The 56,154-nt window shown below is 73.8% G+C and carries 50 protein-coding genes (2 of these 50 only partly in view); 15 read left to right on the top strand and 35 right to left on the bottom strand.

What is annotated here, in order from left to right:
* The 4 genes from ABZ945_RS02575 to ABZ945_RS02560 all read right to left on the bottom strand — a co-directional run.
* On the bottom strand, positions 1-1,591 hold the 5' portion of the coding sequence (locus ABZ945_RS02575) for a serine/threonine-protein kinase (RefSeq protein WP_361262939.1). 17 nt of this gene lie to the left of the window's left edge; 1,591 of the gene's 1,608 nt are visible here — the first part of the coding sequence; it begins with the start codon at positions 1,589-1,591; its stop codon lies beyond the left edge, outside the window.
* A gap of 516 nt (positions 1,592-2,107) precedes the next feature.
* Positions 2,108-5,143 carry a protein kinase gene (locus ABZ945_RS02570; RefSeq protein WP_361262586.1) on the bottom strand — a complete coding sequence of 1,012 codons (3,036 nt, stop codon included), beginning with the start codon at positions 5,141-5,143 and terminating at the stop codon, positions 2,108-2,110.
* A gap of 309 nt (positions 5,144-5,452) precedes the next feature.
* A complete protein-coding gene (locus ABZ945_RS02565) occupies positions 5,453-8,131 on the bottom strand; it encodes a protein kinase (RefSeq protein WP_361262583.1) in 2,679 nt (892 codons plus the stop codon).
* 451 nt (positions 8,132-8,582) lie between these two features.
* The gene (locus ABZ945_RS02560) at positions 8,583-10,289 is read right to left on the bottom strand and encodes a glycerol-3-phosphate dehydrogenase/oxidase (RefSeq protein ID WP_361262580.1); all 1,707 of its coding nucleotides are present in this window, start codon (positions 10,287-10,289) and stop codon (positions 8,583-8,585) included.
* Between the two features lie 484 nt (positions 10,290-10,773).
* On the opposite strand from ABZ945_RS02560, the gene ABZ945_RS02555 reads away from it, so the two are divergent.
* The gene (locus tag ABZ945_RS02555) at positions 10,774-12,015 is read left to right on the top strand and encodes a nucleotide sugar dehydrogenase (RefSeq protein WP_361262578.1); all 1,242 of its coding nucleotides are present in this window, start codon (positions 10,774-10,776) and stop codon (positions 12,013-12,015) included.
* A gap of 91 nt (positions 12,016-12,106) precedes the next feature.
* On the opposite strand, the gene ABZ945_RS02550 is transcribed toward ABZ945_RS02555, so the two are convergent.
* The 4 genes from ABZ945_RS02550 to ABZ945_RS02535 all read right to left on the bottom strand — a co-directional run bounded on the left by ABZ945_RS02550 (position 12,107) and on the right by ABZ945_RS02535 (position 16,476).
* Positions 12,107-13,231, bottom strand: coding sequence for a GuaB3 family IMP dehydrogenase-related protein (locus ABZ945_RS02550; RefSeq protein WP_248632461.1), 1,125 nt, complete (start codon positions 13,229-13,231; stop codon positions 12,107-12,109).
* A gap of 110 nt (positions 13,232-13,341) precedes the next feature.
* Positions 13,342-14,847 (bottom strand): IMP dehydrogenase, encoded by a 1,506-nt coding sequence (gene guaB, locus ABZ945_RS02545; protein ID WP_361262574.1) that lies wholly within the window; start codon positions 14,845-14,847, stop codon positions 13,342-13,344.
* A 139-nt stretch (positions 14,848-14,986) separates the two neighbouring features.
* Positions 14,987-15,634 (bottom strand): sigma-70 family RNA polymerase sigma factor, encoded by a 648-nt coding sequence (locus ABZ945_RS02540; protein ID WP_361262571.1) that lies wholly within the window; start codon positions 15,632-15,634, stop codon positions 14,987-14,989.
* A 230-nt stretch (positions 15,635-15,864) separates the two neighbouring features.
* Positions 15,865-16,476, bottom strand: coding sequence for a response regulator transcription factor (locus ABZ945_RS02535; protein WP_003948568.1), 612 nt, complete (start codon positions 16,474-16,476; stop codon positions 15,865-15,867).
* 495 nt (positions 16,477-16,971) lie between these two features.
* Between ABZ945_RS02535 and ABZ945_RS02530 the strand changes: the two genes are divergently transcribed.
* Entirely contained in the window at positions 16,972-17,364 is a 393-nt protein-coding gene (locus ABZ945_RS02530) for a WhiB family transcriptional regulator (RefSeq protein WP_361262567.1), read from the top strand.
* A gap of 115 nt (positions 17,365-17,479) precedes the next feature.
* Here ABZ945_RS02530 and ABZ945_RS02525 read toward each other — a convergent pair whose 3' ends face one another.
* Positions 17,480-18,421, bottom strand: coding sequence for a LysR family transcriptional regulator (locus tag ABZ945_RS02525; protein WP_361262564.1), 942 nt, complete (start codon positions 18,419-18,421; stop codon positions 17,480-17,482).
* 156 nt (positions 18,422-18,577) lie between these two features.
* Here ABZ945_RS02525 and ABZ945_RS02520 point away from each other — a divergent pair, with 156 nt between their 5' ends.
* The 7 genes from ABZ945_RS02520 (at position 18,578) to ABZ945_RS02490 (ending at position 26,267) form a co-directional block, all read left to right on the top strand.
* A complete protein-coding gene (locus ABZ945_RS02520) occupies positions 18,578-19,261 on the top strand; it encodes an MOSC domain-containing protein (protein ID WP_361262561.1) in 684 nt (227 codons plus the stop codon).
* A gap of 81 nt (positions 19,262-19,342) precedes the next feature.
* Positions 19,343-20,116 carry an SDR family oxidoreductase gene (locus tag ABZ945_RS02515; protein ID WP_361262558.1) on the top strand — a complete coding sequence of 258 codons (774 nt, stop codon included), beginning with the start codon at positions 19,343-19,345 and terminating at the stop codon, positions 20,114-20,116.
* 198 nt (positions 20,117-20,314) lie between these two features.
* Positions 20,315-21,571, top strand: coding sequence for a substrate-binding domain-containing protein (locus ABZ945_RS02510; protein WP_361262555.1), 1,257 nt, complete (start codon positions 20,315-20,317; stop codon positions 21,569-21,571).
* A gap of 157 nt (positions 21,572-21,728) precedes the next feature.
* Positions 21,729-23,039 carry a sugar ABC transporter substrate-binding protein gene (locus ABZ945_RS02505; RefSeq protein ID WP_361262552.1) on the top strand — a complete coding sequence of 437 codons (1,311 nt, stop codon included), beginning with the start codon at positions 21,729-21,731 and terminating at the stop codon, positions 23,037-23,039.
* 328 nt (positions 23,040-23,367) lie between these two features.
* Positions 23,368-24,243, top strand: coding sequence for a sugar ABC transporter permease (locus ABZ945_RS02500; RefSeq protein ID WP_361262936.1), 876 nt, complete (start codon positions 23,368-23,370; stop codon positions 24,241-24,243).
* Positions 24,240-25,115, top strand: a complete 876-nt coding sequence (locus ABZ945_RS02495; protein ID WP_361262550.1) for a carbohydrate ABC transporter permease — start codon at positions 24,240-24,242, stop codon at positions 25,113-25,115. The genes ABZ945_RS02500 and ABZ945_RS02495 overlap by 4 nt, the downstream gene beginning before the upstream one ends.
* Before the next feature lie 165 nt (positions 25,116-25,280).
* On the top strand, positions 25,281-26,267 hold the full coding sequence (locus ABZ945_RS02490) for a hydroxyacid dehydrogenase (protein ID WP_361262933.1): 987 nt from the start codon (positions 25,281-25,283) through the stop codon (positions 26,265-26,267).
* 95 nt (positions 26,268-26,362) lie between these two features.
* Here ABZ945_RS02490 and groL read toward each other — a convergent pair whose 3' ends face one another.
* The 4 genes from groL to ABZ945_RS02470 all read right to left on the bottom strand — a co-directional run bounded on the left by groL (position 26,363) and on the right by ABZ945_RS02470 (position 30,790).
* The gene (gene groL, locus ABZ945_RS02485; protein WP_361262547.1) at positions 26,363-27,985 is read right to left on the bottom strand and encodes a chaperonin GroEL; all 1,623 of its coding nucleotides are present in this window, start codon (positions 27,983-27,985) and stop codon (positions 26,363-26,365) included.
* Between the two features lie 190 nt (positions 27,986-28,175).
* Positions 28,176-28,484: a co-chaperone GroES gene (gene groES / locus ABZ945_RS02480; protein ID WP_010471835.1), complete on the bottom strand. Its 309-nt coding sequence runs from the start codon at positions 28,482-28,484 to the stop codon at positions 28,176-28,178.
* 194 nt (positions 28,485-28,678) lie between these two features.
* Positions 28,679-29,677: an SGNH/GDSL hydrolase family protein gene (locus tag ABZ945_RS02475; protein ID WP_361262543.1), complete on the bottom strand. Its 999-nt coding sequence runs from the start codon at positions 29,675-29,677 to the stop codon at positions 28,679-28,681.
* 177 nt (positions 29,678-29,854) lie between these two features.
* Positions 29,855-30,790 carry a polysaccharide deacetylase family protein gene (locus tag ABZ945_RS02470; RefSeq protein WP_361262540.1) on the bottom strand — a complete coding sequence of 312 codons (936 nt, stop codon included), beginning with the start codon at positions 30,788-30,790 and terminating at the stop codon, positions 29,855-29,857.
* An 82-nt stretch (positions 30,791-30,872) separates the two neighbouring features.
* On the opposite strand from ABZ945_RS02470, the gene ABZ945_RS02465 reads away from it, so the two are divergent.
* Positions 30,873-32,090 carry a methyltransferase domain-containing protein gene (locus tag ABZ945_RS02465; RefSeq protein ID WP_361262537.1) on the top strand — a complete coding sequence of 406 codons (1,218 nt, stop codon included), beginning with the start codon at positions 30,873-30,875 and terminating at the stop codon, positions 32,088-32,090.
* Here ABZ945_RS02465 and ABZ945_RS02460 read toward each other — a convergent pair.
* From ABZ945_RS02460 to ABZ945_RS02440, 5 genes are all read right to left on the bottom strand, one after another.
* Complete coding sequence (locus ABZ945_RS02460) at positions 32,038-32,670, bottom strand: 3'-5' exonuclease (protein WP_361262534.1); 633 nt, start codon at positions 32,668-32,670, stop codon at positions 32,038-32,040. The two genes, ABZ945_RS02465 and ABZ945_RS02460, sit on opposite strands and share 53 nt — an antisense overlap.
* A gap of 10 nt (positions 32,671-32,680) precedes the next feature.
* Positions 32,681-33,175 (bottom strand): hypothetical protein, encoded by a 495-nt coding sequence (locus tag ABZ945_RS02455; protein WP_361262531.1) that lies wholly within the window; start codon positions 33,173-33,175, stop codon positions 32,681-32,683.
* A 165-nt stretch (positions 33,176-33,340) separates the two neighbouring features.
* Positions 33,341-33,706 carry a hypothetical protein gene (locus ABZ945_RS02450; protein WP_361262529.1) on the bottom strand — a complete coding sequence of 122 codons (366 nt, stop codon included), beginning with the start codon at positions 33,704-33,706 and terminating at the stop codon, positions 33,341-33,343.
* Positions 33,707-33,771: 65 nt separating this feature from the next.
* The gene (locus ABZ945_RS02445; protein WP_361262526.1) at positions 33,772-34,671 is read right to left on the bottom strand and encodes a hypothetical protein; all 900 of its coding nucleotides are present in this window, start codon (positions 34,669-34,671) and stop codon (positions 33,772-33,774) included.
* Positions 34,668-35,681, bottom strand: coding sequence for an SPFH domain-containing protein (locus ABZ945_RS02440; protein WP_361262523.1), 1,014 nt, complete (start codon positions 35,679-35,681; stop codon positions 34,668-34,670). The genes ABZ945_RS02445 and ABZ945_RS02440 overlap by 4 nt, the downstream gene beginning before the upstream one ends.
* Positions 35,682-35,813: 132 nt before the next feature.
* Here ABZ945_RS02440 and ABZ945_RS02435 point away from each other — a divergent pair, with 132 nt between their 5' ends.
* Positions 35,814-36,149: an NIPSNAP family protein gene (locus ABZ945_RS02435; protein WP_361262520.1), complete on the top strand. Its 336-nt coding sequence runs from the start codon at positions 35,814-35,816 to the stop codon at positions 36,147-36,149.
* Between the two features lie 12 nt (positions 36,150-36,161).
* On the opposite strand, the gene ABZ945_RS02430 is transcribed toward ABZ945_RS02435, so the two are convergent.
* The 4 genes from ABZ945_RS02430 to tsaB are packed head-to-tail and all read right to left on the bottom strand — an operon-like array spanning position 36,162 to position 38,817.
* A complete protein-coding gene (locus ABZ945_RS02430; RefSeq protein ID WP_361262517.1) occupies positions 36,162-36,437 on the bottom strand; it encodes a hypothetical protein in 276 nt (91 codons plus the stop codon).
* A 19-nt stretch (positions 36,438-36,456) separates the two neighbouring features.
* Complete coding sequence (gene tsaD, locus ABZ945_RS02425; RefSeq protein WP_248632481.1) at positions 36,457-37,554, bottom strand: tRNA (adenosine(37)-N6)-threonylcarbamoyltransferase complex transferase subunit TsaD; 1,098 nt, start codon at positions 37,552-37,554, stop codon at positions 36,457-36,459.
* Positions 37,547-38,140 carry a ribosomal protein S18-alanine N-acetyltransferase gene (gene rimI, locus ABZ945_RS02420; protein ID WP_361262930.1) on the bottom strand — a complete coding sequence of 198 codons (594 nt, stop codon included), beginning with the start codon at positions 38,138-38,140 and terminating at the stop codon, positions 37,547-37,549. The genes tsaD and rimI overlap by 8 nt, the downstream gene beginning before the upstream one ends.
* Positions 38,141-38,160: 20 nt before the next feature.
* Positions 38,161-38,817 carry a tRNA (adenosine(37)-N6)-threonylcarbamoyltransferase complex dimerization subunit type 1 TsaB gene (gene tsaB, locus ABZ945_RS02415; protein WP_361262513.1) on the bottom strand — a complete coding sequence of 219 codons (657 nt, stop codon included), beginning with the start codon at positions 38,815-38,817 and terminating at the stop codon, positions 38,161-38,163.
* A gap of 106 nt (positions 38,818-38,923) precedes the next feature.
* On the opposite strand from tsaB, the gene ABZ945_RS02410 reads away from it, so the two are divergent.
* A complete protein-coding gene (locus tag ABZ945_RS02410) occupies positions 38,924-39,484 on the top strand; it encodes a hypothetical protein (protein ID WP_361262509.1) in 561 nt (186 codons plus the stop codon).
* Between the two features lie 18 nt (positions 39,485-39,502).
* On the opposite strand, the gene ABZ945_RS02405 is transcribed toward ABZ945_RS02410, so the two are convergent.
* The 8 genes from ABZ945_RS02405 to ABZ945_RS02370 form a co-directional block, all read right to left on the bottom strand.
* Positions 39,503-39,688, bottom strand: a complete 186-nt coding sequence (locus ABZ945_RS02405; RefSeq protein ID WP_361262507.1) for a hypothetical protein — start codon at positions 39,686-39,688, stop codon at positions 39,503-39,505.
* Positions 39,689-39,828: 140 nt separating this feature from the next.
* Entirely contained in the window at positions 39,829-40,341 is a 513-nt protein-coding gene (gene tsaE / locus ABZ945_RS02400) for a tRNA (adenosine(37)-N6)-threonylcarbamoyltransferase complex ATPase subunit type 1 TsaE (protein WP_361262504.1), read from the bottom strand.
* A gap of 72 nt (positions 40,342-40,413) precedes the next feature.
* On the bottom strand, positions 40,414-41,589 hold the full coding sequence (locus ABZ945_RS02395; protein ID WP_361262927.1) for an alpha/beta hydrolase: 1,176 nt from the start codon (positions 41,587-41,589) through the stop codon (positions 40,414-40,416).
* Positions 41,590-41,839: 250 nt separating this feature from the next.
* Complete coding sequence (gene alr, locus ABZ945_RS02390) at positions 41,840-43,048, bottom strand: alanine racemase (RefSeq protein WP_361262501.1); 1,209 nt, start codon at positions 43,046-43,048, stop codon at positions 41,840-41,842.
* A gap of 84 nt (positions 43,049-43,132) precedes the next feature.
* Positions 43,133-44,602 (bottom strand): NAD(P)H-hydrate dehydratase, encoded by a 1,470-nt coding sequence (locus ABZ945_RS02385; RefSeq protein ID WP_361262498.1) that lies wholly within the window; start codon positions 44,600-44,602, stop codon positions 43,133-43,135.
* A gap of 4 nt (positions 44,603-44,606) precedes the next feature.
* Positions 44,607-44,975: a holo-ACP synthase gene (locus ABZ945_RS02380; protein WP_361262495.1), complete on the bottom strand. Its 369-nt coding sequence runs from the start codon at positions 44,973-44,975 to the stop codon at positions 44,607-44,609.
* 37 nt (positions 44,976-45,012) lie between these two features.
* Positions 45,013-46,860 carry a glutamine--fructose-6-phosphate transaminase (isomerizing) gene (gene glmS, locus ABZ945_RS02375; RefSeq protein ID WP_361262492.1) on the bottom strand — a complete coding sequence of 616 codons (1,848 nt, stop codon included), beginning with the start codon at positions 46,858-46,860 and terminating at the stop codon, positions 45,013-45,015.
* A 137-nt stretch (positions 46,861-46,997) separates the two neighbouring features.
* Positions 46,998-47,759 (bottom strand): hypothetical protein, encoded by a 762-nt coding sequence (locus ABZ945_RS02370; RefSeq protein WP_361262489.1) that lies wholly within the window; start codon positions 47,757-47,759, stop codon positions 46,998-47,000.
* Between the two features lie 216 nt (positions 47,760-47,975).
* Between ABZ945_RS02370 and coaA the strand changes: the two genes are divergently transcribed.
* Together coaA and ABZ945_RS02360 are read left to right on the top strand one after the other, a co-directional pair.
* Positions 47,976-48,983 carry a type I pantothenate kinase gene (gene coaA, locus ABZ945_RS02365; RefSeq protein ID WP_361262486.1) on the top strand — a complete coding sequence of 336 codons (1,008 nt, stop codon included), beginning with the start codon at positions 47,976-47,978 and terminating at the stop codon, positions 48,981-48,983.
* Between the two features lie 49 nt (positions 48,984-49,032).
* Complete coding sequence (locus ABZ945_RS02360) at positions 49,033-49,971, top strand: DUF389 domain-containing protein (RefSeq protein ID WP_361262483.1); 939 nt, start codon at positions 49,033-49,035, stop codon at positions 49,969-49,971.
* A gap of 62 nt (positions 49,972-50,033) precedes the next feature.
* Here ABZ945_RS02360 and glmM read toward each other — a convergent pair whose 3' ends face one another.
* The 4 genes from glmM to ABZ945_RS02340 all read right to left on the bottom strand — a co-directional run bounded on the left by glmM (position 50,034) and on the right by ABZ945_RS02340 (position 54,440).
* On the bottom strand, positions 50,034-51,392 hold the full coding sequence (gene glmM / locus ABZ945_RS02355; protein WP_361262480.1) for a phosphoglucosamine mutase: 1,359 nt from the start codon (positions 51,390-51,392) through the stop codon (positions 50,034-50,036).
* A gap of 188 nt (positions 51,393-51,580) precedes the next feature.
* Positions 51,581-52,099, bottom strand: coding sequence for a 30S ribosomal protein S9 (gene rpsI, locus ABZ945_RS02350; protein ID WP_248632494.1), 519 nt, complete (start codon positions 52,097-52,099; stop codon positions 51,581-51,583).
* Positions 52,100-52,142: 43 nt separating this feature from the next.
* Positions 52,143-52,586, bottom strand: coding sequence for a 50S ribosomal protein L13 (gene rplM, locus ABZ945_RS02345; RefSeq protein ID WP_361262477.1), 444 nt, complete (start codon positions 52,584-52,586; stop codon positions 52,143-52,145).
* Between the two features lie 234 nt (positions 52,587-52,820).
* Complete coding sequence (locus ABZ945_RS02340) at positions 52,821-54,440, bottom strand: ATP-binding cassette domain-containing protein (protein ID WP_361262474.1); 1,620 nt, start codon at positions 54,438-54,440, stop codon at positions 52,821-52,823.
* A gap of 71 nt (positions 54,441-54,511) precedes the next feature.
* Here ABZ945_RS02340 and ABZ945_RS02335 point away from each other — a divergent pair, with 71 nt between their 5' ends.
* Positions 54,512-55,570: a hypothetical protein gene (locus ABZ945_RS02335; RefSeq protein WP_361262472.1), complete on the top strand. Its 1,059-nt coding sequence runs from the start codon at positions 54,512-54,514 to the stop codon at positions 55,568-55,570.
* Here the strand turns inward: ABZ945_RS02335 and truA are convergent.
* On the bottom strand, positions 55,547-56,154 hold the 3' portion of the coding sequence (gene truA / locus ABZ945_RS02330; RefSeq protein WP_361262469.1) for a tRNA pseudouridine(38-40) synthase TruA. The gene runs 259 nt beyond the window's last position; the window shows 608 of its 867 coding nt (coding positions 260-867); its start codon lies off the right edge, out of view — the gene reads right to left on this strand; its stop codon occupies positions 55,547-55,549. The two genes, ABZ945_RS02335 and truA, sit on opposite strands and share 24 nt — an antisense overlap.

Genomic DNA, 56,154 nt, shown 5'->3' with positions numbered 1-56,154 from the left:
GCTTGACGGTGTGGGGGACGTCTTGGCCCGTCCGCGGGCGCAAGGGCGGGGTGGACCGCTCGGGGGCGGGTGAGGTGGTGGCCGTACGGCGGTCCCCGCCCCCGCCCTCCCCGTCATGGCCCCGCAGCAGCAGGACCCCCGCGGCCCCCAGTCCGGCCAGGGCCACCAGCAGCGCGGCGGCGATCAGCGGCCCCCGGAGCGGGGTACGGGGGTGGGGTCGCCCGAAGGAGTCCCGGAAGGGGCGGCGGGCCGCGGCCTCGTGCGGGGATCCGCCGACGGCGGAGGGCCACGGCCCGGGCCCGGAGCGGGGCCCGGGGCGGGACCCGGATCCCGGAGGGCCGGGGCGCCGGCGTACGGGCCGGGCGGGCGGCGCCGCGTCGGACGGGCCGTGAGCGGAGGGGCCGGAACGGGGCGGGGCCGGACGGAAGGGGCCGTGGCGGTGCTCTCCATGGGCCGGGTGGCCATGCCCGAAAGGCCCGTGACCCGACGGACCGTGACCCGACGGGCCGTGGAGAGACGGACCGCGGCCGGACGAGTCCGGCGGCACCGCGTCGGCACGGTCGTGCGGCGGCGCCCCCTCGGACGTACCGCTCCGAGACGTACCGCCCTCCGACATGCCGCCCCCGGACACACCATCCCCGGGCGTACCCCCGTCCGGCGGAAAGCCTCCAGCCGGAAGGCCCTCCAGCGCACCGCCCTCCGGGCCACCGCTCCCCCACCCACCGCCCTCCGGCCCACCGCCCTCCGGCGACGGACCCGCCGGCCGATCACCCCCGTCGCCAGGCGCCAGGGTGCCGAGCGGCAGTGTCCCGCCCGGCAGGCGGTATCCGGGCGCCTCGCCCGCGGCCTCCGCGTACGACCGCAGCAGCCGTTCGGCCTCCGCGCCGCCCATCCGGCGGTCCGGATCGCGCTGGAGCAGACCGCGCACCACCGGCAGCAGCGGCCCGGCCGCCGCGGGTGGGCGGATGTCCTCCTCGACCACCGCGTGCAGCACTCCGCCCAGCGAGTCCCGGTGGAACGGCGACTGGCCGGTCAGCGCCGCGCACAGCAGTGCGCCCAGCGACCACAGATCGCTGGCCGGCCCGGCCTGGGCGCCCCGCATCCGCTCGGGAGCGGTGTACTCGGGCGATCCGACGAACATCCCCACCTCGGTGATGGTGGTGGACCCGGCGAGCTGGGCGATGCCGAAGTCGGTGAGCACCACCCGGCCGGTGCCCTCCTCCAGCAGGACGTTGGCCGGCTTCAGATCGCGGTGCAGCACCCCGAGGGCGTGCGCGGCGCGCAGGGCGCTCAGCAGCGCCAGCCCGAGCCGGGCCGCCTCCCTCGGGGCGAGCGGGCCGTGCCGGGCCAGCCGCCGGGCCAGCGAACCGCCCTCCACCAGCTCCATCACGATGTACGGAACGCCGTCCTCCTCCACCACATCGTGGACGCAGACGATATGCGGGTGGTGGACCCGGGCGATGGCGCGGGCCTCCCTCAGCGACGAGGAGCCCGCGGCGCCCGCGTCCTCGTGCAGCTCGTCCAGATGGAGCTCCTTCACGGCGACGCGCCGGCCGAGCAGTTCGTCGTACGCTCGCCAGACCGTGCCCATCCCCCCGCGCCCGAGGCGCGCCTCCAGCCGGTAACGTCCGACGATCCGCCGCTGCTGCCGGGGTCCGGACACGGCACATCCCCTCTGCTCGCGTCCGCCACCGGGCCCCCGGAAAATGTCCGGAACAGGCCGGGAGCAGGTCCGGGACGAGGTCCAGGACAAGGTCCAGGGCAGGTCCGGAACGGATCCGGCGACGGGTCCCGGGCGCGATCCGGTGCGCGGGCCCTTATGCGACCCGCGTGCCCGTCCGCCGTCAGCCCCGGCGTGAGGACTCGCGGACGGCCTTCAGGTGAGCGACGAACAACGTGTACGGATGCGGAGGGCCCGCCGTCCCCGCCGGACCGGTCGAGAAAGCCGGAAGCCGCCGGACGGGTACCCGCCGGAGCGCCCCGGACGGCTCCCCCGTCTCCGTACCCGCACGGGATCACGCCGACACCGGGGGCACTCCCGCGCCCGCCCGCGGATGGCGCGAACCCGACGGTCCCGCGCCGGGCCATCCGGGCGGGGCAGAGGCCGTCAGCGGGTGGCGCGGTAGGCGGTGACGGCCTGCTGGTAGATCTCGGACACCTTGTCGCGCTGGCTCTCCGGGCCGATCACCTGCACCACGTGGTAGCGCTCGCCGACGATGAGCGCCAGATTGCGGACGTACACCTCGCGGCCGCTGGCGTCGGTCCAGGTGAACTGGCCCTCCGCGGTGGCCTGGCGGCCCACGTCCACCCGGCGCAGACCGGTGGCGGTCGCCCAGGTGGAGTCCCGCCAGGGCTGGAGCTCGCGCTCCCTGGTGCGCTGGTACTCCAGCGGATCGCCGCCGGCCGACCGCACGGTGTCGCGGCCGGGCACGACGATCAGGGTGAAGTCCCCGCCGGTGTAGCGGACCTGGCCGGCGTCGTTGATCGGGCTGCGCTGCCAGTTCTTGTCCACCCCGATCCGGAAGCCCTCGGCATCGTCGCGGACCGCGTAGCCGTCGGCGAGTTCGGGGCCGCCACCCGGCGGAACGGTGTTGGTGGAGGGCGCCTGGCCGCCGTCGGTGGACGGGTCGGCCGGGGCCGGGTCACCGCCCGGGCCCGGCGCGGTCGCCGAGCCGGAGGCAGAAACGGAGGGAGAGGGTCCGGGGGTGGGCGGGGCGGCGGACTGCCCGTTGCCGCCGTTCTCGGTCTCCCCCGACTTGGGCAGGAACGCCACCGCGTACGCGATGGCCGCGGCCAGCAGCAGCAGGACGAGCAGCAGCAGAAGGCGGCCGAGCGAGCGGGGGCTGCCGTCGCTCCGCGCGGCCTTGTCCGGCCGGCGCTCCCGAGCGGGGCGCGGCAGGGGCGCGGTGGTCTCGGCGGGCGGGGCGGCCGCCGTCCGGGAGGCGGCGCGGGCCTTGCGGTGGCGGTGGGCGCCGGCCTGGGCCCGGCCCGCCCGCCTCCGCCGCACCAACTCGCCGCGGCGGCGCACCACCGGCAGCCGGCCGGCGTCGACGGACGGCATCGGTACGAGATGGGCCCCGGCCTCCGGTTCGGGCGCCGAGCGGACGAGCGAGCGCAACCAGCCGCGCAGCTCCTCCACATCGGGCCGCTCGGTGGCGTCCTGGCGCAGCAGCGACTCGACCACCGGGCGCAGCGGGCCGCACTCCTCAGCGAACGCGGGCGGCTCGGCGCAGACCATCTGCACCAGCTCGGCGGCGTGCTCCTCCGGGTAGGGGGCGTGCCCCTGGACCGCGCGGTAGAGCAGGGCACCGAGCGCCCAGAGGTCGGTGGAGGGCCCGACCGGCGGAGCCAGCTGCCAGGTGCCGTGCACCGGTCCGGCCTGCTCGGGCGCCCAGCGCTCGGTGACCGGGCCGACCACCGCGATCCGGGTCTGCCGGGCGCGCTCGGCGGCCAGCGGGGTCTCGGGGCCGCGGTAGCGGGGCGGGGCCGCCGGACCGTCGCCGTGGGGAGAGTCCGGGGACGGTTCCCGGGCGGCGGCGGCGGTACGGGAGGAGGTCGCCGCGGCCGGTACGGGCAGCCGGGGCTGCTCGCGCCGGGCGTCGGCCCGCAGCGCGTCCCGGGTGCCGTACGGGGAGTGGCTCTGGCCGGATGACCCGGACGGCTTGTACCGGTCGTACGGGGAGCGGCCGCCGCCCGCGGGCACGGACCCGCCCCGGCCGGTTCCGCCGGGGCCGTCGTTCCAGACCCCGGTCAGATGGGCGCGCCGGGGCGGCTCCTGCTCCGGGCCGGTGTCCGTGCCGGGCCCCTCGTCCGGCTGCCGGTACGGCCGGGCTCCGTACGGCTCGGCCCCGTAACCCTCCGCCCCGTACGGCTGGGTCCCGTACGCCGGGTCCTGGCCTTCGTCCTCGTCGTCGTCCTCGTCATCGGTGAGCGCGGGGTCATGGGACCACCACCGCGGTTCCGCTTCCCCGGCCCCGGCGGCGTGGGGCGGGGTACCGCTGGGCGGCAGGGCCCGTGCGCCGGTGTCCTCGGGGGCGGGCGGAAGCGAGAGCGAGGCCCGGGCCTCGGCCGCGCGGGCGGCGGCCCGGGTACCGGCGCTGTAGGCGGCGATGGCGCCGGCCCGGGCGGCCCGGGCGTCCGGCACCACGGGTGGCGGCACCGGCTCGCCCGGCGGCTGGTCGGGCCGCTCTCCCGGCCGGGGCACCGGCTCGGCGCCGTGACGCTGTGGCAGCGCCGGCTCGTAGCCTGGGGCGAGCGCGGGCAGCGCAGGCGCGGCGGAGGCCTCCGCCTCGTCGTAGCCACCGCCGTCCCCGTAGCGGTATCCGTACGCGTAGTCGTACTGCCGCTGGTGGCCGCCCGCACCGCTGGACGCCTCCGGCGGGGAGCCCGGGGCCTCCTCGTCGTAGCCCTCGCCACCCTCTGCGGCGATCGGGCCGCCATCATCGTCCGTCCCGCCCTGGTACTCCGCGTCGTCCGCGTCGTCCGCGAAATCCTCGTAGCCCTGCTCGTCCTGATCGTCCTGGTCGGGCAGGGGGTCGTAGCCGCAGAGGGCCTCTTCGGCCGCGCCCGCGGCGAGCCCGGTGAGCACCACCCGGCCGTCGTCGCAGACCAGCACCGTCTGGGCGGTGACATTGCGGTGCGTCCAGCCGTGGGCGTGCAGCGCGCGGAGGGCGGTGAGCACCTCGGAGCCGATCTCGGCCGCGCGGTAGGGGGTGAGCGGCTGCTGGTCGAGCAGCGAGGCCAGGGAGCGGGCGGCCACCAGTTCGCTCACTATCCACAGCGAGCCCCCCTCGGCGAACACGTCGAAGACCTGGTCGAGCCGGGGGTGGTCGGGGATCTGGGCGGCGGCCTGCGCGGCCTCGACGGCCCGGCGCACAAACGGGTCGGTGGGGCGGCGCACGGCGTGGTCCGGACGGGGGGCGGCCGGGCCGCGGGCCGGACGGCGAGTGCCCGGCTCGTCGGCGTCCAGCACCTCCGCGTCCACGATCTCCGGCAGCGGAAGCCGGCGGATCATCACTTCCTGGCCGCTGTAGGTGTCGAAGGCGCGGGTGGCGACGGGCTCCTGCTCGTACCCGTACTCGTCCTGGGGTGGCAGCGGTAGGCGGTAGCGGTCGGCCAGCACCCTGCCCGCGTACTCGTCCACGATGCCGCCTCCCCACGGACCTCGTCCTCCGGCCACCGCGGTGCGGCGGGTCCGGCTCCTGGGATCCGGTTACCCGGGCCCGGCTACCCCAGATCGTAGACAACCGTCAGATTCGGTCGTCGGCCGAGCAGTTGTCGAGCTTTTGTCGAACGGTTGCGGACCGACCCGAGGGGTTGTCCGGCTGCGTACGGTCTTCGGACTCTCACGATACGTGCCCCGGACCGTCCTCGGGCGGGATCCGGAGGTCCCACCGGGCCCCCGGACCTGAAGCCTCCTCAGCCCTTCGGGGTCTCGACCCTTCCCGGGGCCTCAGCCCTTCGGGGTGAAGCTCGCGAAGGCCGTCTCCCGGAGCGTGGTGCACTCCTTGCCGCCCCACTCGGCGACCGGGCAGCTGATCATGATCGAGTAGCCGCGCCCTGCGTCCACCTTGAAGCCGCGGTTCAGCACCCGGACCCGCTCGCCGTTCTCGTCCCGCTCGAACTGCCAGTCGGCGACCGTCGGGTAGCCCTTGTAGTCGACCTTCGCTATGCCGATGTGGCGGTAGCCGTTGCTGCTGACCGCCACCCCGGCCCGGGCGAGGTTCCACGCCAGGGCGGCGTCCCCCTTCGGGTCGCCGGTGAAGTCGACCTGGACGCGCGGGTAGGGGGACGCGCCCCAGAACTTCCCGCCCGAGTTCTGCCCGGCTATCCCCTTCAGGGAGAAGTCCTTGGGCATGGCCATGCTGAAGTGGAAGGTGTCGTTGGAGACCGTGGTGTATCCCGCGGGCAGGCCGCCGGGCTTGCCGTCGTCGCCACCGGTGCCGGGGGTGCCGCCGTCCTCGGGCCGGTCGTCGCCCGAGGCGCCCGGAGAGGGCCCGCCGCCCGGCTGCCCGCCCTTGCCCTCGTCCTTGCCGTCGTCCTTCCCGTCCGTCTTGCCGTCCGCCTTGCCGTCGCTCTCGCCCTGGCCCGTGCCGCTCCCGGACGCGCCGGTGGGCTCGACCTCCGAGCCGGCCGAGGCGGTGCGGTCGGCACCGGGGCCACCCTGGCCCTTGGTGCCCGGATCGTCGCCGCCGGCGGCGATGACGGCCACGATCGCGGCGATCACCAGCACCACCACGACCGCGATGACCACCAGGGTCCGGCGCGACACCACATCGGTCAGCGGGGCCCTCGGCGGAGCCGCCGGTCCCCGGCCCTGGGACGCGGTCACACCGCTGCCGGTCCCGGCGGCGGTGGTGGTGGTACGGGAACGGGCGGCGGAGTCCTGCCGGTTGGCCGAGGTGGCCGCGGCCGCGTTCCGTACGGAGCGCAGCGCGCCGCGCATCCGCTCGGCCGCCGCCTCGGTCGCCGGCCGCTCGGCCCCGGTCGCCCCGGCTGCCCCGGCGGCTCCGGCCGTCCGCGAGCCGGTCCGGTCGCCGCCCCTGGTCCGCTTCTCGCGCTTCTCCAGCGGTGCGGGCTGCGCGGGCGGTACGGGAGGCAGCGGAACGACCCGGGTGGCCTCCGGTGAGGACTCCTCCACGGCCGCCGGCTCGGGGGCCCGGATCACCGCCTGGAGCAGCGCCCGCGCCCCGGCGTCGTCCAGCCGCTTGGCCGCGTCCTTCTCCAGCAGCCCGTAGATGACCTCGGTCAGCGGGCCGGCGTTCTTCGGCGGGTCGAGCTGCTCGGTCATCACCGCGGTGAGCGTGGCGATGGCGGAGCCCTTGTCGTACGGCGGGCAGCCTTCGACGCTCGCGTACAGCAGGCCGCCCAGCGACCACATGTCCGCCGCGGGGCCGGGCTTGTGGCCGCGGGCCCGCTCCGGGGAGATGTACGAGGGGGCGCCGACCAGCATGCCGGTGGAGGTGATGGAGGGGTCGCCCTCGACCTGGGCGATGCCGAAGTCGGTGAGGACGACCCGGCCGTCCGCGCCGATCAGGACGTTGGACGGCTTGACGTCCCGGTGCAAAATGCCCTCGCGGTGGGCGGAACGCAGCACGTCCAGGACGGCGAGGCCCACCTCGGCGGCGCGCTTCGGGGTGAGGAGGCCGTCCTCACGTACCGCGTCCGCCAGGGACTTGCCCTCGATCAGCTCCATGACGATCCACGGGCGGTCATCCTCGTCCACAACGTCGTAGACGGTGACCGCGCCGTTGTTGCGGATCCGGGCGATCGCCTTGGCCTCGCGGAGGGTGCGGGTGATCAGACGGCGCTTCTCCTCCTCGTCGATGCTGTTGGGGAAGCGCAACTCCTTGACCGCCACCGTGCGGCCCAGCGTCTCGTCCACGGCCCGCCATACGGTGCCCATGCCGCCCCGGCCGAGCACACCGTCGAGCCGGTACCGCCCGGCCAGCAACCGGCCGCCGTTGCCGCTGCCGCTGCCGTGGCTGCTGCCACTACCGCTGCCGGATCGGCTGCCGCTGCCCGGGCGGGCGCCCGACGCCCCGGCACCGTCCTTGCCCTTGTCCTTGCCCTTGGTGAGGTCCTGGGCCTGGGCCTTGGCCGTGTCGGTCTCGCCGCCCTGCTTGGCGCCGGCCTGCTTGGCGGGGCCGTCCTCCTTGGCGGAGCTGACCGGCTTGCGGGTCGGCACCCGGTCGGCGGGCTTGGCGGGCGACGCCTCGTCACCGGCACCACCGGCCGCCGTCTCCTTGGTGAACTCCCTGGTCGTCCGCGGCCCTTCGGCGGTCTTCGCGTCGGCGGACTTGCCGTCAGCGTTCCGGCCATCGGCGGGCTCGGCGCCGGTGGGCTCGGCCTGCCCGGGCTTGCCGTCGCCGCCAGCAGCCGCCCCGGACCCGGCCGCCGCATCGGGCCGCTCGGTTCCCTTGTCCGGTCCCGAGGTTGGCTTGTCAGCCCCTGGGGTCGGCGTGTCCGCCCCCGGGGTTGACTTGTCCGCCCCCGGGGTTGGCTTGTCCGGCTTCGGGCCCGTGCCCGCGGCCGGCTGGCCGGAACTCGCCGGCGGCCTGTCCGCTCGCGCTTCGACGGCGTCCGGGCCGCTCGCGGCCCCGTCCGACCCCTTGGCCGCCCCGAGCTTCATCGTGGAGTCCCCGGCCGGCTGGGCACCCCGAGGAGAGGGGACCCGCCCTGCCTCGTCCGTGGCCGGCTTGCCCTTGTCCCGCTGAGGTTCCCGAGCCGCCCTGCGCGACTGCTCCGCTCCCGACATGCGTCCCCTCTGCGATCCTTGTTCCTCGCCCGCGCCTACCGCGTCCGCGCGATGCGGTAACCCGCCCTGGAAGAAACTCCATTGTCACCCACTCCGGGACCGGCGGCGCCTCCGGGTCCGTCAGCTTCCGGGTATGTCCGGCACATCCGCCCCCTGTACACCCTCGGTCGCCCCCGCCTCACTCGATCGATACGCCCAACGCCCCGGCCGTCCGCCCCGGTTCGAGCACCGGGACGAGACGGCAGGCGCCCTCCAGCCGCCGGAGCACCGACGCCCACGGGGCGATCCCCTCGCTCCCCTCGCTCCGTTCTCCCTGTCCCTCTCCCTACAGGGGCACGATGTCCGGGGCGCCGAGGCGGGCGGCGTCCGCGGTGAGGTCGTCGGGCTGGCGCTGCGACTCCCGCTCGGCCTCCACCCGCTTCTCGTAGTGCTCCACCTCCCGGTCGATCTGCCCCTGGTCCCAGCCGAGCACCGGTGCCATCAGCTCGGCGCACTCGCGGGCGCAGCGGGTGCCCCGGTCGAAGGTCTCGATGGAGATGCGGGTACGCCGGGTCAGCACGTCGTCCAGGTGCCGGGCGCCCTCGTGCGAGGCGCCGTAGACCACCTCGGCGCGCAGGTAGTCGTCGGCGCCGCCGAGCGGCTCGCCCAGCTTGGGGTCGGCGGCGATCAGTTCCAGGACCTCCTCGGCCGAGGAGCCGTACCGGTTGAGCAGGTGCTCGACCCGGACCACATGCAGACCGGTGCGGGCGGCGATCCGGGCGCGGGCGTTCCACAGGGCGCGGTAGCCCTCGGCGCCGATCAGCGGTACGTCCTCGGTGACGCAGGCCGCCACCCGGCTGTCCAGGCCGTGCACCGCGGCGTCCACCGCGTCCTTCGCCATGACCCGGTACGTCGTGTACTTGCCGCCCGCGACGACCACCAGTCCGGGCACCGGATGGGCCACGGTGTGCTCGCGGGACAGCTTGCTGGTCGCCTCGGACTCGCCCGCCAGCAGGGGCCGCAACCCGGCGTAGACGCCCTCCACGTCGTCCCGGGTGAGCGGGACCGCCAGCACGCTGTTGACGTGCTCCAGCAGGTAGTCGATGTCGGCGCTGGAGGCGGCCGGGTGCGCCTTGTCCAGGTCCCAGTCGGTGTCCGTGGTGCCGACGATCCAGTGCCGCCCCCAGGGGATGACGAAGAGGACGGACTTCTCGGTGCGCAGGATCAGCCCGGTGGTGGAGTGGATGCGGTCCTTGGGCACCACCAGGTGGATGCCCTTGGAGGCGCGGACGTGGAACTGCCCGCGCTCGTTGATCAGCGCCTGGGTGTCGTCGGTCCACACCCCGGTGGCGTTGACCACCTGTTTGGCGCGCACCTCGTACTCGCCGCCCGCCTCCACGTCCTGCACCCGGGCGCCGACCACCCGCTCACCCTCACGGAGGAAGCCGATCACCCGGGCCCGGCTGGCGACCTGCGCCCCGTAGCTGGCGGCGGTGCGCACCAGGGCCGTCACAAAGCGGGCGTCGTCCATCTGGGCGTCGTAGTACTGCAGGGCGCCCACCAGCGCGTCCTTGCGCAGCGCGGGGGCCACCCGCAGCGCGTGCCGGCGGGAGAGGTGGCGGTGCATGGGCAGGCCGCGGCCGTGGCCCGAGGAGACCGACATCGCGTCGTACAGCGCGACGCCGGAACCGGCGTAGAGCCGCTCCCAGCCTTTGTGCTGGAGCGGATAGAGGAAGGGCACCGGCTTGACCAGGTGCGGGGCCAGCCGCTCCAGCAGCAGTCCGCGCTCCTTCAGCGCCTCCCGGACCAGCGCGAAGTCCAGCATCTCCAGATAGCGCAGGCCTCCGTGGATGAGCTTGCTGGACCGGCTGGAGGTGCCCGACGCCCAGTCGCGCGCCTCCACCAGGCCGGTCGCCAGGCCCCGGGTGGCCGCGTCGAGGGCCGTGCCCGCGCCCACCACCCCGGCGCCGATGACCAGCACGTCCAGCTCCCGCTCGGCCATGGCCGCCAGCGCCTCCGCGCGCTCGGCGGGCCCCAGTGTCGCTGTCCTCACCGCTGCCTCCCGTCGTTCCCGGGTCGTCTTCGGTCCTGCCCGTCCTGCCCGGTCCTCACCGCGAGCCCCGGCGGCCACTTCTGTGCCCGCCCTGCCCGTCTGCCCGGTCCTGCCCGTCCGTCCCCCGCCGACCGCCGACCGACAGCTGACGTCCGGCATCCGCATCACAGCGCCGCGGACACGGACACCGGCCCGCAAGGTCACCACTTCGATTCTGGCCCGCCCCGCCGACTTCAGCCACCGCCTGCCCCGCCACCTGTGGACAACCCCGCGTCATCGCCGCGCCTGTGGACAACCCGGCGCGTCCCCCACCCGGAGCAGGGCACCGTTCCCCCGGCAACACTCCGGATCTTCCCGGCCGGTAATGCCGCATAACGGTCATATTTACGCCTAGTCTGACATTGCGTCGCACTCGTTCTGACCACAGGGCTTGCGCGGCTCGTCCACTCCGGTTACCGGCCCCTGGGAAGGACGGCATCACCCCATGCCCGCAGACCTCGCCGTCATCGGCCTCGGCCATCTCGGACTGCCCCTGGCCCAGGCCGCCGCGGCCGCCGGTATCGACACCATCGGCTATGACACCGACCCGCGCGTGGTCGCCGAGCTGGCCGCGGGGCGCCCTCCGGTCGACGGTTCGCTGACCGCGCCGGAGATCCGCCGGATGCTCTCGGGGGGCTTCCGGCCGACCACCGACCCGGCCGAGCTGGGCCGCGTCCGCACCGCCGTCATCTGCGCGCCCACCCCGCCCGGCCCCGACGGCGGCCCGGACCTCACCGCCCTCGACGAGGCGGCCCGCGCGCTCGCCGCCCGGCTGCGCCCCACCACCACCGTGCTGCTGGAGTCCCCGGTCCACCCGGGCACCACCGAGGAGCACCTGCTGCCGCTGCTCGAAGCGGGCTCCGGACTGCGTGCCGGGCGCGACTTCCACCTCGCCTACTCCCCCGGCCGCCTCGACCCCGGCCGCCCCGCCCACGGCTACGCCCGCACCCCCAAGGTCATCGGCGGGCTCACCCCCGCCTGCACCGAGTCGGCGGCGGCCTTCTACGGGCGCCTCGCCGACAAGGTGGTCCGCGCCCGGGGCACCCGCGAGGCGGAGACCGTCAAGCTGCTGGAGACCAACTTCCGGCACGTCAACATCGCCCTGGTCAACGAGATGGCGGTGCTCTGCCACGACCTCGGCGTGGACCTGTGGGACGTCATCCGGTGCGCCGAGACCAAGCCGTCCGGCTTCCAGGCGTTCCGCCCCGGGCCCGGCGTCGGCGGCCACGGCACCCCGGTGGGCACCCTGCCGGGGCACCGCCCGCTCCGCCTGGTCGAGCTGGCCGGCGAGGTCAACGAGCGGATGCCGGCCTACGTCGTCCAGCGCTGCGCCACCCTGCTCAACGAGCACGGCAAGTCGGCGCGCGGGGCCCGGGTGCTGCTGCTGGGCGTCACCTACAAGCCGGACCTCGCCGACCGGCAGGGCGCACCGGCCACCGAGATCGCCGAACGGCTCACCGCGATGGGCGCCCAGGTCGGCTACCACGACCCCTATGTGGCCGGCTGGCGGGTGGGCGGGCGGCGCGTCCCGCGGGCCGACTCGCTGTACGAGGCGGCCGCGGCGGCCGATCTGACGGTGCTGCTCCAGCACCACCGTACGTACGACCTCCAGGGCCTGGCGGTGAAGGCGCAGCTGCTGCTGGACACCCGGGGGGCCACCCCGGCGGGCGCCGCGCACCGCCTGTGACCCCCGGCGCCCCGTAGACCGTACGCGGAAAGGGCCCGCACCCTTGGCGATGGGGTGCGGGCCCTTCCTTCCGAGGTCCGTTCGGGTGCCGTCAGCGCTTGTGCTGGGCATCCGCGACGGTGACCTCCACGCGCTGGAACTCCTTCAGCTCGCTGTAGCCGGTGGTGGCCATCGCGCGGCGCAGGGCGCCGAAGAAGTTCATCGAGCCGTCCGGGGTGTGCGAGGGGCCGGTCAGGACCTCCTCGGTGGTGCCGACGGCGCCGAGGTCGACCAGCTTGCCGCGCGGCACGTCCTCGTGGACGGCCTCCATGCCCCAGTGCCGGCCGCGGCCGGGGGCGTCGGTGGCGCGGGCCAGCGGGGAGCCGATCATCACCGAGTCGGCGCCGCAGGCGATGGCCTTCGGCAGGTCGCCGGACCAGCCCACCCCGCCGTCCGCGATCACGTGGACGTAGCGGCCGCCGGACTCGTCCATGTAGTCCCGGCGGGCCGCGGCCACGTCGGCGACGGCGGTCGCCATCGGGACCTGGATGCCCAGCACGTTGCGGGTGGTGTGGGCGGCGCCGCCGCCGAAGCCGACCAGCACGCCGGCCGCACCGGTGCGCATCAGGTGCAGGGCGGCGGTGTAGGTGGCGCAGCCGCCGACGATGACCGGGACGTCCAGCTCGTAGATGAACTGCTTGAGGTTGAGCGGCTCGGCGGCGCCGGAGACATGCTCGGCGGAGACGGTGGTGCCGCGGATGACGAAGATGTCCACACCCGCGTCGACGACCGCCTTGGAGAACTGCGCGGTGCGCTGCGGGGAGAGCGCGGCGGCGGTGACCACGCCCGAGTCGCGCACCTCCTTGATGCGCAGGCCGATCAGCTCCTCCTGGATGGGAGCGGCGTAGATCTCCTGCAGACGGCGGGTGGCGGTGTCGGCCGGGAGGTGGGCGATCTCGTCCAGCAGCGGCCGGGGGTCCTCGTAGCGGGTCCACAGGCCTTCGAGGTTGAGGACGCCGAGGCCGCCCATCTGGCCGATGCGGATGGCGGTCTCGGGGGAGACCACCGAGTCCATCGGGGCGGCCAGGAACGGCAGCTCGAACCGGTAGGCGTCGATCTGCCAGGCGATCGAGACCTCCTTCGGGTCCCGGGTGCGCCGGCTCGGGACGACGGCGATGTCGTCGAACGCGTACGCCCTGCGGCCGCGCTTGCCGCGCCCGATCTCGATCTCAGTCACGATGTGTGGCCTTTCCCTCTACGTCTGCGCCTACCAGTATCCCCGACGCACGGCGGAGGGGCGGTCCCGGCCGTATGCCGGAATCCGCCCCTCCGCCGCACCCGGACGGGTTACCTCTTGTTGCTGTAGTTCGGCGCCTCGACGGTCATCTGGATGTCGTGCGGGTGGCTCTCCTTGAGGCCCGCGGAGGTGATCCGGACGAACCGGCCGTTGGCCTGGAGGTCGGGCACGGTGCGGCCGCCGACGTAGAACATCGACTGGCGCAGACCGCCGACCAGCTGGTGGACCACCGCGGAGAGCGGGCCGCGGTAGGGCACCTGGCCCTCGATGCCCTCGGGGACCAGCTTCTCGTCGGAGGCGACGCCCTCCTGGAAGTAGCGGTCCTTGGAGAAGGAGCGCTGCTCGCCGCGGGACTGCATGGCGCCCAGCGAGCCCATGCCGCGGTACGACTTGAACTGCTTGCCGTTGATGAAGAGCAGCTCGCCCGGGGACTCCTCGCAGCCGGCCAGCAGCGAACCGAGCATCACGGTGTCGGCGCCGGCGACCAGCGCCTTGGCGATGTCGCCGGAGTACTGCAGTCCGCCGTCGCCGATGACCGGGACACCGGCCGCCTTGGCGGCGAGGGAGGCCTCGTGGATGGCGGTGACCTGCGGGACGCCGATGCCGGCGACCACCCGGGTGGTGCAGATGGAGCCGGGGCCGACACCGACCTTGATGCCGTCCACACCGGAGTCGATGAGCGCCTGGGCGCCGTCGCGGGTGGCGATGTTGCCGCCGATGACGTCCACCGAGGAGTTCGACTTGATCTTGGCGACCATGTCGCCGACCAGCCGGGAGTGGCCGTGCGCGGTGTCGACCACGATGAAGTCGACGCCCGCCTCGATCAGGGCCTGGGCGCGCTCGTAGGCGTCCCCGGCGACCCCGACGGCGGCGCCGACCAACAGTCGGCCGTCCTTGTCCTTGGCGGCGTTCGGGTACTTCTCGGCCTTGACGAAGTCCTTGACGGTGATCAGGCCCTTGAGGATGCCCGCGTCGTCGACCAGTGGCAGCTTCTCGATCTTGTGGCGGCGCAGCAGCTCCATGGCGTCCACGCCGGAGATGCCGACCCGGCCGGTGACCAGCGGCATCGGGGTCATGACGTCCCGGACCTGCTGGCCGCGGTCGGTCTCGAAGGCCATGTCGCGGTTGGTGACGATGCCCAGCAGCTTGCCGGCCTGGTCGGTGACGGGCACGCCGCTGATGCGGAACTTGGCGCAGATCGCGTCGGCGTCGGCGAGCGTGGCGTCCGGGTGGACGGTGATCGGGTCGGTCACCATGCCGGACTCGGAGCGCTTGACCAGGTCCACCTGGTTCGCCTGGTCGGCGATCGACAGGTTCCGGTGCAGCACGCCCACGCCGCCCTGGCGGGCCATGGCGATGGCCATCCGGGACTCGGTCACCTTGTCCATCGCCGCCGACAGCAGCGGGATGTTCACCCGTACGTTCTTCGAGATGTACGACGAGGTGTCGATCTGGTCCGGGGCCATGTCCGACGCGCCGGGCAGCAGCAGCACGTCGTCGTAGGTAAGCCCCAGCGTCGCGAACTTCTCGGGCACTCCGTCGACGTAAGCGGTCATGACACCTTCCCCAGATGGCCTTGCTCGGTGCGGATGTCCATGCTAACGGGCTCGCGGCGTGTCCCATTCCACGAACAAGATCACCGAGAAGTTTTGGACGTTCACACGGGCGACGGAAGGGGCGGGAAAAGTAGGGGGGTCACTGCTCGGCGAGGGCGCGGAGCCGGCTGAGCGCGCGGTGCTGGGCGACCCGGACCGCGCCCGGGGACATGCCGAGCATCTGGCCGGTCTCCTCGGCGGTGAGGCCCACCGCGACCCGGAGCACCAGCAGTTCCCGCTGGACCTCGGGGAGGTTGGCGAGGAGCCGCTTGGCCCACTCGGCGTCATCGCTGAGCAGTGCCCGCTCCTCGGGGCCGAGGGAGTCGTCGGGCCGCTCGGGCATCTCGTCGGAGGGCACCGCGGTGGAGCCGGGGTGGCGCATGGCGGCGCGCTGGAGGTCGGCGACCTTGTGGCCGGCGATGGCGAAGACGAAGGCCTCGAAGGGGCGGCCGGTGTCGCGGTAGCGGGGCAGCGCCATCAGTACCGCCACACAGACCTCCTGGGCGAGGTCCTCGACGAAGTGGCGAGCGTCACCGGGCAGCCGGTTGAGCCGGGTGCGGCAGTAGCGCAGGGCGAGCGGGTGGACATGGGCGAGCAGGTCGTGGGTGGCCTGCTCGTCGCCCTCCACCGCGCGGTGGACGAGTGCCCCGATTCCCCCGCGGGCGGGCCCCTGCGAGGGGGACGCTCCACGGGCGGTGCCCTGGACGGCGGCCGCCGTCTGGGCCGGGGCCGCCTCGTTGTCACGCATCGGTCCATGGTGCACCGGCGGGTGCCCGTCCGCCGTACCGCTTCCACCCTTGTGCACCGAAGCGTTATGAGCAGGCGCGCTCGTCATCTCGTGCGCCCTCCCCTCCCGCTCGATCGACTTGTCCCCGAGGAACTCCACTCTTCAAGGATGCGGCATCGGCGCGGAAACAGATCCCGTCGCTCCGCCGCCCCGTCCGCCGCGGGGCGGACGGGGCCGCCACGGCCGGCGCCTCAGCGCACCAGGCCCCAGCGGAAGCCGAGCGCGACGGCGTGCGCGCGGTCCGAGGCGCCCAGCTTCTTGAAAAGCCGCCTGGCGTGCGTCTTCACGGTGTCCTCGGAGAGGAACAGCTCGCGGCCGATCTCCGCGTTGGAGCGGCCGTGGCTCATGCCCTCCAGCACCTGGATCTCGCGTGCGGTGAGGGTGGGCGCGGCGCCCATCTCGGCCGAGCGCAGCCGGCGCGGGGCGAGCCGCCAGGTGGGATCGGCGAGCGCCTGGGTGACCGTGGCCCGCAGCTCGGCGCGGGAGGCGTCCTTGTGCAGATAGCCGCGGGCGCCGGCGGCGACGGCCAGCGCCACACCGTCCAGGTCCTCGGCGACGGTGAGCATGATGATGCGGGCGCCGGGGTCCGCGGAGAGCAGCCGGCGGACGGTCTCCACGCCGCCCAGACCGGGCATGCGCACGTCCATCAGGATGAGGTCCGAGCGGTCCGCGCCCCAGCGGCGGAGGACTTCCTCGCCGTTGGCCGCGGTCGTCACGCGCTCGACGCCGGGCACCGTGGCCACGGCGCGGCGGAGCGCTTCTCGGGCAAGCGGGGAGTCGTCGCAGACGAGAACGGATGTCATGGCCGTCCTCCGCAGCTGATGCGCGTCACCTAGAGCCTCCAGGCTGGTCGTGAATCGTCACCTGTGCGGTTGACGCCCCCGGACATCTGCCCGAGCGCTTCTCTCATCAACCGCTCCGCACTCTCAACGACGGTCACTCGAAAGAGTTACGGGTCCCCGCTACCCCTTCGGCACTCTATGTGAGCGGGCCGGTACGGAGGAGAGCGACGCAGGTCACGAATGGTTCACCTGGAGCTATGCCCCATTTAGCTGCTTTTCCTTCACTTTGCCAGTGTCTGTGGCTAGATTCGCAATGAGTCATATTTACATCTACTTAGACAGTAGTTGTAACGTCGTGGCTGTACGGGGCCGCCGGTCATGGCCGCACCGGCCACCTACCACCGCCCCACCGACTCCTCCTCTCACCCCTCTCCCGCCCCATCCGCTCAAGTCCGCCCGCTCAGCTCCGGTCGGCACCGGAGTTCGCTCACGCACCGGAACCAAGGGACATGCGCCATGGCAGATTTCTCCCGCCTTCCCGGACCCAACGCCGACCTGTGGGACTGGCAGCTGCTCGCGGCCTGCCGAGGGGTCGACAGTTCACTCTTCTTCCACCCCGAGGGTGAGCGCGGCGCGGCGCGGAGTGCGCGCGAGAACTCGGCGAAAGAGGTGTGCATGCGGTGCCCCGTCCGGGCCGAGTGCGCGGCCCACGCCCTGGCGGTGCGCGAACCGTACGGGGTGTGGGGCGGCCTCACCGAGGACGAACGCGAGGAGCTGATGGGGCGGGCCCGCAACCGCCTGGTCTCCACCGCCCCCTCGGCGAACGGCACCCCGGCCGCCGCCTCCCCCGCCCACCACCACGGCCACCGCACCTCTGAGCCGTCCTCGCGGACGGTCTACCACTCCTGAGCACCGGCGCCCGCGAACGTCGAGGAGGAACGTTCCTGCGCACCCGGGGCCGCTTCCGCGCACACGGACCCGATTCTGCGCACCCAGGGGCGCGGGCCCCGGAGGGCGGCGCGGGTCAGCTTCGGGCGGCTGCGGCGGCGAGCCGGTCCAGGGTGGCCGCGACCGCGGGCACCTGGGCCAGGTCGGGCAGCGTCAGGGCCACCACCTCGCGCTCGACGACCGGTTCCACCGCGACGGTACGCGCGCCCCGCGGCCGTACCGACTCCACCGCCAGCTCGGGCAGCACCGCGACCCCGAGCCCGGCGCCGACCAGGCCGACCACCGCGGGGTAGTCGTCGGTCGCGAAGTCGATCCGCGGGACGAACCCGGCCGCCTCGCACACCTGCACCAGCTGGCGGCGGCAGCGCGGGCAGCCCGCGATCCAGGACTCCTCGGCCAGCTCGGCGATGCCCACCGAGCCCGCCCCCGCGAGCCGGTGGCCCTCCGGGACCAGCCCCACCAGACGGTCGGTGAGCAGCGGCCGGACCACCAGGTCGGTCCAGTCGTCCCCGGCGGCCGCCTGCTCGCGCGGCCCGCCGCCGCTCCCGTTCCGCCCCGTCCCACCGCCGTAGCGGAAGGCGAGCGCCACGTCGCAGTCCCCCTCGCGCAGCATCTCCACCGAGCGCGGCGGCTCCGCCTCGACCAGGGAGACCCGGGTGCCGGGGTGGTCGGCCCGCAGCGCGGCGAGAGCGGTCGGCACCAGCGAGGAGCTGCCGCTCGGGAAGGAGACGAGGCGCACCCGCCCGGCCCGCAGGCCCGCGATGGCGGCGACCTCCTCCTCGGCCGCGGTGAGTCCGGCGAGGATGCCCGCGGCATGCCGGACCAGCGCCTCGCCGGCCTGGGTCAGCCGGGTCTCGCGGCCCGTGCGGATGAGCAGCGGGGTGCCGGTGGAGCCCTCCAGCGCCTTCATCTGCTGACTGACGGCGGGCTGGGTGCAGCCCAGTTCACGCGCGGCCGCGGAGAAGGAGCCGGTGGCGGCGACGGCGCGCAGGACGCGCAGATGACGGGCTTCGATCACCCCGCGAGCATAAGCGGAGCTTGGAGACGGAAGCGAATCGCCTTCACCCGCTTTGAGACGCGGGCCGCACCGGCCCCTCCGGGATTCCGGGCAGCTGAGCCCTTCCCGGATTCCGGGCACCTGAGCCCTTCCGGGATTCCGGGATAGCGTGCGGGCATGAAGGTGCTGACGGTGAACATCGGGGCGATGCGCCCGACGGAGGCCTCCTCCGCCGGGGTGACCGGGATCGACAAGCGGCCCGTGGACGGGCCCGTGCTGGTCAGCGACCCCGGGGTCAAGGGCGAGGGCGGCAGCGGGCTGGCCGGGGACGCCATCGGGGACATGCGCAACCACGGCGGCAGCGATCAGGCGGTGTACGCCTTCGCCCGCGAGGACCTGGACGGGTGGGAGCGCGAGCTGGGGCAGCCCCTGGCCAACGGGGCGTTCGGGGAGAACCTCACCACCGGCGGGGTGGACGTGAACGGCGCCCTGATCGGCGAGCGGTGGCGGATCGGCCCGGAGCTGCTCCTGGAGGTGACCAGCGCGCGCATCCCGTGCCGTACCTTCGCGGCCCATCTGGGCCAGCGCGGCTGGGTGCGGCGGTTCACCCAGGAGGCGGCGCCCGGCGCGTATCTGCGGGTGCTCCGGCCGGGTGAGATCCGCGCGGGTGACGCGGTCGAGGTGGTGCACCGCCCGGCGCACCGGGTGACCGTGTCGGTCGCCTTCCGGGCCGCCACGACCGAGCGGACGCTGCTCCCCGAGGTGCTGGCGGCCGGCGAGGCGCTCCACCCGGAATTGCTGGAGTCCGCCCGCACGTACGTGGCCCGGGCCGGCGACCGGAACGCCGAACGCCTGGCCTGACGCCCCGGGGCCACCGGGAGGAGCGGGCGGGCGGGTGGGGGGTGTGCCGCGCGGGGTGCGGGGGCGGTTAACGTGCCGCTTATGACGACTGCACTGATCACGGGCGCGACCGCGGGCATCGGCGCCGCCTTCGCGCGTCGGCTCGCGGCGGACGGGCACGACCTGGTCCTGGTCGCCCGTGACACGGCGCGGCTGCGCGAGCAGGCCACCGAGCTCCATGACCGGCACGGCATCGAGGCGGAGGTGCTCAGCGCCGACCTGGCCACGGAGGAGGGCATCGGCGCGGTCGAGCGGCGGCTCGGCGACCCGAAGCGCCCGGTGGACCTGCTGGTCAACAACGCGGGCTTCGGCAACAAGGGCCGCTTCCTGGACGTGTCCATGGGCGACGAGCTGCGGATGCTGAAGGTGCACTGCGAGGCGGTGCTGCGGCTGACGTCCGCGGCCTGCGAGGCGATGCGCGGACGGGGCAGGGGCGGGGTGGTGAACGTGGCCTCGGTGGCCGCCTTCGTCCCGCGCGGCACCTACGGGGCGTCCAAGGCGTGGGTGGTGCAGTTCACCCAGGGGGTGGCCAAGGACCTGGCCGGCAGCGGGGTGCGGCTGATGGCGCTCTGCCCGGGGTTCGTGCGCACCGAGTTCCATGAGCGGGCGGGCATGGGGACCGGCAACATCCCCGGCTGGATGTGGCTGGACGCCGACAAGCTGGTCGCGGCGGCCATGGCGGACCTCGCCCGTGGACGGACGATCTCGATTCCGGACCCGCGCTACAAGGCGCTGATGGGTGTGGTGAAGCTGGCGCCGCGCAGTCTGCTCGGGGGTGTCAGCTCGCGCGCGGGGCGCAAGTACGGCCCGAGCTGACGGCGGACGGGTGACCTGTGCGGGCGGGCAGGTGCCCGGCCGGGCCTGGGGGGGGGCGCGCCGGTGATCGATCGTCAGGACGCATGGCCCGGATGATCGGACTGCCCGGATGATCGAACGTTCCTCATTCGATCAGAGTGGATTAGGGTCGGGCGACCGGCGCGACCGGTCCGGCCACCGAGGAGGGGGATTTCCACCGTGCGTGAGAGTGCCGCCGAACGTCACGACCGTCTGCTGGCGCTGGTACGGGAGCGGGGCACCGCGCGGGTCGCCGACCTGGCCGTGCAGCTGGGCGTCTCCCCGGTGACCGCCCGCCGGGACGTGGAGGCGCTGGCCGGGCGGGGCCTGCTGGACCGGGTGCACGGGCAGGTGTCCTGGCCGGGGCCGGCCGGGCAGCCGGGCGGGGCGGAGCTTCCGGCCGGGAGTGAGGCCCTGTCGGCGGCGCCCGGGCGGGGGCCGGTCATCGGTCTGCTGGCGCCCTCGGCCACGTACTACTTCGCCGAGGTGATCCGCGGGGCGCGCGAGGCGGCGGCCCGGGCCGGGGCGCGGCTGATCCTGCGGATCTCGGACTACCGGCCGGAGGACGACCGGGCGCGCACCGAGGGGCTGCTGGCCTCGGGGGCGGAGGGACTGCTGGTCGCACCGGGCTGGCGGGCGCCGGGCGACCAGGCGGAGCACGGCGACTGGATCGCCGAACTGCCCGTGCCCGCCGTGCTGCTGGAGCGGCGGGCCGAGCCGGGTTCGGCGCTGGACGGGCTGGACCGGGTGTCCTCCGACCACCGGCACGGGGTGCTGCTGGCGGTGCGGCACCTGGTGGGGCTGGGGCACGGGGCGCCGCTGCTGGTGGCCCGGGCGGACTCCCCGACGGCGCTGGCGGTACGGGCCGGGTACGCGCGGGCGCTGCGGTTGCTGGGGCTGGACGCGCCCGGGCCGGTGGTCGACTCGGTGCCGGCGGAGCTGGAGCCGGAGGGGTTCGAGGCGGCGGTACGGGCGCTGCGCGCGGCCGTCGTCTCGGGGGCGGCGACCGCGGCCCTGGTCCACAACGACGTGGACGCCATCCAGATGGTCCAGCGGCTGGCGGAGGTGGGGGTGCGGGTGCCGGAGGACCTGGCCCTGATCGCGTACGACGACGAGGTCGCCGCGCTGGCGGACATCCCGTTGACGGCGGTGGCCCCGCCGAAGCGGCAGGTGGGGCGGCTGGCGACGGAACTGCTGGTGGAGCGGCTGGCGGCGCGGGCCGCGGGCGCGCCGGGCATGCCGGGCGGGGCGGTGGCCGGTGGGGAGGGCGAGGGCCGGGCGGCGGACGCGCGGCGCCAGGTGACCCTGCTGCCGAGTCTGCGGGTGCGGGCGTCGTGCGGGGCGGCCCCGATGGCCTCCGGTGCGGCGGTCCGGGAGGCAGCGGTGGCCCGGGAGGGCGCGGCGGACCGGGAGAGCGCGGGCGGGCCTTCCGCCTGACGGCGCCCGCCTGATGGTGCCCACCTGGCGGCGGCCACCTGCTGCGGCCATCTGATCAATTTTCGATCAAACAATCTTTCGCTCTTGACTTCGCTCATAAACGGCTCAATCATCACGGCCACACCTTCCGCGCAGTCGTCCGTTCAGGAGAGCCGCCGTGAGCCGCTGTAGGAACAGAAGCACCTCCGCCATAGCCGCCGCCGTCACCGCCCTCGCCGTCCTCACCGCCTGCGGGGGCGGTGAGGACTCCGCCCCGGCGGCCGACGGCAAGCCGGTGACCATCACCTTCTGGGGCTGGGCCAAGGGCACCAAGGAGACCGTGGACGCCTTCAACGCGGCGCAGAAGGACATCCGGGTGAAGTTCGAGGAGATCCCGGCGGGCGGCGCCGGCGGCTACGCCAAGATCTCCAACGCGGTCAAGGCGGGCAACGCCCCCGACCTGGTGTCCATCGAGTACCCCTCGCTCCCGGAGTTCGTCAGCCAGGGCGCCCTGAAGGACATCCGGCTGCCGGAGGAGGTCAAGGGCAAGCTGCTGCCGCAGGCGGTGGAGCTGACCACCCTGGGCGGGAAGAGCTGGGCCGTCCCCTTCGACGCCGCGCCGCAGGCCTTCTACTACCGCAAGGACCTGTTCGAGAAGTACGGCGTGGAGGTGCCGAAGACCTGGGACGAGTTCCGGGCCGCGGCCGAGAAGGTGAAGAAGGCGAACGCCAAGGCGCGGATCGCCACCTTCTTCCCGGACGACCCGACCACCTTCGAGGCGATGGTCTGGCAGGCCGGCGCCCAGTGGTTCAAGGCCGAGGGCGACACCTGGAAGATCGACACCACCGACGCGGCCACGGCGAAGGTCACCGGCTACTGGCAGGACCTGCTCGACAAGGACCTGGTCCACAACGACGTCTCCTTCAGCCCCGAGTGGACCGGCTCGCTGAAGAACGACTCCACCATCGGCTATCTGGGGGCCTCCTGGGGCGCCGGAGTGCTGAAGGGCACCCTGCCCGAGCAGAGCGGCAAGTGGGCGGTGGCGCCCATGCCGAGCTGGGACGGCAAGCCCGCCAGCGGGATGCTGGGCGGCTCCACCTTCGCGGTGACCAAGGACAGCGGGCACGCCGAGGCGGCCGTGGAGTTCGCCACCTGGATGGCCACCACCGAGCAGGGTGTCAAGGCGCGGATCGGCTCCGGGACCTCCAGCGCCTTCCCGGCCGCCACCGAGCTGCGCCCGGTCGCCAAGTCGGCCTTCGACGCCGGGTACTACGGCGGCCAGGACATCTACCGGCTCTTCGACGAGGCGGGCGCCTCCATCAAGGGCGGCTGGGCGTGGGGCCCGACCACCGGCACCACCAACACCACCATCAAGGACCAGCTCGGCAAGGTCTCCGGCGGCTCCACCACCATCGCCGACGCGGTCCGGGCCGGCCATGAGGCCACGGTGGCCGAGCTGAGGAAGCGCGGCCTGAAGGTCGAGGGCTGAGGACGTGACGGACCGCGTCACAGCCGGCCGGCCGGTACCCGGCAGCCCCGCGCCCGGACAGCCGGCGGCCGACCCCACCGCTTCCGGCAGCCCGGCGGCCGAGCCCACCGCCTCCGGCCGCCCCGCGCCGGGCCACCGCGAGGCCGCCCGCTCCGGATCCGGCAGTACGGCAGCCGAACACCCCGACACCGCACCCTGCACCACCGACCACCCCACCCCCAGCGGCTCTCCCGCCGCCCACCCCGCCCCCGGCGGCCCCGCCCCCTCCCCTGCCGCCGTCCGGCCCGGTGGGCGGAGTGGGGCGCGGGCCCGGGCGGGGGCGGCGGCCCTGCTGCTGGCGCCGTTCTTCGTGCTGTTCGCCGTGGTGATGGTGCTGCCGATCGGCTACGCGCTCTGGCTGAGCCTGTTCACCGAGAAGCAGTCCGGGCTCGGCTTCGGCGGCACCGAGACCGTCTTCAGCGGACTGGGCAACTACACGGCGGCGCTGGGCGACGCGGCCTTCCGCGAGGGCTTCCTCGTGCTGTTCGGCTACTGCCTGGTCTACATCCCGCTGCTGCTGGCCGGCGGACTGGGGCTGGCGCTGCTGCTGGACTCGGCGCTGGCCCGGGCCCGCCGCTTCTTCCAGCTGGCACTGTTCCTGCCGCACGCCGTCCCCGGCATCATCGCCGCGCTGATCTGGGTGTACCTCTACACCCCGCAGCTCAGCCCGGTGGTGAAGGCCATGGAGGCCGGCGGAATCGGCTTCGACTTCTTCTCCCCCTCCGGCGCCCTCCCCTCGGTGGTCAACATCGCGCTGTGGGAGTGGCTCGGCTACAACATGGTCATCTTCTACGCCGCCCTCCAGGCCATCGACCGCTCCGTCCTGGAGGCCGCCACCGTGGACGGCGCCGGGGCCTGGCGCACCGCCTTCTCCATCAAACTCCCCCTGATCCGGGCGTCCGTGGTGATGGTCGCCCTGTTCACCGTGATCGGCTCGCTCCAGTTGTTCACCGAGCCGCTGATCCTCAACAAGGGCACCGGCTCCGCCGTCACCTCCACCTGGACGCCCAACATGTACGCGTACACCGCGGCGTTCGACCGGAACGACTACGGGCTGGCCGCCGCCGCCTCGGTGCTGCTGGCACTCACCGCCGCACTGCTCTCGTTCGCCGTCACCCGCCTCGCCGGCAACCGTGAGAAGAAGAGCAAGGAGCGCACGGCATGAGCGCCACCACCCCTGTTCGGCCCGGCCCCCGCCGCTCGGGGCCCTGGCTGTCGAAGGCCGCGGTCAACGGCGCCCTGCTGCTCTCCGCCTGCTACATGCTCTTCCCCCTCGTCTGGCTGGTCACCGCCGCCACCAAGGACGCGGGCGGGCTGCTCGGCGGGAACGCCTTCTCCTTCGAGGGGTTCGACCTCGGCGGCAACCTCGCCCGGCTCGCCGAGTACGGCGACGGGGTCTACTTCCGCTGGTACCTCAACAGCCTGCTCTACGCCGGTGGCGGCGCTCTGGTCTGCTCCTTCGTCTGCATCGCGGCCGGCTACGCCTTCGACACCTATGACTTCCGGGGCAAGGAGAAGCTGTTCGGCGTGGTGCTGATGGGCGTGCTCGTGCCCAGCACCGCGCTCGCCCTGCCCATGTACCTGCTCGCCAGCAAGACCGGGGTGGTCAACAGCTACTGGGCGGTGCTCGTCCCCGTCCTGGTCAACCCCTTCGGGGTCTACCTCTCCCGGGTGTTCTGCGCCGGCTACATCCCCGGCGAGGCCCTGGAGGCGGCCCGGATCGACGGCGCCGGGGAACTGCGCACCTTCTGGTCCATCGGGCTGCCCATGGTCATGCCGGGTCTGGTGACCGTCTTCCTCTTCCAGTTCACCGCCATCTGGAACAACTTCTTCCTCCCTCTGGTGATGCTCTCCGACCAGCAGCTCTTCCCACTGAGCCTCGGCCTGTACGCGTGGAACAGCAACGCCCACGCCGAGCCCGGCTTCTACCCCCTCGTCGTCACCGGCTCCCTGCTCGCCGTGGTCCCCCTCGTCGTCGCCTTCGTCTCGCTGCAACGCCACTGGAAGGCGGGACTGACCGCCGGCAGCGTCAAGTGACCCCGGTGAGGACCCCCAGTGAGACCCTCTGTGAGGAGTTCGACTTCCACCATGCACCCCGCCACTGACAACCGGCCCGAGCGGCAGCCGGAGAAACGGCCGGACCACCGGCCCGAGCGGCAACCGGAGAAACGGCCGGACGACCGGCCCCCGCTGCTGCTGGCGATGGGCCCCGGCGTCCCCGGCCGGCTGCTCACCGAGGCCCACCGGGTCCGGCTGGCCGAGTTGAGCCGGACCGATCCGCGGCTGGTCGCCCATGACCTGGCCGCGCCCACCCCCCGTGTCGCCGCCGCGCTCGCCGAGGCGGAGGTGCTGCTCACCTGCTGGGGCGCCACCCCGCTCACCGAGGCCGTACTGGACCGGGCGCCCCGGCTGCGGGCCGTGGTGCACGCCGCCGGGTCGGTCAAGCACCATGTCACCGAGGCCTGCTGGGAGCGCGGCATCGTTGTCACCTCGGCGGCCGCCGCCAACGCGCTGCCGGTCGCCGAGTACACGCTCGCGGTGATCCTGCTGGCCGGGAAGCGGGTGGGCCGCGCCGCCCGCCGCTACGCGGAGCTGCGCGAGGGCCACGACTGGCTGGCCGAGCTGGCCGACAGCGGCAACTACCGCCGTACCGTCGGAATCGTCGGGGCCTCCCGGATCGGGCGGCGGGTGATCGAGCTGCTGCGCCCCTTCGACTTCCAGGTGCTGCTGTACGACCCGTATCTGACGGACACGGAGGCGCTGGCGCTCGGCGCCGTACGCACCGGTCTGGACGAGCTGTGCGCCCGCTCCGACGTGGTCTCGGTGCACGCGCCGCAGCTCCCCGCCACGTACCGCATGATCGGGGCCCGGCAGCTGGCGCTGATGCCGGACGGGGCGACGCTGGTGAACACCTCGCGCGGGTCGCTCGTCGACGAGCGCGCGCTGCTGGGGCACCTCACCCCGGGGCGGCTGAGCGCGGTGCTGGACGTCACCGATCCGGACGTACCGCCGCCCGGCTCGCCGCTCTACACCCTGCCGAACGTGCTGCTCACCCCGCATATCGCCGGTTCGCTCGGCAATGAGCTGCACCGGATGGCGGACGCGGCCCTGGACGAGCTGGAGCGCTACGCGCGCGGGCTGCCGTTCGCCGACCCGGTGCACCCCTCGGAGCTGAGCCGGTCGGCATAAGGACATCCGGAGACGCACCGAGGCCCGGTGCCCCCGCGACGGGGGCACCGGGCCTCGTATGTCTGACCGGCGTGGCCTCACGGCCGCCGGGTGCGTCAGTGGGAGTGGCCGTGGCCGTGGCCCGCGTCCGCCGGCTCCTCTTCCTTCTTCTCCACGACCAGGGTCTCGGTCGTGAGGAGCAGGGAGGCGATGGAGGCGGCGTTCTCCAGGGCGGAGCGCGTCACCTTGACCGGGTCGATGACGCCGGCCTTGACCAGGTCGCCGTACTCGCCGGTGGCGGCGTTGAAGCCCTGGCCCTTGTCGAGCTCGGCCACCTTGGCGGTGATCACGTAGCCCTCAAGTCCGGCGTTCTCGGCGATCCAGCGCAGCGGCTCGACGGCGGCGCGGCGGACGACGGCGACACCGGTGGCCTCGTCGCCCTCCTTGCCGAGGTTGCCCTCCAGCACCTTGACGGCGTGGACCAGCGCGGAGCCACCACCGGAGACGATGCCCTCCTCGACCGCGGCGCGGGTCGCGGAGATGGCGTCCTCCAGACGGTGCTTCTTCTCCTTCAGCTCCACCTCGGTGGCGGCGCCGACCTTGATCACGCACACGCCGCCGGCCAGCTTGGCGAGGCGCTCCTGGAGCTTCTCGCGGTCCCAGTCCGAGTCGGTGGTCTCGATCTCGGCCTTGATCTGGTTCACCCGGCCGGTGACGTCGTCGCTGTTGCCGCCGCCGTCGACGATCACGGTGTCGTCCTTGGTGACGGTGACGCGGCGGGCGGTGCCGAGCACCTCCAGGCCGGCCTGGTCGAGCTTGAGGCCGACCTCCTCGGCGATGACGGTGGCGCCGGTGAGGGCGGCCATGTCGCCGAGCATCGCCTTGCGGCGGTCGCCGAAGCCGGGGGCCTTGACCGCGACCGCGTTGAAGGTGCCGCGGATCTTGTTGACGACCAGGGTCGACAGGGCCTCGCCCTCGACGTCCTCGGCGATGATCAGCAGCGGCTTGGAGCCACCGGCCTGGATGACCTTCTCCAGCAGCGGCAGCAGGTCCTGGATGGCGCCGATCTTGCCCTGGTGGATCAGGATGTACGGGTCGTCGAGGACGGCCTCCATACGCTCCTGGTCGGTCACCATGTACGGGGAGAGGTAGCCCTTGTCGAAGGCCATGCCCTCGGTGAAGTCCAGCTCCAGGCCGAAGGTGTTGGACTCCTCGACGGTGATGACACCGTCCTTGCCGACCTTGTCCATCGCCTCGGCGATGAGCTCGCCGACCTGGCTGTCCTGGGCGGAGAGCGCGGCGACGGCGGCGATGTCGCTCTTGTCGTCGATCGGGCGGGCGGTGGCGAGGAGCTCCTCGGACACGGCCTTGACCGCGGCGTCGATGCCCTTCTTCAGGGCGGCCGGGGAGGCGCCGGCGGCGACGTTGCGCAGGCCCTCGCGGACGAGCGCCTGGGCGAGCACGGTGGCGGTGGTGGTGCCGTCACCCGCGATGTCGTTGGTCTTGGTCGCCACCTCCTTCACCAGCTGGGCGCCGAGGTTCTCGTACGGGTCCTCGACCTCTACCTCGCGGGCGATGGTGACGCCGTCGTTGGTGATGGTCGGGGCGCCGAACTTCTTGTCGATGACGACGTTGCGGCCGCGGGGGCCGATGGTCACCTTGACCGTGTCGGCGAGCTTGTTGACGCCGCGCTCAAGGGCGCGACGGGCGTCCTCGTCGAACTTCAGGATCTTCGCCATGGGAGCGTTCCAAGTCCTCTCGATTGCGATCGTCGGGCGCGCTCGGGCGCGCCGCCATCGCCGGTGAAAAAGAACCGCGCCCCTCGCGCCCGGCGTTGTCGGCGGGGTGCCAGGGGCGCAGCTCGTCAAGCGTTCAAGCTTTCAGCGGTCGTGCTCCGCGGCCGGGCCGCGGTGCTGCCGCTGAGGTGACTTACTTCTCGACGATCGCGAGGACGTCGCGAGCCGAGAGGACGAGGTACTCCTCGCCGCTGTACTTCACCTCGGTGCCGCCGTACTTGCTGTACAGCACGATGTCGCCGGTCTTGACGTCGAGCGGCAGGCGCTCGCCGTTCTCGAAGCGGCCCGGGCCCACGGCCAGGACGACGCCCTCCTGGGGCTTCTCCTTGGCGGTGTCCGGAATGACCAGGCCAGAGGCGGTGGTCTGCTCGGCGTCGAGCGGCTGGACCACGATGCGGTCCTCAAGCGGCTTGATGGCAACCTTGGAGCTGGTGGTCGTCACGATCCGACCTCCCCCTTCGGAGATCTCACGGGGTCAACTGTCTGAGGTGGCGACCAGGTCGATCCGTCGTCGCGGGTGCCGGACCTGCCCGTCGCTGTGTTGGCACTCTCCAGTGGGGAGTGCCAGACCAGAGACTATGACCGTGATTAGCACTCGGTCAAGCGGAGTGCCAGGCGAGCGCCGCCGCGTCGGGATCAGGACCCCTGACTGGGGTCGCTGTCGGCGAGCCAGCCCTTGGCCGCCGCGGCGCCGAGGGCGGCGTGCCAGGCGGTGGCCATCTTGGCGTAGCCGGCGTCATGCGGGTGGAGCTTGTCCATCAGGTCGGCCGGGGTGAGCGCGCCCATGTCGGCGAGCAGGATCCGGCGCCCGGCGGCGGCGCGCTGCTGGACGATCCGGCGGACCTCGGCGTTGTAGACGGCGATCCTGGCCCGCAGTGCGGCGGTCCGCGCGGGGACCAGGGTGGCCACCACCAGGGTCGCGCCGGGGGCGTCGGCGTGCAGCTGGTCGACCAGCGCCGCGAGGTGGGCGGGGGCGGTGGCCGGGTTGCCGCGGTTCATGTCGTTGGTGCCGGCGTGCAGCAGGATCACGTCCGGGTGCCGCACCGGCACCGAGGCGGCGGCGTCCTGGGCGATCCGGCGGATCAGGGCGCCGGGGTGGCCCTCGTTGTCGAGGTCGGCGAAGTCCCCGGAGCGCCGGGAGCCGACGAAGTCCACCGCGAGGTCGGCGCGGAGGCTGCCGAAGAGCACGCCGCGGTAGCCGGAGCGGGTGGAGCTGCCGACACCGAAGGTGATGGAGTCGCCCAGCGGCATGATCTGCAGCGGCCGCCGCCGCTCCAGGCCCGCTCCACTGAGGCTGCCGGTGGCGCCGCCCGCCCGGCCGTCGGCCTGCTCGTGCCGGTCCCGGCCCTGGTGCCCGCCGGGCCGGGCGTCGCCGCGGGCGGCGGAGGCGTCGGTGACCCGGCCCGGCGATACGGCGTGCGCGGGCGGCGCGGCGGGGGCGTCGGCGGTGCCGAGCACGGTGGCGGCCAGCGCGGCGGCGGCGACCCCCGCGGCGGTGAGCGCCAGCGCCCAACGGGCCGGGCGGCGCCGGCGGTCGCTCCGGTACGGGGACGGCGACGAGGACGGGGAAAGGGACGGGGCCCCGGCCGGGCCACTGGTCGGCGAAGTCCCCTGTCCGGGCACGCGTTCTGACACGGAGGTCCCCCCAAGGTGCGCTCCGGCCGGCGGTCGGTGTCCCGGCCGGCTCGACTCTCCGTCAAAAAACGTTAAGCCATCCGACGTCAGGGACTTGACCATCCATATGACGATCAGCTAACGGACATGTTCCAACCTGCCGTCAGCGCCCGTCACCGCCCGCGCGCGGGATCCCGCTCAGACGTAGTCCTCCAGCCGGGCCACGGCGTACCCCTTGGCGGTGATGACGTTCATGACCTGGCGGACCATGTCGGCCATCGAGCCCTCCCAGTCGCCCTTGCCGCGGAAGTGGCTGAGGATGATGTCGCCCGGGTGGAGGTCGCGGTCCCACTCGCGCCACTCCATGTGGTCCGCGAAGGCCTCGGACGCCCAGAGCGGCACCGCCTTGACGCCGCAGGACTGGGCGGCGCGCAGGGTGTCGCTGTCGTAGTTGCCGTAGGGCGGGCGGAACAGCGGCGGCCGCTTGCCGTACTTCTTCTCGATGACGTCCTGCATGCCGCAGATCTCCTGCTTCTGCTCCTCGTAGGAGAGCGCGGGCAGATAGCGGTGGTTGAGCGTGTGGTTGTGCAGGGCGACACCCCGCTGCTGCATCTGCTTGAAGTAGCCGTAGTCCTCCTTGACCAGGTAGTCGCTGAGGAAGGCGCTGTAGGGCAGGTTCAGCTCGGTCATCATCCGCAGCAGCTCGGGGTCCTTCTCCGAGCCGTCGTCGATCGTCAGGAAGACGATCTTCTCCTTGGTGGGGACGGTGGTGAAGACCGGCGGCAGGGACGGGTCGCCGACCTCGAAGCCCTTGCGGAAGGTGATCTCGGGCTTCTTCGCCGGGGGCGCGGGCGCGGGGAGCGGGACCTGCCGCAGCCCCCACCTGCGGGCGGCGACCACGCGGGCGGCCTGGACCTTCCGGGTCTTCTCGGCGTATGCGGCGAGGGCGCCGGCCGCACCGGCGGCCTGCTCGGGGCGGGGCTGCCCGGCGGCCCCGGGGGCGCCCGCGCCTCCGCTTTCGGCCGTCGCGCAGGCGGAGCCGAGGGCGGCGAGGGTCAGCGCGCAGAGCGCGATCCGCGCCCGGACCCCGACCCGTCCGCCAAGCTTTTGACCTTTTTGTCTTACTAGATGCATGGCGCGCATCCTGTCAACGCCCCGCCTCGTGTACGGGCGACGCCGCCGGGAGGGCCCCGGACCATGACCCGGCTGGCCCACAATGGGGCAGGTGACCGACCACTCCGCCGCTGCCGCCCCCGCGCCCCGCACCGCCCTTGACGCCTTCGACGCGCTGCTCACCGACGAGGGGCAGGCCCTCCTCGCCGAGCTGCGCGACTTCGCCCCGTCCGAGGAGCTGGCGGTCGTCTCCCGGCTGCGGCGCGAGCACCCGGCCGAGCTGGTGACGGCGGCGGTCGCGCAGGCCCGGCTGCGGCAGCGGGCGGTGGCCAAGTTCGGCGCGGCGGACGCGTACCGGATGTACTTCACGCCCGGCGGTGTCGAGCAGTCCACCCGCGCCCCGGTGGCCGCCCACCGGGCGGCGCGCTTCGCCGCGCTGGGCGTGGGCAGCGTGGCCGATCTGTGCGGCGGGATCGGCGGGGACGCGATCGCGCTGGCCCGGGCGGGCATCCGGGTGCTGGCGGTGGACCGCGACCCGCTGGCGGTCGCGGCGGCCCGCGCCAACGCCGCCGCCCTGGGCCTCGCCGACCTGGTCGAGGTGCGCCGCGCCGATGTCACGGAGGTGGACACCTCCCCCTACGACGCGGTGTTCGTGGACCCGGCGCGGCGCGGCGGCCGGGGCCGGATCTTCGACCCGGAGGCCTACTCACCGCCGCTGTCCTGGGCGGTCGGCGCGGCCCGTACCGCGCGGCACGCGGCGCTGAAGATCGCGCCCGGCATCCCGCACGAGGCGGTGCCGCCGGAGGCGGAGGCGGAGTGGGTCTCGGACGGCGGGGACGTCAAGGAGGCGGTGCTCTGGTTCGGTACGCGTCCGGGCGCCGTGACCGCGACCCTGCTGCCCGGCCCGCGCACCCTCACCGGGCGCGGGCTGCCCGACCCGGCGGTCCGCCCGCTCGGGCGCTACCTCTACGAGCCGGACGGCGCGGTGATCCGCGCGCATCTGGTGGCGGAGGCGGCCGAGGAGCTGGCCGGCGGGCTGATCGACGCCACCATCGCGTACATCACCACGGACACCGCCGCCCCGACCCCGTACGCCACCGGCTATGAGATCACCGACGAGCTGCCGTTCAGCCTCAAGCGGCTCAAGGCGCTGCTGCGGGAGCGGGAGGTGGGCACCCTGACGGTGAAGAAGCGCGGCTCGGCGGTCGAACCGGAGGAGCTGCGCCGCAAGCTGAAGCCGAAGGGGCCGAACGCGGCCACCGTCTTCCTCACCCGCGCGGCGGGCGCCCCGGTGATGTTGGTGGGCCGCCCCCTGGCCTGAACCCGCCTCGGGAGGCGTACGGGCGCCCGTCCGGCCAGGCGCCGCGCCCGGCGAGGTCGAGCACCAGGGCGGCGATGTTCCAGGCGTCGTCCTCGCCCCGGTGGTGGCGCCCCTCCAGCGGCAGCCCGGCCACCTCCAGGGCCCGGGCCATCCCGGGGCGCCGGCCCAGCCCGTATGCCTCCGTGAACACGGCCTTGGCGTTGATGTGCCGGCGCCCGAAGGGATACGGCGTGGACGTGGCCTCGCACTGGCGGGTGAACTGCTTGCGGTCGTAGTCGCCCCAGCTCGCCCAGGCCCGCTTGCCGGCCCGGTGCTCGGCGGCCAGCAGCCGGCAGGCCTCGGCGAAGTCCACCCCGCGGGCGACCTCCTGGGGGGTCAGCCCGGTCAGCTCGGTGCAGAACGCGCTCACCGCCGACCGCTTCGGCCGCACCAGGATGCGGTGCCGGGCGATCCGCTCCCGCGCGACCAGGTCCACCACGGTCAGCCCGACCTCGATGATCTCGCTCACCGCGCCGGGCGGCGGCTGACCCTCCCAGCAGGTCGCCTCGATGTCCACCACGTTCAACAGGGCCCCGGTCATGGCGGTGAGCCTAGGGACGGGCACCAGCGGGGTCACCCGGTTTTCCGCCCAGCCGCACCGCCACGCGGTAGTGCCCGGCCGCCTTCACCAGGCCGAGCAGCCCGTTGACCCAGAGGATCATCCCGGCGCCCATGGCGAAGACGACCTCCGCGAAGGTGGTGGAGCCGGGCCGGGCGGCGGCCGGTACGGCGAAGCAGAGCCAGAGCCCGGCGGCGCACTGGACGAACCCGAGCAGCAGCCAGAGCAGGCTGAGCCCGGGCGCCCGCAACCGGGGGTCGCGCACCGGGGCCGGGTCCAGCGCGGCCCACTCCAGCAGCCGCGCCCGGGCCACCCGGTCCCGCCGCACCCCCTCGACCACTCCCCACACCGCGAGGGCGAGCCCGACCAGCCCCAGCCCGGCGACGAGGATGACGACCAGCGCCGTCAGCGGGTCCACGGCCCCGTCCACGACGGACACCAGCCCCAGCCCGAAGACCCCCCACGCGCCCTGGAGCGCGGCCAGCATCAGCAGATACCTACCGAGTCGCCGTACGCCCAGCAGCCGGGCGCTCGACTCCCCGACCGCCCGCTCCCGGTCCGCCCGCCGGGCCCCCTCGTCCGGCCAGCTCCGCAGATACGGCGGGGGCGGGGGCGGCGGCAGCGGGGTGGTTCGACTCGGCATCCGCCGAGGTTAGTCGGCGCCCGGGGACTCACTCGCCACGAGGGTGGCGCGTGCCTCGTCCAGGACCCGGCCCGCCTCGGCCGCCGCCTGCCGGGCCTCGGGCTCCTCGCCCGTCGCGGCGATCTGCTCGGCCTCCCGCAACCGTGCCGCCAGCCGGGGATGGCGCTGGATCTCGACATACAGCGCCCACTGAGCGGTGAACCGGCGCAGCGGCGCCGGGTCCGCACCGAGCAGCGCCCGGTCCGCGGCCCGGTCGAGCTCACCGGTGAAGGCGGGCAGCGCGGCCGGGGCGATCCGCGCGACGGCCGCCCGCAGCGCGGCGGCGGTGGCCGGCGGCCGCGGGATCAGGGGGTGGTCCGACGAGCTGAGGGTCATGCTCCACCATCCGGTCCGGGTGTCCATGTGTCCAGGTCACCAGGCTGCCAGAGGTGGCCGCGGGCTCAGACCACCAGCCGCAGCACCGTCTCCGCGATGCCCAGCCGTACGCTCTGGCCCCAGGTCAGCTCCAGGGCGTCGGCCTCCATGCCGTCCCCGAAGACCACCAGCCGGTCCGACTCCACGGTCAGCCGCAGGCCCTGACCCCGGCCCAGTTCGCCGGCCACCCTGGTGGTGCCGGTCGCGGGTGAGGGCCAGGCCTCGCGGACGAACCACAGCAGGCGGGGGTCGCACGGGGCGGGCAGCGGGGTGGTGCTGCCGCGCTCCAGCCACAGTGAGCGGAGCCAGCCGGTGGCGCCGGTGCCGGTGCCGACCAGCAGCCCGGAGGAGGCCTGGGCCTCGCCCTGGTCCCGCTCGCCGTCGGGGCCCAGCCGGTAGCGGGCCGTCTGGTGGCCGGGCGGGCCCAGATAGATCTCGTTGAGGGCCAGCAGGCGCTGGGTGTCGTCGGCGACGGCCTCGACCATGGTCAGCTCCTCCGCCCGGCCGCCCGCGGCGCTCGCGGCACGGAGCAGGGCCGCCGCGTCGGTACGGCGGTGGCGGACCAGGACGCCCGGGTTGCGCCCGGGGTCGGTGTCGATGCCCACCACCGGCTGCCCGCCCAGGTACTTCGCGGTGTTGGCGACCAGCCCGTCCTGGCCGACCACGACCACCACGTCCTCGGGGGCGAACAGGAAGCGGTCCAGGTCCGCCCGCTCCACCCGGGTGGAGCGCCAGGTGAGCGGCACCGCCGCCGCCACCTCCCGCAGCGCCTGCTCGGTGCGGTCATGGCGGCGGGCCACCTCGTCGATCGAACGGCCCCGGCTGGAGAGGAAGAACGCGGCCTGCCCGTGCGTCCCGTGCCGGGCCAGCAGCTCCTCGTACTCGGTCCTGCGGTGCACCAGCACCGCGCGCGGGGCGAGGCTCACGCGTCCGTACCGCCGTGCGGGCGCCCGAGCCTGGACAGCAGGGAGGTGAGCACGTCCGGGGAGAGGGTGACACTCTCGATCCTCGGCAGGTTCTCCGCCAGCCGGGTGGCCGCCAGGGCGTGCAGGGTCGCCGGGTCGCTCTCGCCGTGCACCCGCAGCCAGGCCGCCTGGGCCTCGGCGCGCGCCGCGCCCGCCACCCGGGCCGCCTCCGCATGGGCGCCGGCCAGCCGGACCGTACGGGCCGCCTCGGCCTCGGCCTGCACGCCGTCCGCCGCCGCCTTCTCCTCGGCCTCCCGGCGGCTGTTGGTGCCGCGCTGCTCGACCAGCTGCTCCTCCCGCCGGGCCAGCTCGATCTGGCTGGCCAGCTCGTTCTCGGCGATGGCCCGTTCCCGTTCGACGGCGACGGCCCGCCGCTGGTAGGTGGCCCGGTCCGCCTCCTGCTGGATCTGCTCGCGGGCGGGGGTGCGCAGGGCGCGCTCCACCTCCGCCTCGGGGCGGATCGCCACGACCCGGACCGCCACCACCTCGATGCCGGTGTCCGGGAGCCGGGGCTCGGCGGCCAGACCGGTGGCCACCCGTTCCCGCACCGCGGCGACGCCGTCCACCAGGGCGGCGGCCAGCGCGGTGCGGGCCAGCACATCCAGCGCGTGCTGCTGCGCGGTCTCGGTGAGCAGGGTGGCCAGCTGCTCCAGCGGCGCGCCGCGCCAGCTCCCGGTGTCCGGGTCCACCGAGAAGTCGAGCCGCTCCGCCGCCTTGGCCGGGTCGCTGACCCGGTACGTGACGGTGGCCTGCACGGTGACGTCCTGGAAGTCGGCCGTACGGGCGTGGAACGCCATGGCCAGCTCGCGGTCGTCGACCGGGACCTCGGAGAGCGCCGCTGACAGCGAGCGGTACCAGAAGCTGAGCCCCCGGCCGTCATGGGCGAGGCGGCCGCGCTTGTGGTGGCGGATATGGGCGGTGGGCGCGGAACGCAGATGGCGCCAGCCCAGGCGCCGGGTGATGTCGGCCATGACAGGCCCCCCTCGGCTCGATGTCGTCAGTACGACGATAACGAGCCTGACCGCTTATCGTCAATAGGACGGGAAGGGGAGGTGCGGCGGGCGGGACCGGCCTCGCGTCCCAGCCCGGCCTACCATGCGCGGATGATTACCTGCGTGGTCCGGTATGTGATCGACCCGTCGCGGATCGAGGCGTTCGAGCGCTTCGGGCGCCGCTGGATGGAGCTGGTGGACCGGCACGGCGGCACCCATCACGGCTACTTCCTGCCCGGGGAGGGCGCCAGCGACGAGGCGCTGGCCCTCTTCAGCTTCCCGAGCCTCGCGGCGTACGAGCGCTACCGCGCACGCTTCGGCCAGGACCCGGAGTTCGTCGCGGCCGACCGCATCCGGGACGAGAGCGGCTGCGTCCTGCGGTACGAGCGCACCTTCATGCGCCCGATGCTGCCGGGCGGCGCCGAGCCGGAGCAGACATCCCCGTAAGGCCCCCGAGGCTCAGCCCCCGGCCACCTCCACCGAGGTGAAGCGCCAGCGGTGGACCGGGCGGGCGAGGAGCTCGGCGGGCGGGTCGGGGAGCTCGGGCACCTCGGTGCCCTCGGGGGCGTCCCACCAGGTCAGTACCAGCACCCGGTCGCCGGGGGCGGTGAAGGTCTCTCGGCGCGACGGGGCGAGCCCGGGATCGGACGGCGGCCGCTGCGCCCGGGCCCAGGCCAGCAGCTCGGCGCCCCGGCCGTCGGCGGCGCGGGCCTCCCACATCAGGGTCAGGGTCACGGACACTCCCGAATCGGGGTCACGAGTACAGGTTCTCCTTGCTGACCTCGTGCACATGGTCGTGATCGTGGTGATGGCCCGGGACATGGGGGTCGGTGACCGGGAGGGAGGAGTCCGCGGGCAGCTCCAGATCGGAGGCGGGCCGGTTGCGGGCGACCATCTCGGCGCCGAGCGCGGCGACCATCGCCCCGTTGTCGGTGCACAGCTTGGGGCGGGGCACCCGCAGCCGGATACCGGCCCGCTCGCAGCGCTCGGCGGCCAGGGCCCGCAGCCGGGAGTTGGCGGCCACCCCGCCGCCGATCATCAGATGGTCGACGCCCTGGTCCTTGCAGGCGCGCACCGCCTTGCGGGTCAGCACATCCACCACCGCCTCCTGGAAGGAGGCCGCCACATCGCGTACCGGCACCTCCTCGCCGGCCGCCCGCTTGGCCTCGATCCAGCGGGCCACCGCGGTCTTCAAACCGGAGAAGGAGAAGTCGTACGCGGGGTCCCGCGATCCGCTCAGTCCGCGCGGGAAGGCGATGGCGTTCGGGTCGCCCTCCTTGGCGAGCCGGTCGATCACCGGGCCGCCGGGGAAGCCGAGGTCCAGCACCCGGGCGATCTTGTCGAAGGCCTCGCCCGCCGCGTCGTCGATGGTGGCGCCCATCGGCCGGACGTCGGCGGTGATGTCGGGCGCCAGCAGCAGCGAGGAGTGCCCGCCGGAGACCAGCAGCGCCATGGTCGGCTCGGGCAGCCGGCCGTGCTCCAGCTGGTCCACGCAGATATGCGAGGCGAGGTGGTTCACCCCGTACAGCGGCTTGCCCAGCGCGTAGGCGTACGCCTTGGCCGCCGAGACACCGACCAGCAGCGCGCCCGCCAGCCCGGGCCCTGCCGTCACCGCGATGCCGTCCAGGTCGCGGGCGGAGATCCCGGCTTCCTTCAGCGCCCGCTCGATGGTGGGGACCATGGCCTCCAGGTGGGCCCGGGAGGCGATCTCGGGCACCACACCGCCGAAGCGGGCATGGGTGTCGACGCTGGAGGCGATGGCGTCGGCGAGCAGGGTGGTGCCGCGGACGATTCCGACGCCGGTCTCGTCGCAGGAGGTCTCGATGCCGAGGACGAGGGGTTCGTCAGCCATGGTTCTCGAATCCTGGTAGTGCGCCATGGTTCTCAGTTCCTGATCGTGCGTGGTCGTCGTCCGTGCCGGGGCGGGCGGAGGGGGTGGGGAGGGCCGGAGGGGCGGGGTCGGCAGCCGGGACCGGAGGCGGTCCGGCGGGGTCGGCCGCGAGTTCCAGCCGCATCACCAGCGCGTCCACGTTCCCCGGCTGGTAGTAGCCGCGCCGGAAGCCGATGGGCGCGAAGCCGAAGCGCTCGTACAGCTTCTGCGCGCGGGTGTTGTCCACCCGTACCTCCAGCAGCACCTCGGCGCACTCGAAGGCGGTGGCGTGCTGGAGCAGATCGGTCAGCAGCCGGGCGCCGAGCCCGGTGCCCCACTGGTCGCGGGCGGCCGCGATGGTCTGCACATCGCCGAGACCGCCCGCGGCGGCCAGCCCCGCGTACCCGGCGAGCCGGCCGTCCGCGGTCTCGGCCACCACATAGCGGCGGGAGGCGCGCGGCCCGCGGGCGTGCGCCAGCTCGGACCAGAACATCCCCTCCGACCAGGCGTCCTCCGGGAACAGCTCATGCTCCAGGACCAACACCGCCGGGATGTCCCACCAGCGCATCTCGCGCAGGACGATCCCGGTCACCGGGGTGTGACCACCTTGTAGTTCTTGGGGACCTGCGCGTCCGGGCGGCGCAGATACATCGGCTGGGGCTCCTCGAACGGCTCCCCCGCGGCCAGCCGCTCGGCGGCCAGCGAGGCGAGCGCGGCGGCCGACTGGTGCTCGGGGTCGCGGGCCTCCGGGAACGCCTCCCCGTACAGCCGCGCCCCGGCGCCCACCACGGGCAGCCCGGCCACGGCCTCGGCGATCTCCGCCGGGCGGTCCACCGCGGGTCCGCCGATCCGGGTGCGGGAGTCCTTGTACCGCGCCCAGTAGACCTCCTTGCGGCGGGCGTCGGTGGCCACCACGAAGGGCTCCTCGATCCCGGAGGCGTAGGCGAGGCCGTCCAGGGTGCACACCCCGTGCACCGGTACGCCGCCGAGCGCGGAGGCGAAGGTCGCGGCCGTCACCAGGCCGACCCGCAGCCCGGTGTACGGGCCGGGGCCGACGCCGACCACGATGCCGGTGACCTCGTCCAGCGCCCGCCCGGACTCCTTCATCACCCGGTCCACGGCGGGGAGCAGCAGCTCACCGTGGCGGCGCGCGTCCACCTGACTCGAACGGGCGATGACGGCCGAGCCGTCGTGCAGGGCGACGGTGACGGCGGGGGTGGCGGTATCCAAGGCGAGCAGCAGCACAACGAACAGCCTACGGCTCCCCGGGGCCGGGCATGCCGCCCCGGCCCCGCGCTCCGATCCTGCTACGGTCACACCGGGTAGGCATATATGTGAAATGGGTGACGACATGGCCGTTCGAAGTGCGCATCTGGTGGCGGGTCTCACCGCGGCGGCCGCCCTCACCATCGCCGGCTTCGCCTACCAAGCGGCGACCAACGTCCCGGCGGCGCTCACCTCGGGGGCGCGCGCCGGGGACGCGACCCTGGCGGCGCGCGCCCCGGGCGCACAGGAGGTGCCCGGCCATCCGACCGCGCTGCCGAAGGACTCCGGCGAGGGCCCCCGGGTGGTGTACGCACTGGGTGGGCGGCGGGTCTGGCTGGTGGACGAGGCCGGCAAGGTGGCGCGGACGTTCCCGGTGTCACCGAGCACGGTCCATCCGCCCGTCGGCACCTACCAGGTCTCGTCCCGCTCGAACAGCGTGGCCGGCTCGGACGGGGTGCGGATCGAGCATGTGGTGCGGTTCGCCACCGTGGAGGGAGTGACGGTCGGGTTCAGCGCGGCGGTCGACGGCTCCACGCCGCCGACCGACCCGGCCCGCAAGACCGGGGGCATCCGGATGAAGCGCGCGGACGGCAACGCGATGTGGTCCTTCGCCACGGTCAACTCGAAGGTCGTCGTCGTCGGCTGAGGCCCCCGGAGTAGCTCCTCAGGCCGCTCGCGGCGGGGCCTCCGCACACCCCTCGGCGCCGGTCGCCCCGTCCCCCGCGGCCTCTTCGGGGTTCTCCCGCAGCAGCCGGGGAGGGGTGGACACCGCGCTGGCCGCCGCGCACGACGCCAGCAGGTCGCGCATCGACACGTCCGTCTCGGGCCCGTCCTGCTTCGACCTCGGCATGGTTGCCTCCCGGGGCTCCATAGGGCGTAGGTTAGGTACACCTAACCAAGTCCTGGTGTCCATGGGACCACGCCTTACACGCCCGGTGCAACATGGTGCCGACATCTTGTCGGAAAGTACGGAGCCGGGTGTTCCTGTTGCTAGGGGTGGGCCGCCGCCAGGTCGACTCCGGCCCAGCGTCCGCCGATGCCGGTGAGGGTGATCTGCCGCCGGTCGTCGTCGGTCTCCCCGACGACCCGGTCGATGACGATGTGCAGCCGGTCCTCGGACAGCTCCTCGACCTTGCCCTCGCCCCACTCGACCACCACCACCGACTCCGGCAGCGAGACATCGAGGTCCAGGTCCTCCATCTCGTCCAGACCGCCGCCGAGCCGGTAGGCGTCCACATGGACCAGCGCGGGCCCGCCGGTCAGCGAGGGGTGTACGCGGGCGATGACGAAGGTCGGCGAGGTGACCGCGCCCCGCACCCCCAGCCCCTCACCGAGCCCGCGGGTCAGCGTGGTCTTCCCGGCGCCCAGCTCGCCGGTGAGCAGGACCAGGTCGCCGGGGCGCAGCAGCGCGGCGAGCGCCCGCCCGAGGGCCTGCGTCTGGTCGGGCGAGTGGAGGGTGATCCGGGCCGCCGCCTCGGCGGCCGGGGAGTGCGGTGCTTCCATAGCCGCCAACGGTAGCCCGTACGGAGTGGGGGCCGGCGAACCGGCGACCGGGGCCGGGTCAGGCGGGCCGGCTCAGCTGCCGCCCGTACGGCAGGAGTCCGGGTCCGGGTCCTGGGCCGACGCGGGCAGGACGCCGACCCGGTCCAGCAGGCGCAGCAGCAGCCGGTCCACCGCCTCGGGGTGCTCCAGCATCACCAGATGGCCGCCGTCCGGCACCAGCACCAGTTCGGCGTCGGGCAGCAGCGCGGCGATGGCCTCGGTGTGCGAGCTGGGGGTCACCAGGTCCTGCTGACCGGCCAGGGCCAGCGACGGGACCTCGGCGAACACCGCCAGCGCGGCCACCTTGTCGTGCTCGTTGAAGGCCGGGTAGAACTCGGCGACCACGTCGATCGGGGTCGACTCGATCATGCGCTCGGCGAACCGGGCCACCGCCGGGTCCACCTCGGCCGACGAGAAGGAGTACCGCTTCACCAGCCCCGCGAACAGGTCGGCGGTGGCCCGGCGGCCCTTTTCCACCAGCTCCGCCTGGGAGCCGAGCGCCCGCAGTATCTGCGGCAGCACCCGGCGCACCGCGTTGACCCCGGCGACCGGCAGCCCGTAGTTGACCTCGCCGAGGTTGCCGCAGGAGGTGCCGACGAAGGCGGCGCCGACCACCCGTTCGCGCACCAGCTCCGGGTACTGCTCGGCCAGCGCCATCACCGTCATCCCGCCCATGGAGTGCCCGACCAGCACCAGCGGCCCCTCGGGCGCCGCCGCGTCCAGCACCGCGTTCAGATCGCGGCCGAGCTGGTCGATGGTGACCGGCACCGCGTCGGGCCCGCGCTGGGCGGCGCCGCGCGCGGAGCGGCCGTGGCTGCGCTGGTCCCAGTGGACGGTGCGGACCAGACCGCGCAGGGCCGCCCGCTGGAAGTGCCAGGAGTCCTGGTTGAGGCAGTAGCCGTGGCTGAAGACCACGGTCACCGGCGGGCGGCCGGGGGTACCGGCTCCCTCGGCTTCCTCGGCCTCGTCCACCTCGTAGTAGAGCTCGGTGCCGTCGTCGGCCCGGGTCTTGCCGGGGACGCCGCGCAGGGCCCCGTAGGGACCGGCCGCGTCCAGCGCGAGGCGGGCCTTGCGGCGCATACCGCGGCCGACGGTGAGCCGTTCGATGGCCACCCCTGCGGCCGCGCCCGCGGCCATCACTCCTATGGCGGCGCCCGCCAGACCGGCGCGCCGCCAGGCGGCCGAGCCGACCGGCATCGGCACGGGCATCGGCACCTCCGGTACGGCGGAGGCCGCCGCTCCGGCCGCGGCCGCGGCGGCGCCCGCCGCGCGCACCGCCCGCCGGGAACGGGCCGCCCCGGCCATCCGGTCCACCCCCGTGGCGGCCGCGCGGGCCGCCGGACTGGTCTCACTCACTACGGCTGCCTCCCACCGCTTCTGCGGTTCCGCTCCGCGCGGCCCCGCCCGTCGGTCCCGGTCCACCGGTCCCGATCACTCGTTCCCGGTCCGCCGGCTCCGGTCAGCCGGTCCCGTCCGCTCCGGAAGACGTCCCGGAATCCGTCTCGTTGATATGGACGCGCGGTACGCGTGAACCGATCCGGGTCACGATCTCGTACGCGATCGTGTCCGCGGCCCGGGCCCAGTCCTCGGCGGTCGGCTCACCCTCATCGCCTGCCCCGAACAGCACGGCCTGTGCACCCGGTTCCACGGTGTCCCCCGAGAGGTCCACCACGAACTGGTCCATGGCGATGCGCCCGGCCACCGTGCGCACCTTGCCGCCGACCAGCACCGGGCCGCGGCCGGAAGCGTGCCGCGGGACCCCGTCGGCGTACCCGAGCGGGACCAGGCCGAGGGTGGTCTCCCGCTCGGTGACGTAGTGGTGGCCGTAACTGACGCCGTGTCCGGCCGGTACGCCCTTGACCAGGGCGACGCTGCCGGACAGCCGCATCACCGGGCGGAGCCCGAAGTCGGCGGCGGTGCCCAGCTCGGGGCTGGGCGACACCCCGTACAGCGCGATGCCGGTGCGGACCAGGTCGAAGTGGGCCTCGGGGACGGTGAGCGCCGCCGGGGAGTTGGCGAGGTGGCGCACCTCGGGCTCGACGCCCGCCTTCTCGGCGTACGCGAGCATGTCCCGGAAGACGTCGACCTGGGCGGTGATGGAGGGGTCGCCCGGTTCGTCGGCGCGGGCCAGATGGGACCAGATCCCGGTGACCCGGAGCAGTCCCTCGCCCTGGGCGCGCAGTGCCTCGGCGACCAGTGCGGGCCAGTCGGAGGGCTGGCAGCCGTTGCGGCCGAGGCCGGTGTCGGCCTTGAGCTGGACACGGGCCGGGCGGCCGGCGGCGGCCCGGGCGGCGGCGGTGACCTCGGTGAGCGCCCAGAGCCCGCTGATCCCGATGTCGATCCCGGCCTCGATCGCCTCCCGCCAGGGGTCGCCCGGCGTCCACAGCCAGCAGAGCAGCGGGGCGTCGATCCCGGCGGCGCGCAGGGCGAGGGCCTCCTGCGGGGTGGCGGTGCCCAGCCAGTGGGCGCCGGCCGCCAGCGCGGCCCGGGCGCAGGGGACGGCCCCGTGGCCGTAGGCGTCGGCCTTCACCACGGCCATGAGGCGGACGTCCGGCCCGACCCGGCCGCGCAGGGCGCGCACATTGGCGCGCAGCGCGCCGAGGTCGATCTCGGCGCGGGCGCGGGGGTGGTGCGGCGCGCGGGGGGTCTGCGGTGTCATCTCGCTCATCGCGCTCAGTCTCTCACCCCGGTGTCCGGGGCCCGCGGCCCTCACCGGCAGGGTGTCAGGTCACCGGCCGGGGCCATCGGCGGGTCAGCCGCCGTCCGTCACATCCCGCCAGGCGCCCGGCAGCGCCTCGGCCACGTCGTAGGCGGCCACCGGGGCGCCCCGGGCGGCACGGCGGGCGGCCAGGCCGTGGAGGTAGGCGGCGGCCGAGGCGGCGTCCCGGGGGGCGAGCCCGGCGGCGAGCAGGGAGCCGGCCAGTCCGGAGAGCACGTCCCCGGAGCCGGCGGTGGCCAGCCAGGGGGTGCCGGTGGGGTTGACCCGGACCGGCTCCTTGGGGTCCGGGGAGGCGACGACCGTGGTGGAGCCCTTGAGCAGCACCGTCGCCCCATACGTCGCGGCCAGTTCGCGCGCGGCCGCCAGCCGGCCGGCCTCCACCTCCTCCCGGGCGGCGCCCAGCAGCGCGGCGGCCTCCCCGGCGTGCGGGGTGAGCAGGGTGGGCGCGGGGCGGGCGCGCACCGCGGCCGGGTCGAGCAGCCGCAGCCCGTCGGCGTCCACCAGCACCGGGACCTCGGAGGCCAGGACCGCCTCCACCCCCGGGGTGTCGCCGAGGCCGGGGCCGATCACCCAGGACTGCACCCGGCCCGCCTCGGCCGGGCCGCCGGGGTGCACCAGGGTCTCGGGGTGGCGGGCGAGCACCGCCTCGCCGGCCGGGCCCGCGTACCGCACCGCCCCGGCACCGCCGCGCAGCGCCCCGGAGACGCAGAGCACCGCGGCGCCCGGGTAGCGGGCGGAGCCGGCGACCACCCCGACCACTCCGCGCCGGTACTTGTCGCTCTCGGCGGCGGGGCGCGGCAGCAGCCCGGCCACGTCCTCGTGTTGCAGCGCCTCGGCCGCCGCCGCGCCCGCCGGGAGGTCCAGGCCGATGTCCACGAGCCGGAGGGCGCCCGCGTACTCCCGGGCCGGGTCGATCAGCAGCCCGGGCTTGTACGCGCCGAAGGTGACGGTGGCGTCCGCCCGTACCGCCTCGCCCTGCACCGTCCCGGTGTCGGCGTCCACCCCGCTGGGCAGGTCCACGGCGACCAGCAGGGCGCCGGAGTCGCGGGCGGCGCGGGCCAGGGCGGCGGCGTCCGGGCGGAGGCCGCCGCGGCCGCCGATGCCGGTGATGCCGTCCAGGACCAGGTCGGCACCGGCCAGGGCGGCTGCCGGGTCGCCGGCCACGGCGGAGGCGGGGCGGGAGGTGCCGCCGGCGGCGGTGAGCGCGGCCAGTGCCGGGCGGTGGACCTTGGGCCGCCCGTCGTCTCCGGGTGAGCCGAGCAGTACGGCGGTGACCCCGGCGCCGCGCCGGGCCAGCCTGGCCCCCGCGTACAGCGCGTCGCCGCCGTTGTCGCCGCTGCCGGCGAGGACCACCACCCGGGAGCCGTAGACCCTCGGCAGCATCCCGGCGCAGGCGGCGGCCAGCGCGGCCACCGCCCGCTGCATCAGCGCGCCCTCCGGCAGCTTCGCCATCAGCGCGGCCTCGGCGGCCCGTACGGTCTCGACGGGGTAAGCGGTACGCATACGGTCAACCCTCCGCGATCACCACGGCGGAGGCCACCCCCGCATCGTGACTGAGCGACACATGCCAGCTACGGACGCCCAGTTCGGCGGCGCGGGCCGCGACCGTGCCGGACACCCGCAGCCTCGGCTGCCCGCTGTCCTCCACATACACCTCGGCGTCCGTCCACAGCAGCCCGGCGGGCGCGCCGAGCGCCTTGGCCAGCGCCTCCTTGGCGGCGAACCGGGCGGCGAGCGAGGCGATGCCCCGGCGCTCGCCGCTCGGCAGCAGCAGTTCGGCCGTCACGAACAGCCGCTGGGCCAGCTGCGGTGTCCGCTCCAGCGCCGCCGCGAACCGGTCGATCTCCGCGACGTCGATCCCCACCCCGATGATCACACCTACTCCTCGATCAGCCGTACGTCCCGGTGGATCATCACTCGACGGTGACCGACTTGGCCAGGTTGCGGGGCTGGTCCACCTCGTTGCCGCGGGCGGTGGCCAGCTCGCAGGCGAAGACCTGGAGCGGCACGGTGGAGACCAGCGGCTGGAGCAGCACCGGGGTGGCCGGGATGCGGATGAGGTGGTCGGCGTACGGGACCACGGTCTCGTCGCCCTCCTCGGCGATCACGATGGTGCGGGCACCGCGGGCGCGGATCTCCTGGATATTGGAGACGATCTTGTCGTGCAGCACGGAACGGCCACGCGGCGAAGGGACGACCACCACTACCGGCAGGTCCTGCTCGATCAGGGCGATCGGGCCGTGCTTCAGCTCGCCCGCGGCGAAGCCCTCGGCGTGCATATACGCCAGCTCCTTGAGCTTCAGCGCGCCCTCCAGGGCCACCGGGTAGCCCACATGGCGGCCCAGGAAGAGGACGGTGCCCTTGTCGGCGAGCGAGCGGGCCAGTTCCCGTACCGGCTCCATGGTCTCCAGCACCCGGTCCACGTCCTCGGCGATCCGGGCCAGGTCGCGGACCACGTCCCGGACCTCGTCGCCCCACTTGGTGCCGCGCACCTGGCCCAGGTAGAGCGCCACCAGGTAGCAGGCGACCAGCTGGGTGAGGAACGCCTTGGTGGAGGCGACCGCCACCTCGGGTCCGGCGTGGGTGTAGAGCACCGCGTCGGACTCGCGGGGGATGGTGGAGCCGTTGGTGTTGCAGATGGCCAGCACCTTCGCGCCCTGCTCCCGGGCGTGCCGCAGCGCCATCAGGGTGTCCATGGTCTCGCCGGACTGGCTGATGGCGACGACCAGGACGCGCTGGTCGAGGATGGGGTCGCGGTAGCGGAACTCGCTGGCCAGCTCCACCTCGCAGGGGATCCTGGTCCAGTGCTCGATGGCGTACTTGGCGATCAGCCCGGCGTGGAAGGCGGTGCCGCAGGCCACGATGACGACCTTCTGGGCCTCCCTCAGCACCTCGTGGGGGATGCGGATCTCGTCCAGGGTGAGCGCGCCGGAGGCGTCCACCCGGCCCAGCAGGGTGTCGGCGACCGCCTTGGGCTGCTCGGCGATCTCCTTGAGCATGAAGTAGTCGTAGCCCCCCTTCTCGGCGGCCGAGGCGTCCCAGTCCACGTGGTACGCGCGCACCTCGGCCGGGGCGCCGTCGAAGTCGGTGACGGTCACCCCGTCCCGGCGCAGCTCCACCACCTGGTCCTGGCCCAGCTCGATGGCGTCCCGGGTGTGCTCGATGAAGGCGGCCACATCGGAGGCGAGGAACGCCTCGCCCTCGCCGACGCCGACCACCAGCGGGGAGTTGCGGCGGGCGCCGACCACGGTGTCCGGGTCGTCGGCGTGCACGGCGACCAGGGTGAAGGCGCCCTCCAGCCGGCGGCACACCAGCCGCATCGCCTCGGCCAGGTCGCCGCCGGCGGAGAACTCCTCGGCCAGCAGGTGCGCGACCACCTCGGTGTCCGTCTCGGACGCCAGGTCGTGGCCGCGCTCGGCCAGTTCGGCGCGGAGCGCGGCGAAGTTCTCGATGATGCCGTTGTGGACGACGGCGACCCGTCCGGCGTTGTCCAGATGGGGGTGGGCGTTGGCGTCGTTGGGCGCGCCATGGGTGGCCCAGCGGGTGTGCCCGATGCCGGTCGGGCCGCTCGGCAGCGGCCGGGTGGACAGCTCCTTCTCCAGGTTGACGAGCTTGCCCGCCTTCTTGGCGGCGGCCAGCGACCCGTCCGCGAGCACCGCGACGCCGGCCGAGTCATAGCCCCGGTACTCCAGCCGCTTCAGACCGGCGAGCACTACATCAAGCGCCGACTGACCGCCGACGTATCCCACGATTCCGCACATGTCGGCAGCCTACGACCGCACCCCGCCCCCGGCCCGTCAGCCGGGCGCGGAACGCGGCATACGGGGCAGGCAAGAGGGGGAGACGGGCGGAGCCCATGGCCCGGTGGACCATGGGCTCCGGGGAACCTGCCGGTGGGTCAGCCGAGCTTCTTCACCTGGGCGTCGATCACCTCGGTGGACTTCTCCGCCTCGCCGCCCTTGCCCATCACGGCGCTCAGGTTGATGGTCCCGAAGGTGGCCAGGGTGGAGCCCTTGCGGACCGCGGTGAGCTGGTAGAAGGGGACCTCCTTGCCCTCCATGTCCATGAAGACCGTCCAGCTGCCGGCCTCGTCGCCGCCGGTCGCCGGGGACTCCACGATCTTGGTGAGGGTGACCTTCTCGCCGTCGCTGGTACCGCCGAAGCCGCCGGCGCACGCGGTGCCCGCGCTCTTCAGCGAGGTCAGGGCCTCTTCGGCACCCTTGTCCTGGTAGGAGGCCAGCGTCACATAGGTGTTGGCGCTCATGGCGCCCTTCAGGGCCTTCTCGATCTCCTCGGGCGAGGCGCCTTCCAGCGAGGGCTTCTCGAAGTCCTTGGTGGCCTGCCGCTGGGCGGTGCCGGCCGGCTTGCCCAGCGCCTTCAGGGACATGGTGTCGGCGATCGCCTGGCACTCGCCCTTGTCGACGGCGACCTTGCCCTGCTCCTTGAGCTGGTCGGCGAGCTTCTCGACCTTGTAGCCCTTGACGTCGTCCTTGGTGATGATCGCCTTCTCCAGCTCGGCGGCGGAGAGCGCCTTGGGGGCGGGCTTCGACGATCCGTCCTTGCCGTCACCGCCGTCCGAGGAGCCGCACGCGGTGGCCAGGAGGGTCAGGGAGGCCACGGAGGCGGCGAGGGCGGTACGGCGGATCAGGGTGGCTCGCATCGTTCGTCTTTCTGTGTGAGGGATGTGCACACAGTAAGCGCACCCGCTGACAGCAAGATCTCCACGGACGGTTGCGGGACCAGACCGTGATCCACCGGTGATCACCGCCGACCTCCTTCTCAGCGCGCCTCGGTCGGTGGGGCTCGTACCTCGGCCCCGCCACACCGTGACCGACCCCACGCCCCACTCGGCGTCCCGGCGCACGACAATGGCCAGGTGATCACAACGCCGTCCCGAAGCACCTCCGCCCAGCGCCGTGCGGAGGCCGCGCCGGCCACGCCGTACGTCGACCTCACCCGTGAGGAGTGGAGCGCGCTGCGCGCCAAGACGCCGCTGCCGCTGACCGCCGAGGAGGTGGAGCGGCTGCGCGGCCTCGGCGACGTCATCGACCTGGACGAGGTGCGCGACATCTATCTGCCGCTCTCCCGGCTGCTCAACCTGTACGTCGCCGCCACCGCCAATCTGCGCGGCGCGCTCAACACCTTCCTCGGGGACGCCGCCGGAGGCGGCAAGAGCTCCCAGCGCGGCACCCCCTTCGTCATAGGGGTGGCCGGCTCGGTCGCCGTCGGCAAGTCCACCGTGGCCCGCCTCCTCCAGGCGCTGCTGGCCCGCTGGCCGGAGCACCCGCGGGTGGAGCGGGTGACCACCGACGGCTTCCTGCTGCCGATGAAGGAGCTCAAGGAGCGCGGGCTGATGTCCAGGAAGGGCTTCCCCGAGTCGTACGACCGGCGGGCCCTGACCCGGTTCGTCGCCGATATCAAGGCCGGCAAGGACGAGGTCACCGCCCCGGTCTACTCCCACCTGATCTATGACATCGTGCCCGGCCAGCGGCTCACCGTGCGCCGCCCGGACATCCTGATCGTGGAGGGGCTCAACGTCCTCCAGCCCGCCCTGCCCGGCCAGGACGGCCGCACCCGGGTGGCCCTCGCGGACTACTTCGACTTCTCCGTCTACGTGGACGCCCGCGCCGAGGACATCGAGTCCTGGTACCTCAACCGGTTCCGCAAGCTGCGCGACACCGCGTTCCAGGACCCCTCCTCGTACTTCCGCAAGTACACCCAGGTCAGCGAGGAGGAGGCGCTGGACTACGCCCGCACCGCCTGGCGCACCATCAACAAGCCGAACCTGCTGGAGAACGTGGCCCCCACCCGCGGCCGCGCCACCCTGGTCGTCCGCAAGGGCCCAGACCACAAGGTGCAGCGGCTGTCCCTGCGCAAGCTCTGAGCCGGGCGGAGACCGCCGGAGACCCGGAAGACCTGAAGGGACCACGCTGGTGCTGCATCTGCGCCTGATCGTGCCGTCCGACCGCACCGAGGACGTGGTCGGTGTGATCGAGAAGACGGTCGGCACCACACACCTCGTCGTCGTTCCCGGCGCCTGCCGCGACCCGGCCGGGGACCTCGTGCTGTGCGACGTGGCGCGCGAGGCGGGCGACGGGCTGATCGCCGAGCTGCGCGACCTGGGCCTGGACCGGTCCGGCTCGATCGCCGTCGAGGAGATCGGGCTGTCCCTGTCCACCCGCGCCGAACAGGCCGAGAAGGACGCGCCCGGCGAGGGCGCGGACGCCGTGCTGTGGGAGCAGTTGCAGGAGGCCACCCACGAGGAGTCCACGCTCAGCGTCACCTATGTGGCGTTTCTGACCCTCGCCACGATGATCGCCGCCTGCGGTGTCGTCCTGGACAACGCCATCCTGGTCGTGGGCGCCATGGCGGTGGGCCCGGAGTTCGGCCCGCTCGCCGGCATCTGCACGGCGCTGGTCCGCGGCCGGCCCCGGCTGGCGGTGCGCTCGCTGACCGCGCTGGTCGTGGGCTTCGCGGCCGCGATGGCGCTGACGGTGCTGTTCAGTCTGCTGATGGACGCGGCCGGGCTGTTCACCGACGGCATGCTGCACGGCAAGCGGCCGAACACCGGGTTCGTCTACGCGCCGGACTGGTTCTCCTTCGTGGTCGGCCTGCTCGCCGGGGCCGCCGGCACCCTCTCGCTCACCTCGGCGAAGTCCGGCGCGCTGGTCGGGGTGGCGATCTCGGTCACCACCGTCCCGGCGGCGGCCAACGCCGCGGTGGCGCTCGCCTACGGGGACCTCGGCCAGACCAGGGGCTCGGCCGAGCAGCTGCTGCTCAACCTGCTGGCGATCGTGCTCGCCGGGACGCTGACACTGCTGGCGCAGAAGTCCTTCTGGGCCTGGCAGCGCCGCCGCACCCAGCGGGCCTGAGGACGACAAAGGGGCGCCCCGCCATCACCCGGCGGGGCGCCCCTTTTCCGCGTAAGGACTGCTCAGCCCAGCGCCGACTTCACCACGTCCGCCAGCTCCCCGGCGATGGCCCGGGCCTGCTCCAGGTCGGCGGCCTCGACCATGACCCGCACCAGCGGCTCGGTGCCGGAGGGGCGCAGCAGCACCCGGCCGGTGGCACCCAGGCGCCGCTCGGCGTCCGCGACCGCGGCGCCCAGCTCGGCGGAGGTCTTCACCCGGGACCGGTCCACGTCCTTGACGTTGATCAGCACCTGCGGCAGCCGCTCCATCACCCCGGCCAGCTCGGCCAGCGAGCGGCCGGTGGCGGCGACCCGGGCGGCCAGCATCAGCCCGGTCAGGGTGCCGTCGCCGGTGGTGGCGTGGTCGAGCACGATGACATGGCCCGACTGCTCGCCGCCGAGCGCGTAGCCGTGCTCCTTCATGGCCTCCAGCACATACCGGTCGCCGACCGCGGTCTGCACCAGCTTCAGCCCCTCGCGCTCCATGGCGAGGGTGAAGCCCAGGTTCGACATCACGGTGGCGACGACGGTGGCGCCGCGCAGGGTGCCGGCCTCGCGCATGGCGAGCGCCAGCACGGCGAGGATCTGGTCCCCGTCCACCTCGGCGCCGGTGTGGTCCACGGCCAGGCAGCGGTCGGCGTCCCCGTCGTGGGCGATGCCGAGGTCCGCGCCGTGCTCGATCACGGCGGCCTTCAGCAGGTCCAGGTGGGTGGAGCCGCAGCCGTCGTTGATGTTGAGCCCGTCGGGGGCGGCGCCGATGGTGACGACCTGGGCGCCGGCCTGCTCGAAGGCGGCCGGGGAGACGCCCGCGGCGGCACCGTGCGCCTCGTCCAGGACGATCTTCAGCCCGTCGAGCCGGTTGGGCAGCACCGAGAGCAGATGGGCGACGTACTGGTCGAAGCCCTCGGTGTAGTCGGCGACCCGGCCGACGCCCGCGCCGGTGGGCCGGTCCCAGGGCGCACCGGTGCGGTGCTGCTCGTAGACGGACTCGATACGGTCCTCCAGCTCGTCGGCGAGCTTGTGACCGCCGCGGGCGAAGAACTTGATGCCGTTGTCGGGCATGGCGTTGTGGCTGGCGGACAGCATCACGCCGAGGTCCGCGCCGAGCGCCCCGGTGAGGTGCGCGACCGCCGGGGTGGGCAGCACCCCGACCCGCATGACGTCCACGCCGGCACTGGCGAGGCCGGCGACGACCGCCGCCTCCAGGAACTCGCCCGAGGCGCGCGGGTCGCGGCCCACGACGGCCGTGGGCCGGTGCCCCTCGAAGGTCCCCGCCTCGGCGAGCACATGCGCGGCCGCCACGGACAGGCCGAGCGCGAGCTCCGCCGTCAGATCCGCGTTGGCGACGCCGCGCACACCGTCCGTGCCGAAGAGTCGTCCCACAGTTGTCCTCCGAAGTACTCCGATGAAGCCAGGTGAAGCCGGGTGCAGCGGTTGGTGCAAGTCGAGCGGGCCGACGCGCGCGCAGACGGCGTACGTCCCGGGGTGACGTGGGTCCGCGGACGACGTACGCCCCGGCAGCACGAGAGGTGCCGCCGGGGCGTACGTACGAGCAGACCGAGCAGGCGTGTTTAGCGCTTGCTGTACTGCGGGGCCTTGCGGGCCTTCTTCAGACCGGCCTTCTTGCGCTCGACCGCACGGTCGTCGCGGCTCAGGAAGCCGGCCTTCTTCAGGGCGCCGCGGTTGTTGTCCACGTCCGCCTCGTTCAGCGCGCGGGCCACGCCCAGGCGCAGGGCGCCGGCCTGGCCGGAGACGCCGCCGCCGGAGATGCGGGCGATGACGTCGTAGCGGTTGTCGAGTTCGAGCACCTTGAAGGGCTCGTTGACTTCCTGCTGGTGCACCTTGTTGGGGAAGTAGTCCTCAAGGGTGCGGCCGTTGATCTTCCACTTGCCGGTGCCCGGGACGATCCGGACGCGGGCGATGGCGTTCTTGCGGCGGCCCAGGCCGGCGGCCGGCTGCGGCTCGCCGAAGCGCGAGGCCATGGACTCCGAGGTGTACTCGCCCTCGACGGGCGTCTCGGACTCGAAGGTGGTGACCTCGGCGTAGGTCTCCTCGCCCTCGACGGGGTTCTCAACAGTGGTCTCGGCCACGATGCTCCTCAGATTTCTTTCGTTCTTGGGGGTGTGGCCGGAACTACTGCGCGACCTGGGTGATCTCGAACGGGACCGGCTGCTGGGCAGCGTGCGGGTGGTTCTCGCCCGCGTAGACCTTCAGCTTCGAGAGCATCTGACGGCCGAGGGAGTTCTTGGGGATCATGCCCTTGATGGCCTTCTCGACGGCCTTCTCGGGGTTCTTGTCCAGCAGCTCGTCGTAGCGGACGGAGCGCAGACCACCCGGGAAGCCGGAGTGGCGGTACGCCAGCTTCTGGGTCCGCTTGTTGCCGGACAGGTGCACCTTGTCGGCGTTGATGATGATGACAAAGTCACCCATGTCCATGTGCGGCGCGTAGACGGGCTTGTGCTTACCCCGCAGGAGGTTCGCAGCCGTCGTCGCCAGACGGCCCAGGACAATGTCCCGCGCGTCGATGATGTGCCACTGGCGAGTGACGTCGCCGGGCTTGGGGCTGTACGTACGCACTTCGTAGCCTTCGCTTCTTCAGTGGAGGGATGTCCAGACACACCTGAAGCGATCATGCAGCTGGGGCCCACACTGCCGGGAACACCGCCCGTATGCGAGCCACTGGTAACTGCTCCAGGGAACCTGCGCAGGAGCTCCTCGCAGTCAAGCGGCGAAGCCCATACGCATAACAAACGGCAACAGTACCCGCGCCGCCCCCGGCGGGTCAAAAGGCCCGGGGAGCGCCGGGGGCGGCTACCGCGCCCGCTCCACCCGCCGCTCGTCCCAGACCGGCTCGGCGGTCTCCCGGACCCGCCCGTCCGAGCCGAAGACCAGGTACCGGTCGAAGGCGCGGGCGAACCAGCGGTCGTGGGTGACGGCCAGCACCGTCCCCTCGTACGCCTCCAGACCCGCCTGGAGCGCCTCGGCGGACTCCAGGTCCAGGTTGTCGGTCGGCTCGTCCAGCAGCAGCGCGGTCGTGCCGGAGAGCTCAAGGAGCAGGATCTGGAAGCGGGCCTGCTGGCCGCCGGAGAGCCGGTCGAAGGCCTGGTCGCCCTGCCGGTCCAGCTCATAGCGGCGCAGCGCGGACATCGCCGCGCCCTTGTCCCTGGCGTGCTCGGTCCACAGGATGTCGACCAGGGTGCGGCCCATCAGCTCCGGGTGCGCGTGCGTCTGCGCGAAGTGGCCGGGGACCACTCGGGCGCCCAGCTTCCAGTCGCCGGTGTGCGCCACCTCCTCGCCGGCCAGCAGCCGCAGGAAGTGCGACTTGCCCGAGCCGTTGGAGCCCAGCACGGCGACCCGCTCCCCGTAGAAGACCTCCAGGTCGAACGGCTTCATCAGCCCGGTCAGCTCCAGGTTGGCGCAGGTCACCGCCCGCACCCCGGTGCGCCCGCCGCGCAGCCGCATCCGGATGTCCTGCTCGCGCGGCGGCTCCGGCGGCGGCCCGGCCTCCTCGAACTTCCGCAGCCTGGTCTGCGCCGCCGAGTACCGGGAGGCCAGCTCATGGCTGATCGAGGCCGCCTGCCGCAGGTCCAGCACCAGCCGCTTCAGCTGGGCGTGCTTCTCCTCCCAGCGCCGCTTCAGCTCCTCGAACCGGGCGAACCGCTCGCGCCGCGCCTCGTGGAAGGTGGCGAACCCGCCGCCGTGCACCCAGACGTCCGCCCCGGCCGGGCCCGGCTCCACCGCGACGATCTTCTGCGCGGCCCGGGCCAGCAGCTCCCGGTCGTGTGAGACGAACAGCACGGTCTTGCGGGTCTGCTCCAGCCGCTCCTCCAGCCACCGCTTGCCGGGCACGTCCAGATAGTTGTCCGGCTCGTCCAGCAGCAGCACCTCCTCGGGGCCGCGCAGCAGCGCCTCAAGGACCAGCCGCTTCTGCTCGCCGCCGGAGAGGGTGCGCACCTGGCGCCACTGGGCCTTGTCGTACGGCATGCCGAGCGCGGCCGTGGTGCAGATGTCCCAGAGCGTCTCCGCCTCGTAGCCGCGCGCCTCCGCCCAGTCGCTGAGCGCCTGCGCGTACCCCATCTGCGCGGCCTCGTCATCCACGGTCATGATCAGGTGCTCGGCCTTGTCCACCGCCCGGGCGGCCTCCCGGATCCGCGCCGGGGAGACCGAGACCAGCAGGTCACGCACGGTCCGCTCATCGCGCACCGAGCCGACGAACTGCGGCATCACTCCCAGCCCGCCGGAGACGTTCACCGTGCCCCCGTGCGGCTGGAGCTCGCCGCTGACCAGCCGCAGCAGTGTCGTCTTGCCCGCGCCGTTCGGCCCGACCAGCGCCACCACCGCGCCCTCGCCCACCCGGAACGACACATCGCCGAGCAGCGCCCGGCCGTCCGGAAGGTGGTACTCCAGGTGCGCGGCCTCCACATGTCCCATGGTGCGCATTGTCGCCGTCCCGCCCGCCGGCGCCCAAACGGATTACCCGCCGGGCATCTAAGATGCGCGGCATGAGCTTTGGTGGGGGGCCCGCGTGGCCGGGCGAGCCGGGACCGGGGCCAGGTGACCGGTCGCAGAACCAGCAGCCTTACGGACAACAGCAGGGACAGCCGTACGGGCAGGGCTACGGCCAGGGGCAGGGGCAGGCGCAGGGATACGGGCACGGCCAGGGGTACGGGCAGCAGCCGCACGCCGCCGCGCCGCTGCCGCCCGCCCAGCCGTACCCCGCCGACGGGCGCTACTCCGCCTCCGGGCCCCTGAACGGCGGCTCGGACACCCCGGACTGGAGCAAGCTGGCCGACGCCTCGGCCGCCCGCAAGCGGCGCCGGCGGCTGCTGGTGGTCGGCGCCGCCGCCCTGGCCACCGCGGGCATCGGCACCGCCATCGCGCTGGCCGTGGTCAACTCCGGTGAACCGTCCGGCTCCGCCACCGCCGCGCCCCGCAGCAGCCAGGCGCCCGAGCTCCCGGCCGGCGGCAGCGCCGAGCCGCAGCCGTCCTTCTCCTCCGTCGCTCCCCCACCGCCCCCGGACCCGATGGACTACATCTCGGCCCCGGCCAAGGACACCGCCCCGCTGACCACCGAATCCCTCTTCCCCGGCAAGACGCTCACCCTGGGGAAGAACGGCTACACCAGGGGCGCCACCGCGGCCACCGCCGACTGCGCCTCCACCGGGCAGGCCGGGCTCGCCGGGGTGCTGGCCCGGCACGACTGCACCCGGATGGTCCGCGCCACCTACGAGCGGGACGGGGTGGCCATCACCGTGGGCGTGGCGGTGTTCGCCTCGCCGGAGGCCGCCCAGAAGGCCAAGAAGGAGGCGGTCGGCGGGATCGCCACGCTGGCCGGCTCCGGGGTAGAGCCGTTCTGCCAGACCCGTACGGTCTGCCTGCGGCGCGCCAACGCGGTGGGCCGCTACGCCTACTTCACCCAGGCCGGCTTCACCAGCGGCCAGCGGGTCACCAAGGCCGACAAGCAGGTGTTCGCCACCAGTGACGACCTCGGCACCTTCGCCTTCGACCAGATCTACGGGCGCGGCCGGGCCCAGGCCTCAGCAGCAGCCACCGGTGGCTGAACCGCCCGGCAGGGTCCGCCTGTTGCGCGCCTCCAGATTGCGGGCGGCCAGCAGCTCGTCGGCCGGGTAGCCGACCTCCTCCAGGGTCAGCCCGTGCGGCCGGACCACATGGACGGCGGAGTCCCGGACGCCCGCGGCCAGCACCTTGCCCGGCCACTCCACCGGGCGGTGCCCGTCGCCGACGAAGAGCATGGCGCCGACCAGCGAGCGGACCATGTTGTGGCAGAAGGCGTCCGCCTTGACGGTGGCCTGAAGCACCCCGGACTCCAGCCGCTCCCAGCGCAGCGTCTGAAGGGTGCGGATGGTGGTGGCGCCCTCCCGGCGCTTGCAGTACGCGGCGAAGTCGTGCTCGCCCAGCAGCCGCTCGGCGGCCGCGTTCATCGCGTCCAGGTCCAGCGGCCAGTCGTGCCAGAGCACATGGCCGCGCAGCAGCGGGTCGACGCCGCCGGGATTGTCGGTGACCCGGTACGCGTACCGCCGCCAGATCGCCGAGAACCGGGCGTTGAAACCCGCGGGGGCCTCGGCCACCCGCCAGATCCGCACATCGTGCGCCAGCCGCCCGGCCAGCCGCCGCAGCAGCTTCT

The sequence above is a fragment of the Streptomyces sp. NPDC046887 genome (genome assembly GCF_040644755.1).
Classification (GTDB): Bacteria; Actinomycetota; Actinomycetes; order Streptomycetales; family Streptomycetaceae; genus Streptomyces; species Streptomyces lichenis.
This window is presented reverse-complemented; position numbering and strand designations above follow the sequence as displayed.

What these genes read in the sequence shown, in the direction of transcription:
- ABZ945_RS02565 (WP_361262583.1), bottom strand. Translation starts at nt 8,131, where the DNA reads ATGAAGCTCGGGGCGGCCAAGGGGTCGGACGGGGCCGCGAGCGGCCCG.
- ABZ945_RS02555 (WP_361262578.1), top strand. Translation starts at nt 10,774, where the DNA reads ATGCCCGCAGACCTCGCCGTCATCGGCCTCGGCCATCTCGGACTGCCC.
- guaB (WP_361262574.1), bottom strand. Translation starts at nt 14,847, where the DNA reads ATGACCGCTTACGTCGACGGAGTGCCCGAGAAGTTCGCGACGCTGGGG.
- ABZ945_RS02540 (WP_361262571.1), bottom strand. Translation starts at nt 15,634, where the DNA reads ATGCGTGACAACGAGGCGGCCCCGGCCCAGACGGCGGCCGCCGTCCAG.
- ABZ945_RS02535 (WP_003948568.1), bottom strand. Translation starts at nt 16,476, where the DNA reads ATGACATCCGTTCTCGTCTGCGACGACTCCCCGCTTGCCCGAGAAGCG.
- ABZ945_RS02530 (WP_361262567.1), top strand. Translation starts at nt 16,972, where the DNA reads ATGGCAGATTTCTCCCGCCTTCCCGGACCCAACGCCGACCTGTGGGAC.
- ABZ945_RS02520 (WP_361262561.1), top strand. Translation starts at nt 18,578, where the DNA reads ATGAAGGTGCTGACGGTGAACATCGGGGCGATGCGCCCGACGGAGGCC.
- ABZ945_RS02515 (WP_361262558.1), top strand. Translation starts at nt 19,343, where the DNA reads ATGACGACTGCACTGATCACGGGCGCGACCGCGGGCATCGGCGCCGCC.
- ABZ945_RS02495 (WP_361262550.1), top strand. Translation starts at nt 24,240, where the DNA reads ATGAGCGCCACCACCCCTGTTCGGCCCGGCCCCCGCCGCTCGGGGCCC.
- ABZ945_RS02490 (WP_361262933.1), top strand. Translation starts at nt 25,281, where the DNA reads ATGGGCCCCGGCGTCCCCGGCCGGCTGCTCACCGAGGCCCACCGGGTC.
- groL (WP_361262547.1), bottom strand. Translation starts at nt 27,985, where the DNA reads ATGGCGAAGATCCTGAAGTTCGACGAGGACGCCCGTCGCGCCCTTGAG.
- ABZ945_RS02470 (WP_361262540.1), bottom strand. Translation starts at nt 30,790, where the DNA reads ATGCATCTAGTAAGACAAAAAGGTCAAAAGCTTGGCGGACGGGTCGGG.
- ABZ945_RS02465 (WP_361262537.1), top strand. Translation starts at nt 30,873, where the DNA reads ATGGGGCAGGTGACCGACCACTCCGCCGCTGCCGCCCCCGCGCCCCGC.
- ABZ945_RS02460 (WP_361262534.1), bottom strand. Translation starts at nt 32,670, where the DNA reads ATGACCGGGGCCCTGTTGAACGTGGTGGACATCGAGGCGACCTGCTGG.
- ABZ945_RS02455 (WP_361262531.1), bottom strand. Translation starts at nt 33,175, where the DNA reads ATGCTGGCCGCGCTCCAGGGCGCGTGGGGGGTCTTCGGGCTGGGGCTG.
- ABZ945_RS02450 (WP_361262529.1), bottom strand. Translation starts at nt 33,706, where the DNA reads ATGACCCTCAGCTCGTCGGACCACCCCCTGATCCCGCGGCCGCCGGCC.
- ABZ945_RS02440 (WP_361262523.1), bottom strand. Translation starts at nt 35,681, where the DNA reads ATGGCCGACATCACCCGGCGCCTGGGCTGGCGCCATCTGCGTTCCGCG.
- ABZ945_RS02435 (WP_361262520.1), top strand. Translation starts at nt 35,814, where the DNA reads ATGATTACCTGCGTGGTCCGGTATGTGATCGACCCGTCGCGGATCGAG.
- tsaD (WP_248632481.1), bottom strand. Translation starts at nt 37,554, where the DNA reads ATGGCTGACGAACCCCTCGTCCTCGGCATCGAGACCTCCTGCGACGAG.
- rimI (WP_361262930.1), bottom strand. Translation starts at nt 38,140, where the DNA reads ATGCGCTGGTGGGACATCCCGGCGGTGTTGGTCCTGGAGCATGAGCTG.
- ABZ945_RS02410 (WP_361262509.1), top strand. Translation starts at nt 38,924, where the DNA reads ATGGCCGTTCGAAGTGCGCATCTGGTGGCGGGTCTCACCGCGGCGGCC.
- ABZ945_RS02405 (WP_361262507.1), bottom strand. Translation starts at nt 39,688, where the DNA reads ATGCCGAGGTCGAAGCAGGACGGGCCCGAGACGGACGTGTCGATGCGC.
- tsaE (WP_361262504.1), bottom strand. Translation starts at nt 40,341, where the DNA reads ATGGAAGCACCGCACTCCCCGGCCGCCGAGGCGGCGGCCCGGATCACC.
- ABZ945_RS02395 (WP_361262927.1), bottom strand. Translation starts at nt 41,589, where the DNA reads ATGCCCGTGCCGATGCCGGTCGGCTCGGCCGCCTGGCGGCGCGCCGGT.
- alr (WP_361262501.1), bottom strand. Translation starts at nt 43,048, where the DNA reads ATGAGCGAGATGACACCGCAGACCCCCCGCGCGCCGCACCACCCCCGC.
- ABZ945_RS02385 (WP_361262498.1), bottom strand. Translation starts at nt 44,602, where the DNA reads ATGCGTACCGCTTACCCCGTCGAGACCGTACGGGCCGCCGAGGCCGCG.
- glmS (WP_361262492.1), bottom strand. Translation starts at nt 46,860, where the DNA reads ATGTGCGGAATCGTGGGATACGTCGGCGGTCAGTCGGCGCTTGATGTA.
- ABZ945_RS02370 (WP_361262489.1), bottom strand. Translation starts at nt 47,759, where the DNA reads ATGCGAGCCACCCTGATCCGCCGTACCGCCCTCGCCGCCTCCGTGGCC.
- ABZ945_RS02340 (WP_361262474.1), bottom strand. Translation starts at nt 54,440, where the DNA reads ATGGGACATGTGGAGGCCGCGCACCTGGAGTACCACCTTCCGGACGGC.
- ABZ945_RS02335 (WP_361262472.1), top strand. Translation starts at nt 54,512, where the DNA reads ATGAGCTTTGGTGGGGGGCCCGCGTGGCCGGGCGAGCCGGGACCGGGG.